49 protein-coding genes (2 of these 49 cut by a window edge) are annotated in these 57,671 nt (G+C 53.6%); 20 read left to right on the top strand and 29 right to left on the bottom strand.

Annotation, left to right across the window (positions count from 1 at the left end):
- On the top strand, nt 1-265 hold the 3' portion of the coding sequence (gene mutT, locus LZ634_RS12045) for an 8-oxo-dGTP diphosphatase MutT (protein ID WP_234505290.1). 125 nt of this gene lie to the left of the window's left edge; the window shows 265 of its 390 coding nt (coding positions 126-390); its start codon lies off the left edge, out of view; the stop codon is at nt 263-265.
- A 73-nt stretch (nt 266-338) separates the two neighbouring features.
- Here mutT and yacG read toward each other — a convergent pair whose 3' ends face one another.
- The 3 genes from yacG to coaE are packed head-to-tail and all read right to left on the bottom strand — an operon-like array spanning nt 339 to nt 1,906.
- The gene (gene yacG, locus LZ634_RS12040) at nt 339-533 is read right to left on the bottom strand and encodes a DNA gyrase inhibitor YacG (protein ID WP_234505289.1); all 195 of its coding nucleotides are present in this window, start codon (nt 531-533) and stop codon (nt 339-341) included.
- 9 nt (nt 534-542) lie between these two features.
- On the bottom strand, nt 543-1,286 hold the full coding sequence (gene zapD / locus LZ634_RS12035; protein ID WP_234505288.1) for a cell division protein ZapD: 744 nt from the start codon (nt 1,284-1,286) through the stop codon (nt 543-545).
- Nucleotides 1,286-1,906 carry a dephospho-CoA kinase gene (gene coaE / locus LZ634_RS12030; RefSeq protein WP_234505287.1) on the bottom strand — a complete coding sequence of 207 codons (621 nt, stop codon included), beginning with the start codon at nt 1,904-1,906 and terminating at the stop codon, nt 1,286-1,288. The genes zapD and coaE overlap by 1 nt, the downstream gene beginning before the upstream one ends.
- 225 nt (nt 1,907-2,131) lie before the next feature.
- On the opposite strand from coaE, the gene LZ634_RS12025 reads away from it, so the two are divergent.
- Nucleotides 2,132-3,175: a GMP reductase gene (locus LZ634_RS12025; RefSeq protein WP_234505278.1), complete on the top strand. Its 1,044-nt coding sequence runs from the start codon at nt 2,132-2,134 to the stop codon at nt 3,173-3,175.
- Nucleotides 3,176-3,210: 35 nt separating this feature from the next.
- Here the strand turns inward: LZ634_RS12025 and hofC are convergent, their stop codons facing one another.
- The 4 genes from hofC to nadC all read right to left on the bottom strand — a co-directional run bounded on the left by hofC (nt 3,211) and on the right by nadC (nt 7,318).
- Nucleotides 3,211-4,410: a protein transport protein HofC gene (gene hofC / locus LZ634_RS12020; protein ID WP_234505275.1), complete on the bottom strand. Its 1,200-nt coding sequence runs from the start codon at nt 4,408-4,410 to the stop codon at nt 3,211-3,213.
- A complete protein-coding gene (gene gspE / locus LZ634_RS12015; protein WP_234505271.1) occupies nt 4,403-5,788 on the bottom strand; it encodes a type II secretion system protein GspE in 1,386 nt (461 codons plus the stop codon). Before gspE ends, hofC begins: the two co-directional genes overlap by 8 nt.
- A 15-nt stretch (nt 5,789-5,803) precedes the next feature.
- Complete coding sequence (ppdD, locus tag LZ634_RS12010) at nt 5,804-6,241, bottom strand: prepilin peptidase-dependent pilin (protein WP_234505268.1); 438 nt, start codon at nt 6,239-6,241, stop codon at nt 5,804-5,806.
- Between the two features lie 183 nt (nt 6,242-6,424).
- Nucleotides 6,425-7,318 carry a carboxylating nicotinate-nucleotide diphosphorylase gene (gene nadC, locus LZ634_RS12005; protein WP_234505264.1) on the bottom strand — a complete coding sequence of 298 codons (894 nt, stop codon included), beginning with the start codon at nt 7,316-7,318 and terminating at the stop codon, nt 6,425-6,427.
- 206 nt (nt 7,319-7,524) lie between these two features.
- On the opposite strand from nadC, the gene ampD reads away from it, so the two are divergent.
- Nucleotides 7,525-8,094: a 1,6-anhydro-N-acetylmuramyl-L-alanine amidase AmpD gene (gene ampD, locus LZ634_RS12000; protein ID WP_414467737.1), complete on the top strand. Its 570-nt coding sequence runs from the start codon at nt 7,525-7,527 to the stop codon at nt 8,092-8,094.
- Entirely contained in the window at nt 8,091-8,945 is an 855-nt protein-coding gene (ampE, locus tag LZ634_RS11995; RefSeq protein WP_234505262.1) for a beta-lactamase regulator AmpE, read from the top strand. Before ampD ends, ampE begins: the two co-directional genes overlap by 4 nt.
- Nucleotides 8,946-8,983: 38 nt before the next feature.
- Here the strand turns inward: ampE and LZ634_RS11990 are convergent, their stop codons facing one another.
- From LZ634_RS11990 to aroP, 6 genes are all read right to left on the bottom strand, one after another.
- Entirely contained in the window at nt 8,984-9,934 is a 951-nt protein-coding gene (locus tag LZ634_RS11990) for a family 43 glycosylhydrolase (protein WP_234505260.1), read from the bottom strand.
- Nucleotides 9,934-11,343, bottom strand: a complete 1,410-nt coding sequence (locus LZ634_RS11985) for a glycoside-pentoside-hexuronide (GPH):cation symporter (RefSeq protein ID WP_234505258.1) — start codon at nt 11,341-11,343, stop codon at nt 9,934-9,936. Before LZ634_RS11985 ends, LZ634_RS11990 begins: the two co-directional genes overlap by 1 nt.
- Before the next feature lie 166 nt (nt 11,344-11,509).
- Complete coding sequence (locus tag LZ634_RS11980) at nt 11,510-12,877, bottom strand: PTS transporter subunit EIIC (RefSeq protein ID WP_234505256.1); 1,368 nt, start codon at nt 12,875-12,877, stop codon at nt 11,510-11,512.
- Between the two features lie 41 nt (nt 12,878-12,918).
- Complete coding sequence (locus LZ634_RS11975) at nt 12,919-13,989, bottom strand: SIS domain-containing protein (protein ID WP_234505254.1); 1,071 nt, start codon at nt 13,987-13,989, stop codon at nt 12,919-12,921.
- A 142-nt stretch (nt 13,990-14,131) separates the two neighbouring features.
- Nucleotides 14,132-15,172, bottom strand: coding sequence for a LacI family DNA-binding transcriptional regulator (locus LZ634_RS11970; protein WP_234505252.1), 1,041 nt, complete (start codon nt 15,170-15,172; stop codon nt 14,132-14,134).
- Nucleotides 15,173-15,277: 105 nt separating this feature from the next.
- Nucleotides 15,278-16,648 carry an aromatic amino acid transporter AroP gene (gene aroP, locus LZ634_RS11965; protein ID WP_234505248.1) on the bottom strand — a complete coding sequence of 457 codons (1,371 nt, stop codon included), beginning with the start codon at nt 16,646-16,648 and terminating at the stop codon, nt 15,278-15,280.
- 538 nt (nt 16,649-17,186) lie between these two features.
- On the opposite strand from aroP, the gene pdhR reads away from it, so the two are divergent.
- From pdhR to LZ634_RS11940, 5 genes are all read left to right on the top strand, one after another.
- Nucleotides 17,187-17,951: a pyruvate dehydrogenase complex transcriptional repressor PdhR gene (pdhR, locus tag LZ634_RS11960; protein ID WP_234505246.1), complete on the top strand. Its 765-nt coding sequence runs from the start codon at nt 17,187-17,189 to the stop codon at nt 17,949-17,951.
- 161 nt (nt 17,952-18,112) lie between these two features.
- Entirely contained in the window at nt 18,113-20,776 is a 2,664-nt protein-coding gene (gene aceE / locus LZ634_RS11955) for a pyruvate dehydrogenase (acetyl-transferring), homodimeric type (RefSeq protein ID WP_234505244.1), read from the top strand.
- Between the two features lie 14 nt (nt 20,777-20,790).
- Nucleotides 20,791-22,695, top strand: a complete 1,905-nt coding sequence (gene aceF / locus LZ634_RS11950; protein ID WP_234505242.1) for a pyruvate dehydrogenase complex dihydrolipoyllysine-residue acetyltransferase — start codon at nt 20,791-20,793, stop codon at nt 22,693-22,695.
- A 207-nt stretch (nt 22,696-22,902) separates the two neighbouring features.
- Nucleotides 22,903-24,327: a dihydrolipoyl dehydrogenase gene (gene lpdA / locus LZ634_RS11945; protein ID WP_234505333.1), complete on the top strand. Its 1,425-nt coding sequence runs from the start codon at nt 22,903-22,905 to the stop codon at nt 24,325-24,327.
- A gap of 184 nt (nt 24,328-24,511) precedes the next feature.
- Nucleotides 24,512-24,769: a hypothetical protein gene (locus tag LZ634_RS11940; RefSeq protein ID WP_234505240.1), complete on the top strand. Its 258-nt coding sequence runs from the start codon at nt 24,512-24,514 to the stop codon at nt 24,767-24,769.
- A 45-nt stretch (nt 24,770-24,814) separates the two neighbouring features.
- Here the strand turns inward: LZ634_RS11940 and LZ634_RS11935 are convergent, their stop codons facing one another.
- Nucleotides 24,815-25,609 carry a DUF2950 family protein gene (locus LZ634_RS11935; protein ID WP_234505238.1) on the bottom strand — a complete coding sequence of 265 codons (795 nt, stop codon included), beginning with the start codon at nt 25,607-25,609 and terminating at the stop codon, nt 24,815-24,817.
- Nucleotides 25,610-25,618: 9 nt separating this feature from the next.
- On the bottom strand, nt 25,619-27,250 hold the full coding sequence (locus LZ634_RS11930) for a DUF3300 domain-containing protein (protein WP_234505236.1): 1,632 nt from the start codon (nt 27,248-27,250) through the stop codon (nt 25,619-25,621).
- 359 nt (nt 27,251-27,609) lie between these two features.
- Between LZ634_RS11930 and acnB the strand changes: the two genes are divergently transcribed.
- Nucleotides 27,610-30,207, top strand: coding sequence for a bifunctional aconitate hydratase 2/2-methylisocitrate dehydratase (acnB, locus tag LZ634_RS11925; protein ID WP_234505234.1), 2,598 nt, complete (start codon nt 27,610-27,612; stop codon nt 30,205-30,207).
- Between the two features lie 376 nt (nt 30,208-30,583).
- Nucleotides 30,584-30,946 carry a protein YacL gene (gene yacL / locus LZ634_RS11920; protein WP_052283005.1) on the top strand — a complete coding sequence of 121 codons (363 nt, stop codon included), beginning with the start codon at nt 30,584-30,586 and terminating at the stop codon, nt 30,944-30,946.
- 56 nt (nt 30,947-31,002) lie between these two features.
- Here the strand turns inward: yacL and LZ634_RS11915 are convergent, their stop codons facing one another.
- The 3 genes from LZ634_RS11915 to LZ634_RS11905 all read right to left on the bottom strand — a co-directional run bounded on the left by LZ634_RS11915 (nt 31,003) and on the right by LZ634_RS11905 (nt 33,740).
- Nucleotides 31,003-32,679, bottom strand: a complete 1,677-nt coding sequence (locus tag LZ634_RS11915) for an FKBP-type peptidyl-prolyl cis-trans isomerase (protein WP_234505233.1) — start codon at nt 32,677-32,679, stop codon at nt 31,003-31,005.
- Between the two features lie 41 nt (nt 32,680-32,720).
- The gene (locus tag LZ634_RS11910) at nt 32,721-33,140 is read right to left on the bottom strand and encodes a hypothetical protein (RefSeq protein WP_234505229.1); all 420 of its coding nucleotides are present in this window, start codon (nt 33,138-33,140) and stop codon (nt 32,721-32,723) included.
- 252 nt (nt 33,141-33,392) lie between these two features.
- Nucleotides 33,393-33,740, bottom strand: coding sequence for a YacC family pilotin-like protein (locus LZ634_RS11905; protein WP_052283002.1), 348 nt, complete (start codon nt 33,738-33,740; stop codon nt 33,393-33,395).
- Between the two features lie 144 nt (nt 33,741-33,884).
- Here LZ634_RS11905 and cueO point away from each other — a divergent pair, with 144 nt between their 5' ends.
- Nucleotides 33,885-35,450: a multicopper oxidase CueO gene (cueO, locus tag LZ634_RS11900; RefSeq protein ID WP_234505227.1), complete on the top strand. Its 1,566-nt coding sequence runs from the start codon at nt 33,885-33,887 to the stop codon at nt 35,448-35,450.
- 82 nt (nt 35,451-35,532) lie between these two features.
- On the opposite strand, the gene LZ634_RS11895 is transcribed toward cueO, so the two are convergent.
- Nucleotides 35,533-37,923 carry a glucose/quinate/shikimate family membrane-bound PQQ-dependent dehydrogenase gene (locus LZ634_RS11895; protein WP_234505225.1) on the bottom strand — a complete coding sequence of 797 codons (2,391 nt, stop codon included), beginning with the start codon at nt 37,921-37,923 and terminating at the stop codon, nt 35,533-35,535.
- Nucleotides 37,924-38,127: 204 nt separating this feature from the next.
- Here LZ634_RS11895 and hpt point away from each other — a divergent pair, with 204 nt between their 5' ends.
- Nucleotides 38,128-38,664, top strand: coding sequence for a hypoxanthine phosphoribosyltransferase (gene hpt, locus LZ634_RS11890; RefSeq protein WP_234505223.1), 537 nt, complete (start codon nt 38,128-38,130; stop codon nt 38,662-38,664).
- Nucleotides 38,665-38,763: 99 nt separating this feature from the next.
- On the opposite strand, the gene can is transcribed toward hpt, so the two are convergent.
- Entirely contained in the window at nt 38,764-39,426 is a 663-nt protein-coding gene (can, locus tag LZ634_RS11885) for a carbonate dehydratase (protein WP_234505221.1), read from the bottom strand.
- A 101-nt stretch (nt 39,427-39,527) separates the two neighbouring features.
- On the opposite strand from can, the gene LZ634_RS11880 reads away from it, so the two are divergent.
- The 4 genes from LZ634_RS11880 (at nt 39,528) to LZ634_RS11865 (ending at nt 43,066) form a co-directional block, all read left to right on the top strand.
- Nucleotides 39,528-40,454 (top strand): ABC transporter ATP-binding protein, encoded by a 927-nt coding sequence (locus tag LZ634_RS11880; protein ID WP_234505219.1) that lies wholly within the window; start codon nt 39,528-39,530, stop codon nt 40,452-40,454.
- Nucleotides 40,451-41,221, top strand: coding sequence for an ABC transporter permease (locus LZ634_RS11875; protein ID WP_052282997.1), 771 nt, complete (start codon nt 40,451-40,453; stop codon nt 41,219-41,221). The genes LZ634_RS11880 and LZ634_RS11875 overlap by 4 nt, the downstream gene beginning before the upstream one ends.
- A gap of 111 nt (nt 41,222-41,332) precedes the next feature.
- Nucleotides 41,333-41,773: a PTS sugar transporter subunit IIA gene (locus LZ634_RS11870; RefSeq protein WP_234505217.1), complete on the top strand. Its 441-nt coding sequence runs from the start codon at nt 41,333-41,335 to the stop codon at nt 41,771-41,773.
- A gap of 63 nt (nt 41,774-41,836) precedes the next feature.
- A complete protein-coding gene (locus LZ634_RS11865) occupies nt 41,837-43,066 on the top strand; it encodes a polysaccharide deacetylase family protein (RefSeq protein ID WP_234505215.1) in 1,230 nt (409 codons plus the stop codon).
- 35 nt (nt 43,067-43,101) lie between these two features.
- On the opposite strand, the gene panD is transcribed toward LZ634_RS11865, so the two are convergent.
- From panD to thpR, 9 genes are all read right to left on the bottom strand, one after another.
- The gene (panD, locus tag LZ634_RS11860; RefSeq protein ID WP_052282994.1) at nt 43,102-43,482 is read right to left on the bottom strand and encodes an aspartate 1-decarboxylase; all 381 of its coding nucleotides are present in this window, start codon (nt 43,480-43,482) and stop codon (nt 43,102-43,104) included.
- A gap of 254 nt (nt 43,483-43,736) precedes the next feature.
- Nucleotides 43,737-44,585, bottom strand: a complete 849-nt coding sequence (gene panC, locus LZ634_RS11855; protein WP_234505212.1) for a pantoate--beta-alanine ligase — start codon at nt 44,583-44,585, stop codon at nt 43,737-43,739.
- 11 nt (nt 44,586-44,596) lie between these two features.
- Nucleotides 44,597-45,388, bottom strand: coding sequence for a 3-methyl-2-oxobutanoate hydroxymethyltransferase (gene panB, locus LZ634_RS11850; protein ID WP_234505209.1), 792 nt, complete (start codon nt 45,386-45,388; stop codon nt 44,597-44,599).
- Between the two features lie 120 nt (nt 45,389-45,508).
- Nucleotides 45,509-45,988, bottom strand: a complete 480-nt coding sequence (folK, locus tag LZ634_RS11845; protein WP_234505207.1) for a 2-amino-4-hydroxy-6-hydroxymethyldihydropteridine diphosphokinase — start codon at nt 45,986-45,988, stop codon at nt 45,509-45,511.
- Nucleotides 45,985-47,382 carry a polynucleotide adenylyltransferase PcnB gene (gene pcnB / locus LZ634_RS11840; protein WP_234505330.1) on the bottom strand — a complete coding sequence of 466 codons (1,398 nt, stop codon included), beginning with the start codon at nt 47,380-47,382 and terminating at the stop codon, nt 45,985-45,987. The genes folK and pcnB overlap by 4 nt, the downstream gene beginning before the upstream one ends.
- A gap of 55 nt (nt 47,383-47,437) precedes the next feature.
- A complete protein-coding gene (gene gluQRS, locus LZ634_RS11835) occupies nt 47,438-48,334 on the bottom strand; it encodes a tRNA glutamyl-Q(34) synthetase GluQRS (RefSeq protein ID WP_234505204.1) in 897 nt (298 codons plus the stop codon).
- 69 nt (nt 48,335-48,403) lie between these two features.
- A complete protein-coding gene (gene dksA, locus LZ634_RS11830; RefSeq protein WP_035891939.1) occupies nt 48,404-48,859 on the bottom strand; it encodes an RNA polymerase-binding protein DksA in 456 nt (151 codons plus the stop codon).
- Between the two features lie 165 nt (nt 48,860-49,024).
- Nucleotides 49,025-49,738, bottom strand: a complete 714-nt coding sequence (sfsA, locus tag LZ634_RS11825; protein ID WP_234505201.1) for a DNA/RNA nuclease SfsA — start codon at nt 49,736-49,738, stop codon at nt 49,025-49,027.
- 13 nt (nt 49,739-49,751) lie between these two features.
- Entirely contained in the window at nt 49,752-50,282 is a 531-nt protein-coding gene (gene thpR / locus LZ634_RS11820) for an RNA 2',3'-cyclic phosphodiesterase (RefSeq protein ID WP_234505198.1), read from the bottom strand.
- A 72-nt stretch (nt 50,283-50,354) separates the two neighbouring features.
- On the opposite strand from thpR, the gene hrpB reads away from it, so the two are divergent.
- The 3 genes from hrpB to fhuA form a co-directional block, all read left to right on the top strand.
- The gene (gene hrpB, locus LZ634_RS11815; protein ID WP_234505196.1) at nt 50,355-52,784 is read left to right on the top strand and encodes an ATP-dependent helicase HrpB; all 2,430 of its coding nucleotides are present in this window, start codon (nt 50,355-50,357) and stop codon (nt 52,782-52,784) included.
- A gap of 120 nt (nt 52,785-52,904) precedes the next feature.
- Nucleotides 52,905-55,448, top strand: coding sequence for a bifunctional glycosyl transferase/transpeptidase (mrcB, locus tag LZ634_RS11810; RefSeq protein WP_234505192.1), 2,544 nt, complete (start codon nt 52,905-52,907; stop codon nt 55,446-55,448).
- 225 nt (nt 55,449-55,673) lie between these two features.
- Nucleotides 55,674-57,671: the 5' portion of a ferrichrome porin FhuA gene (fhuA, locus tag LZ634_RS11805; RefSeq protein ID WP_234505188.1), read on the top strand. The gene runs 189 nt beyond the window's last position; only the first 1,998 of its 2,187 coding nucleotides appear in the window; its start codon is at nt 55,674-55,676; the stop codon falls past the right edge of the window.

Here is a 57,671-nt window from a genome sequence, read left to right as displayed (position 1 = left end):
GGATGAATCGGCTGAACAAGCGGTGATTCGTGAACTGCAGGAAGAGGTGGGGATTGCCGTTAGGTCATTGCAGCAGTTTGATAAGCTGGAGTATCAATTCCCCGATCGCCATATCACTCTGTGGTTCTGGCTGGTTGACGGTTGGGATGGTGAACCGTGGGGTAAAGAAGGGCAGCCTGGCCGTTGGGTTGCGCAACAGAATTTAGTCGTCGATGAGTTTCCACCGGCCAATGCGCCGATCATCGAAAAGCTAATTGCCGGTTAATGTCACACCGATAAAAGCATAAAGCCGACGCCGGGAAGATCCCCGCGTCGGCTTTATTCAAACAAGCGACCGACTATTGTTGTTCTTCGCTCCAGCCATCGCTGTCGGAGAGATCGCCGCTGCTTGGGATCCGTTTCTCTTCAGCCGCCCATTCGCCGAGGTCAATCAGCTGGCAGCGTTTGGAGCAAAATGGGCGATATGGGCTTTGCTCGTTCCAGATAACCGGTTTGTTGCAGGTTGGACAATTTACCGTCATTACGTCAGACATCATCGCTCCTTAGCAGCATGCCAGTTCAAAATCGAGGCGCTCAGGTACGCTACCGTGCTCGCTATCCAGCGGCATAAAGCGGATGGCAAAGCGGCTCTTGTGACCAGAGATTTGCGGATACAGCTGCGATACCAGTTCCAGCTTCAAACGTAACAGATCGGCATCATCGCCGTTGTCCTGATAGAAACCGTTCAGGCTGGTTTGTTTACGGAACTGCGCGGAATTACGCACCAGATCGAGAATGAGTGCCAGCGCCTGATTGAGTGGCTCGAGGCTTGCCAGCCAGGATTCCACCAGCGTATCGCGCTGGCTCTGCTTGGCGTGCAGCCACATATGCAGAGTCGGTAAATCGAAGCTGCAGCAGCCGCCTGGAATGCTCAGACGCTGGCGCACCAGCGCAATCAGGCGGTCTTCACGTAAGAATTGCCCGATACGTGGCGCAGCCATCAGGATACTGCTGCTGTTTTTTAACTGTTGGCGCAATGCGTCAATGCGGCTCAGATCGACGCCAGGAACTTCGCTCCATGCGTTGAGTTTTCGCTGCTGGCGTTCCAGCTCTTTGAGGAGTTCAGTGCGGATATCCCCGCGCTCGAACACATCCAGTAACTCCCCAACGTTACGAAAAAAATGCAGTGCGCTGGCGTGATCCCTGATAGGTAAATTGGCATTCATTTGCTCTGTCAGAAATTCAATACGCAGCCAGGTACGCATTTTTTCATTCAAGGGATGTTCAAAAAGGATGTGGGTGTGCATTACGATTTTTCCTGTGATACAGCCTGCGCAGCGAGCTGAAGATAGCGCGCGTGCAGGCGAGCGACATCCGATGCAATTGCATCTGGTGTGCCGTTGTTATTAATAATGTCATCAGCTACTGCCAGACGCTCTTCACGCGTGGCCTGGGCTGCAAGAATATTTTCCGCATGCTCTCGCGACACCTGGTCGCGTTGCATGGTTCGATGAAGCTGGGTCTCGCGCGTGACATCGACAACCAGTACGCGATCGGCCCGGTGATAGAGCTTATTTTCTACCAGCAATGGTACAACCCAGAGCACATAGGGCGAGGTGGCCTGCTGGAACTGGCGCTGTGTTTCTTGCTGAATAAGGGGATGCAGGAGGGCGTTTAACCAGGTTTTGTCATCAGGGTGAGCAAAAATATGTTCACGTAAAACCCGGCGATTAAGAGCGCCTTCTGGAGTCAGCATGTGGGAGCCAAAATATTCTGCTATCGCGGCAAGCGCTGGCGTACCTGGTTCGACGACCTGGCGGGCGAGAATATCGGCATCAATAACGTTAATTCCCAGGCGAAAAAATGCATCTGCGACCGTGCTCTTACCGCTGCCGATGCCGCCCGTTAACGCTACTGTGTAAGTCATACCGCTTTGCCCTGAGTTTTTAGTATGAAAATCATTTGGTTAAGAATCTATCAACCTGCAACGAGGGTGTTGATGTTGCACGGCACTATTCGCCAGGTAAATTTATGGGATTGTAGCTTAAAAAAAGTGAAATTCGCAGTCTTGCGAAGCCCTGATTAGTGCGTATGATTGCATTACTGGAGTTGTGCTCTCAATTTAATTGCCATTAACCCCAGGAATCCGCACATGCGTATCGAAGAAGATCTGAAGTTAGGTTTCAAAGACGTTCTTATCCGCCCTAAACGCTCTACTCTTAAAAGCCGTTCCGACGTTGAACTGGAACGCGACTTCACCTTTAAACATTCTGGACAACGTTGGTCAGGCGTACCGATTATCGCTGCGAACATGGATTCCGTGGGCACCTTCCAGATGGCAAAAGTACTTTCCTCTTTTGGTATTCTGACCGCTGTTCACAAACACTACACCGTTGAAGAGTGGAAAACCTTCGTGCAGACCGAGTCTGCGGATGTGCTAAAGCATGTCATGGTTTCTACCGGTACCTCCGATGCTGATTTTGAAAAAACGCAGCAGATCCTCAAACTGAACCCGGCGCTGACTTTTATCTGTATCGATGTGGCGAATGGCTACTCCGAGCATTTCGTCCAGTTCGTGGCTAAAGCGCGCGAAGCCTGGCCAACTAAAACCATCTGTGCGGGTAACGTTGTGACCGGCGAGATGTGTGAAGAACTGATTCTCTCCGGTGCCGATATCGTTAAAGTCGGTATTGGTCCTGGTTCTGTTTGTACTACCCGTGTGAAAACCGGGGTCGGCTATCCTCAGCTTTCTGCCGTTATCGAGTGTGCTGATGCCGCGCACGGCCTGGGCGGTCAGATTGTCAGCGATGGCGGCTGCACCATGCCAGGCGACGTGGCAAAAGCGTTCGGCGGCGGTGCAGATTTCGTCATGCTGGGCGGTATGCTGGCAGGCCACGATGAGAGCGGCGGTAAGCTGGTTGAAGAGAACGGTGAGAAATTTATGCTGTTCTACGGTATGAGCTCCGAATCAGCGATGAACCGTCATGTTGGCGGCGTTGCACAGTATCGTGCTGCGGAAGGTAAAACCGTTAAGTTGCCACTGCGTGGACCGGTGGAATACACTGCACGCGATATCCTTGGCGGCCTGCGTTCAGCGTGTACCTATGTTGGGGCATCGCGTCTGAAAGAGTTGACCAAGCGCACGACCTTTATCCGGGTACAGGAACAAGAGAACCGCGTGTTCAACAGCCTGTAATCTTTAGAATTTACGCTGGCGTAAACGCGCCAGCGTTATCCCATCCCGCTGATGGCATCTCCCAGATGAAAAATGGGCAGGTACATCGCCACGACTAACGTACCAATAATTAATCCCGTCACAATCAGCAATGCGGGCTCCAGCAGCGACGTCATGTTCTCCGCCAGGTTTTGTGCGTTTTCATCATGGTGGCGCGCTAGATTCTCCAGCATTTCATCCAGTGCCCCTGATGCCTCCCCGGTTCTCACTAACTGTAAACAGAGCGGCGTAAACACCTGACTTTTCTCCATGGCTTGCCATATAGCATTGCCCTGAGCGATATCCTGGTGAAGCTGACTGATAATCTCGCGCCACCACGGGCAGGTGAGCGTCTCTTCAACCGTTTCCAGCCCCTGTAAAAAAGCGATGCCTGCTCGCTGGGTCAGTGCCAGCACGGTAAAAATTTGGGTAAGTTTTTGCCCGCGAGCCAGTTTCCCCATTATGGGTAGCGCCAGCAGTATTCGCTGGCGGACGCGCTGCCAGGGAGGATGGTTTTTCAATACCGCACTTAAGATAACGGGAAGCAGCGGCAGCGTGAGCAGCACTATGAACCACTGTTCGACGAAGGCTGCCATTGCCATCACGGCGAGAGTCAGCGCGGGTAGTGGAGTGTTAAAGGTTCGATATATCGCAGTGAACTCCGGCAGGACAAATCCTGTCATGGCCATCACCACCAGCATGGCGAGAGACAGAATAATGATCGGATAGCGCAGCGCTTTCTTAACCTTTGCGGCCAGCAGTAGCTGTGCTTTTTGCTGGCGGACGAGCTCAAGGCAACACTGCTCAAGCTTACCGGTAATTTCGCCAGTGCGAATCATTGCAAGATACAGCGGTGGAAAGGCCTGTGGCCATTGTTGTAACCCTTCCGACAGTGATACTCCCTGCGCCAGCCGATTGGCTAGCACCATCAGTAAGGCCCGCCACTGGGCAATCGGATGCTGCTGAGCCAGAAGCGTCAGGCTGTCTGACAGCGTAAGACCGGCCTGTAGCAACGTTGCTAGCTGGCTGATGACCATACAGCTATGCTGCGTTTGCCATAGTGAGCTATTGACGCTACGACGCTTTAGCGCTACCACGGTAATTCGCTGTTGTTGCAGTTCTGTCAGCACTGCTGGGCGATGGCTGGCCCAGATTGCGCCGTTTAGCTTCTCTCCGTTGGCATTCAGCCCTTGCCAGTGCCAGAGATGTTCACGCATCCTGGGGTATCCCGAGGACGCGGAGTAGTTCTTCCTGGGTCGTAAGCCCTTGCTCGACAGCAAGGCAACCACTTTCAAATAAAGTGCTCATTCCTTCTTGTCTGGCGTGGAGCATCATTTCGCTCGGGTTGGCGCCGTGAGCAATTGATTGGCGCAGCGCTGGCGTCAGCGGAAGAACCTCAAACAGGGCGAGTCGCCCCTGGTAGCCATGGTAACAGTGTTGGCATCCCGCTGCCGTCCAGTGCGGAAGCGGGCGTGGCCACAGCGAAAGCGGTAACGGATGGCTGCCATGAGCCTCGGTACGGCAGTGGGGGCAGAGTTTTCGCACCAGCCGCTGAGCCACCACCATCAGCAGCGCTGAGGAGACCATCCAGCGGGCAACGCCCATTTGCTCAAGTCTCACCAGCGTTTCGACCGTGGAGTTGGTGTGCAGGGTCGAGAGCACCAGATGCCCCGTTTGCGCTGCTTTAATCGCAATCTCGGCAGTTTCGCTATCGCGGATTTCGCCCACCATCACAATGTCCGGGTCTTGTCGTAATAAAGAACGCAATACGCTCTGAAAGGTCAGCCCTGCTCTGAGGCTCACCTGGGTTTGATTAAGACCATCAAGCGGGATCTCGACGGGGTCTTCAACGCTGCAAATATTCACATCGTTGCTATTGCGGCTTTGTAGTGCGCTGTAAAGCGTGACCGTTTTGCCACTGCCCGTTGGTCCCGTGACCAGTATCAGTCCCTGCGGGTGATTGAGCGCCGACTGGAACTGCGTGAGTGCTTCCGGAGACATCCCCAGGCGCTGGAGATCCAGCGCCTGCTCGACTTTATGTAGCAGACGCAGGACCACTTTCTCACCATAGCGGCAGGGGAGTGTGGCGATTCGAAAGGAGAGGGGCGTATCGTTCACTTCCACCGTAAATTGCCCGTCCTGTGGCAGGCGGCGTTCGGCAATATCCAGACTCCCCAGCACCTTTAATCTGGCAATCAGCGGATTCATCAGCAGTAGTGAAACGGTAGACAGCGTGTGTAATACGCCGTCTACCCGCAGCCGGATGCGCAGGTTGTGTTCCGTGGGCTCAAAGTGGATGTCGGATGCACGTTGTAACAGAGCTTGCTTAAATAGCTGGTTTAGCAAGCCCACCGGATTATGGCTGTCTTCATGGATGATAGGCTGGCTAGCGCTGGTGATGGTTTGCAGATATTTATCCATTCTATTTTGATCCCAGCACTCGATATCCACCCGTTTTTGTGTGGTAAAGCGCAGTGAGTTCATGAGCTCACCCGGTGGTGAGCCGACCACGGCGATGCTCAGTTCATCCGCACCGTTAGACAACAGTACCGCATGGTGTCGCTGGCAAAGCGTGAGCAATTGTTCGTTCTTCATTGGCGGCTCCTTGTTCTATTCAGCGTCAAAACGGAAAACATCTTCACAGGCCTGCTGTAACGCACTGTCGTTTTGAATACCGCAGGTACGCTGCCAGCCGGTTATACCGTTCGCGTTATCCCAGCCGGGTACCAGAGTGACGGTTAACCCATTCAGACTCTCCTGGCCGGTGAGTACGACGGTGCCCTTTGCAATGCTCATGCCTGAGACGTAGCGGGTGGTGGTGGGTGATGGAATGCCGTTGCTGCTGGCGTTGCAGTTATCAATACCACCGCGATCGAGTGCGCATAGTTCAATGGCGGTGCGGTAGGGGACGAAGGTTTGCAGCATATCGGTCAACGCCGCTTTGCGCAGGTAGTTATGATAAGCCGGAATGCCGATGGCGCTGAGAATAGCGATAATGCCGATGACAACCATTAATTCGATGAGGGTAAAGCCTTTTTGTTTATCCATGATCTGCTCCTTGCTGAGTCTGACGCCACTGTGTCAGAGGTCAGAAAGAACGGCGAGGGGCAAAAAGGGATTCAGGAATCGGTATTCCGGAATGAGTCATCCCGTTGCAGCGGTACATAAAAAACGGGAAGCAGACGCGAAAAAAATGCCCTCCAGAGGGAGGGCATGAGACGAGATTCAGATTTAGCGGAAACGCATCGAGAGGTCGAGCGCGCGAACATGTTTGGTGAGCGCCCCGACGGAGATAAAGTCGACGCCGGTTTCGGCGAATTCGCGCAGGGTGTCGATGGTGACGTTACCGGAGACTTCCAGCTGCGCCTGGCCGCGGGTGATTTTCACCGCTTCACGCATCTGCTCGGTGTCGAAGTTGTCGAGCATGATGATATCCGCGCCAGCTTTCAGTGCTTCTTCTAGCTCTTTCAGGCTCTCGACTTCCACCTCCACCGGCACATCAGGATGCAGCCAGAAGGCTTTTTCCACCGCCTGACGCACGGAACCAGAGGCAATAATGTGGTTTTCTTTAATCAGGAAAGCGTCAGAAAGCCCCAGACGGTGGTTTGCGCCACCGCCGCACAGCACGGCATATTTCAGCGCGGTGCGTAGGCCTGGTAGCGTTTTACGGGTGTCCAGCAACTGGGTATGCGTGCCTTCCAGTAGATTGACATATTTGCGCACTTCGCTGGCCACGCCGGAGAGGGTTTGCACAAAATTCAATGCGGTACGTTCACCGGTTAACAGCACGCGGGATGGACCGAGAATTTCAAATAGCGGCTGATTAGCGGTAACAGCATCACCGTCAGCGACGTGCCAGGTGAGGGCCACATCATCACCGGCCAGTTGAATAAAGACTTCTTCAACCCAACGTTTACCGCAAAACACGCCATCTTCGCGAGTGATCACCACCGCATGCGAGTGGCTGTTTTCCGGCAAGAGTTGTGCGGTAATATCGTTATGCGCATCAACTTCGCCTCCCAGATCTTCACGCAGCGCTTGGGCTACGGCATTGGGGATATCGAGGTTGATACGTTCTAGCAGCGCGTCACGTCGATGGTCTGGGTTATAGCGGCGAGGCGGCATGATTAAGCTCCAAAATGGTAACGATGCGAAAGATTGAAACATGCTACTCTGAACCGACTAGCATAACCACTCATAAGGAGATCCCTAATGCCGTTTGACCGGCGATCTTTTAGGTGGTCTCAGCCGTGGTTATGTTCGTTTACCTCAGCCGCGTATCTATGTATGTGCCTGAGGATCATCTCCTTTTCTGACGTGATGAAACTGAAATGACTTTGAGTATAGATAAGGGCTGGCTGGTGGGCGTTCGGCAGGTGCCGTCACCTCATTACGATTGCCGCCCGGAGAATGAAACCCCTTCACTGCTGGTTGTGCATAATATTAGTCTGCCGCCGGGCCAGTTTGGCGGTCCGTGGATAGACGCGCTGTTTACCGGTACGCTTGATCCTGATGCCGACCCTTTCTTTGCTGAGATTGCCCATCTGCGCGTTTCCGCCCACTGCTTGATTCGCCGCGACGGTGAGATAGTCCAGTACGTACCTTTTGATAAACGCGCCTGGCATGCGGGTGTGTCGAGCTATCAAGGGCGTGAGCGCTGCAATGATTTCTCCATCGGTATTGAGCTGGAAGGCACCGATACGCTGGCCTATACCGATGCGCAGTATCAGCAGTTGGCGGCATTAAGCCAGCTGTTAATGAGCGAATATCCGGCGATTGCCGACAACATGACCGGTCACTGTGATATCGCGCCCGTGCGCAAAACCGATCCCGGCCCGGCTTTTGACTGGGCTCGTTTTCGTGCGCTGGTCACCCCCTCGTCAAATAAGGAGATGACATGACGTTGTTTACCACGCTTCTGGTGCTGTTTGCTGAACGCCTGTTTAAACTCGGCGAGCACTGGCAGCTTGACCATCGGCTGGAGACGCTGTTTCGGCGCGTGAAGCACTACTCGCTTGCCGGTACCCTGGTGATGACCATTGTCGCGATGGCGATAGTGGGCATTATTCAGCGGGCGTTGAGCGGCGTGTTATTTAACGTGCCGTCGCTGATTTTCTGGATTCTACTGGGGCTGTTGTGCATCGGTGCGGGCCGCGTTCGTCTGCATTATCACGCCTATCTGAAAGCGGCCTCACGTAACGATGTCCATGCGCGCGAAGCCATGGCAGGTGAGCTGACGATGATCCACGGCGTACCCGCAGGCTGCGACGAGCGTGAGTTTTTGCGTGAACTGCAAAATGCGCTGCTGTGGATAAACTACCGCTTTTACCTCGCGCCGCTGTTCTGGTTTGTGGTCGGCGGTTCTTGGGGGCCGGTGGCGCTGATGGGGTATGCTTTCCTGCGCGCCTGGCAGTCGTGGCTTGCGCGCTATCAGACGCCGCATCACCGTTTACAGTCGGGTATCGATGCCATTTTACATATTGTGGACTGGGTGCCGGTACGTCTGGTAGGCGTGGTGTATGCGCTGATTGGTCACGGTGAGAAGGCGCTTCCGGCGTGGTTTGCTTCGCTGGGCGACCGCCATACTTCACAGTATCAGGTGCTGACGACGCTGGCGCAGTATTCGCTGGTCCGTGAACCGCACGTAGATAAAGTCGAGACGCCAAAAGCCGCAGTTTCGATGGCGAAGAAGACGTCCTATGCGGTGGTGGTCGTCATGGCTCTGCTGACCATTTACGGGACGCTGGTGTAGTTTTTCGGCCCGGTGTGCAGTGCCACCGGGCCAGTTATTTACAGCGTATCCGCCGGTGGTATGCCGAAGTCCGGCATGCCATCTTCCTGCCAGCGCACTGTTTTCAAACGTGTATGACGATTCGGGTCGTACAACGGGTCGCCCTCAATTTCCGTATAGTTTCTTGCGTGATACACCAGCACGTCATCGCCGTCCGGCGTTTGCGTAAAGCTGTTGTGCCCCGGCCCATACTGGCGGTTTTCATAGCTGGTGGTGAATACCGGCGTCGGGGATTTATGCCAGTTTGCGGAGTCGGTCATATCGGCGTCTTGGTCTATCCATAGCAGCCCCATACAGTAGTTTTCATCGGTCGCGCTGGCGGAATAGCTGATGAATAAGCGGTTGCCGTGTGTGACGACGGCGGGCCCTTCATTCACCAGGAAACCCCGGCATTCCCAATCAAACTCCGGTTTACTCAGCATCACCGGCTTGCCTTTAATCGTCCACGGATTCTCAAGCTCGGCCAGATAGATGTTGGAGTTACCGGCAATATCAGGGGACTTCTGCGCCCACAGATACCACTGTTTTCCCTGATGATGGAAGGTAGTGGCATCAAGACAGAAGGTATCAAACGGCGTCTTTATCTGGCCTTTTTCGACCCACGTCCCGGTTAACGGATCGGCATCGCGGCACTCTAGCGCAAACATACGGTGCTGGAACATACCCAGCGCATCCAGCGTCTGGGTATGGGCGGCGGCAAAGTAGATATACCATTTGCCGTCGATATGGTGCAGTTCCGGTGCCCAGATAAGATTCCCCATCGGGCCGCCATCCGGTTTACGCCAGACGACAACGGGCTCTGCGCTACGCAGACCGTCGATATCGGCGGCGCGGCGAATCTCCAGCCGGTCGTATTCCGGTACGGAGGCGATAAAGTAGTACTCTCCCTGGTGGCGCAGAATAAACGGGTCGGCGCGCTGTTCAATAAAGGGGTTGGGCCAATTCTTCATCAGGCTTTCCTTACGTGTTCAGTCGATTGCAGTTCTTGCTGGTATTCATTCAGCTCGCGATAGTTGGCGCGGCGTTTTTCGAGGTCTTCCTGAATTTGTTTCATCAATGTACGGTCAACTTTCAGTAGACGCACCACCCCTGCGGTGATCAGATAGCCTACGCCAGGGATGATAGTGAACAGCAGCACGATACCGTTGATGGTGGTTTCGCTTTGCGCTTTGGCACCCGCATCGTAGCCGTACCAGGAGAGCAGGAAGCCGACCATCGCCCCGGCGACAGCGAGGCCCACTTTCAGGAAGAACAGGTTACCGGAGAAGCTGATCCCGGTGATGCGTTTGCCGGTTTTCCATTCGCCGTAGTCGTCGACGTCGGCCATCAAAGACCAGTGCAGTGGCGATGGGATCTGATGCAGTACGTTCAGCAGGAAGTAGAGCACCACAATCAGCGTCGTTGCGTGTGGGTCGAAGAAGTAGAATGCCACCGAGAAAATGGCCAGCGCGATGTTGGTCCAGAAGAAGACCTGCAGCTTACACCAGCGGTCGGTCAGAACTTTCGCCAGCATACTGCCAATCATCATGCCGATAACACCAAGGCTGATAAAGAGGGTCGCGAAGTGGGTGCTTTCGCCCATCACCCAGGTTACGTAGTACATGGTTGCGGCCATACGGATAAAGCCCGGGCAGACGTTGCATAAGGTGAGCAGCAGGATGCGCACCCACTGGTCGTTTTTCCAGACGTCTTTTAAATCCTGTTTGAGTTCATCGTTGGTTTGCACCGCCGGGCGTACGCGTTCACGCACGGTGGCAAAGCAGAACAGGAACATACACATGCCAATAAACGCCAGCACGGTCATCGCCATCTGATAGCCTTTGGCTTTATCTTCCCCGCCGAACCAGTCGGCCATCGGCAGCAGCGTCAGTGACAGCAACAGAGTGGCAATACCCACCAGTACGAAGCGGTAGGACTGGCAGGCTACGCGCTCTTTCGGGTCGTTAGTGATAACGCTACCGAGAGAGCAGTAGGGAATGTTGATCGCGGTATAGGTAATGGATAGCAAGAAATAGGTCACGAAAGCATAGATAACTTTGCTGCTATAGCTCCAATCAGGCGTGGTGAACATCAGCACGCTGAACAGGGCATAGGGGAAGGCTATCCACAATAACCATGGACGAAAACGACCATACTTACTGCGGGTACGGTCCGCCATGGCCCCCATAATTGGATCGGTAACGGCATCAATAACGCGAATAGATAACAACAGCACGCCAACCAGTGCTGGCGCTAAACCAAAAATATCGGTGTAAAAATAGTTAACGAACAGCATGATAGCGCCGAAGATGATGTTGCATCCTGCATCACCCATGCCATAGCCAATCTTCTCTTTTACTGACAGTTTGCTTGCGTTCATCGCCAGATCTCTCTTGGGGTATATGGAGAGGATTATTGGCTGTGAAATGGAAAAATGCGTAGCAGGATAACGTTGTTGATATGGATAAAATTGCTGCTATAGGGAAAGTGTGAAGCAGGTAACAGGCATGGTAGCGGTTTAAATCCGCTACCATTTGTGGGCGGGATTAACGCAGATCGGCGGCGGGCACCAGCACGCGCGTTTTACCGTAGATAATCGTGAGGATCATTGGCACGCTAAAGGCGACGATAATCGCGAACACCTCATAGATAGCTTTTGATTCCGGGCCGCTGAACAGCCCCAGCTCGAAGACGTTGAGTACCGGCAGGAAGCTGTAGGTTTTGACCTCCAGCAGCCCGGTAATCGCGCCGCCCAGTGCGGCACCAATACAGCCGAAGATAAACAGCATCCGGTATTTAAGGTTAACGCCGTACAGCGCGGGCTCGGTGATACCAAAGAAAGCGGAGATCGATGCCGAAATTGCCAGCTGTTTATCCTTGAGATTACGGGCGATAAAGATGGCGCCAAAGGCGGCACCAAACTGCCCCATGACAGCGGACATAAGCATCGCCATCACCGTGTCGTAGCCGTTTACCTGCATATTAATTAAGGCAATTGGGATTATGCCCCAATGAACGCCAAAGACGACGAACAGCTGGCCAATCCCCGCCAGTAATGCACCGGAGAGCATTGGGCTCAGGTTATACAGCCAGGTGTAGCCGTTAGCTATGCCGATACCTACGTAGTCGGCAATAGGGCCTATCACGGTGAACACCACAAACCCGCTGATAATCAGCGACAGGCATGGCACGAAGACCAGTGCGGCAATCTCCGGCACCCACTTCTTACACCAGCGTTCGACGTAGCTCAGGAACCACACCGCAAAGATAGCTGGGATCACCGCGCCGCCATAAATTTTCAGCGGGAAAGCAAGATTGAAGATCTCAACGTGGTCTGGAGTGGCTGCATCGGTCAGCGGGAAGATCATCGCGGCGGTCAGCGCCAGCGCTGTGAAGCGACTGGTTTTAAAGCGGTCGGCGGCGGTGACGGCGATAAACAGCGGCAGCATGACAAACACGCCGCTGGAAAGGGCGTTAAACACCACAAACAGCCAGGATTTGGTTGAGATAAGTTCCAGTGTTTGCAGCAGGACGACAAGCCCTTTGACCACCCCGACACCGGCCAGCACGCCAATATATGGGGTGAAAATGGCGGACAGCGTTGCCAGCAGACGGTTAAAGAGGGATGCATCCTGCACCTGAATTTCGGCGCTCTCCTGCGCTGCGGGCAGCAGCTCGCTTAATGCGGCAAAGATTTTTTCGACCTTTGGGCCGATTACTATCTGAAACTGGCTGCCGTTGTTGACCAGTTTTACCACCTCAGAAATCTCGTACAGCCCCTTTTCATCAATCCGCGTATCGTCTTTTAAATTCAGGCGTAATCGCGTCGCGCAGTGATTTGCGTGGTCGATATTTTCCTTGCCACCCACGGCGGCGAGGATTTTTTGTGCAACGGCTAAGTATTGAGTCGCCATAACGAGGCACCTTTATTTGTAGGTAGGGTACAGGCAGTGGATCAGGCGTAATCGCCGGGTTTTGTTTTACTTTTTACTGCGACGCCAAAGTCGGTGAAAATCCTCTGTGGCAGGTTGTTTCCCTTCGCTTCGGCGATATGGTGCGCGAGGATCTGGAAGGGAATCACCATCAGTAGCGGCAGTACGGTTTCTGGTGTTTTCACGTTCAGCGCCAGGGTGTGCGGGTCGTTACTGGCTTCCGGCGTGACGGTATAGACGTATTGGGTGTGGCGCTGTTCATACTGGCGCAACAGCGTCAGTCGTTCGCGAGCCACGCTTGGCACGTCGAGGAAGAACAGGCGATGCTGCGGGTTAATTTCAAAGTACGGCCCGTGCATAAAGACTTCCATCTCAATGCCCTGCGAAGGCACGCGCACCGTCTCGGTAAATTTGGTTGCCATCTCCATGCATACGCCGATAGCCGGGCCGTAGCCGATGCTGGTGAAGCGCGGGGAGGCAGTCAGTTCGGCCTGCCAACGGCTGAAGAAGGTTTCAGTGCTGTCGATGATTGAGCTAATGGCGTTAACGGCTTCACGAAGAACAGTGAGTTCCTGCTGCTCACGCGCGTCGTCAATGGCGTTCACCGCGCGGGCGTGGCGCAAACCCATCAGCATCAAGGTCAGAATGGTCGCCACGTAGCCTTTGGTCACGTAGCCCACTCGTTCCTCGCCGATATCCAGCAAAACGAAGTGGTCAGCGGTTTTGGCCAGCTCGCTCTGCGGCTTGCTGGTTAGGCCCACGGTTTGCAGCGGGAAGCGCTTTTTCAGTGTCTCCAGCGCGTGCAGCGTAGAGGTACTCTCTCCGCTCTGGGAGACCGCAATCACCGTTTTGATCTCCGGATTATGTTTTTCAAAATGCTGATAGTGGAAAGGCTCGGCAAGCGTCAGGCGCACCGCGGAAAGGCTCTCGATATAGTATTTCGCGCTGACGGCGGCGTTAGCACTGGAGCCTGTCGCCAGGACCAGCCATTCGCTGTCGTCGTCGATAGCCGGCACATTTTGCGGGTAGTTATCCAGAATCCGGGCAAGGGTCGCCTGCTCTTCGTGGATATAGGTCATCATAGTGGGTTTCATTGCGGCCTCTCGTGGCTGAAAAACTGAAAACGTTTTCAGTAAAATATTATGAGAGAAAATGGATCGTCAATTTTACGATTTATGATCTGTGATTAAGATCTGAATATTTAGTGTGCAGCTGGCCGCTCGGCCAGCCGGGAGGTTATGCCGATTCGCCAGCGATCAGCAGCGGTGTGATAGGGGTGCTGTCAGGCAGCATGTCCTGCAGAATGGTCATCATCTGTCGGATAACATGTTGACCAATCTCGTTATTTTTATGGTCAATGGTGGTTATCCGTGGAATGAAATACTCGCTGCCGGGGAAGTACTCGCAGCTGGCGACAGCGATATCATCCGGGACCGACAGACCGTTATCTTTCAGCGCGCGGATAGCCCCCATGGCGACGCGGTCGTTAATCGCAAGGATTGCCTGGGGCAGGGCTCGCCCGGATTTCAGCAGTTTTAGCGCCGCTTCATAGCCGTGTTCTGGATAGAAATTAGTCTCGAAGATGGCGGCTGTTTGCTCATCAATTCCGGCATCTTTTAGCGTTTGCAGAAACGTATTAACGCGCTGGCCGGTCATGTAGACGTGCGATGAGCCACCGACAAACGCAATGTCGCGATAGCCTTTTTCCAGCAGATGGCGGGTGATCATCGCCACGCAGTTGACCTGGTCACGTTCAAGACAGGCGTAGTCGTAACGCGCGAGCTTGCGGCCGACCACGATAACCGGCAGCGAGGCGATAAGCTTTTTCAGGCCCTGTAGGTAGCTCTCGGGGACTTTCAGATAGTCGATATTACCGCCGAGAATGATGACGCCATCGAGCTGGCTGTCGATGATGGTATTGAAGATCTGATCTTCGGCAATCACCTGCGTAGAGTGAGCGCGTTTGTTCGCCGATTGGGTATCGAAGAGAATAATTTTGTACCCGGCCTGCAGACAAGCTTTCTCAATTTGTTCAACCAGCGTAGCGAAGTAGGGGTTAGTAATATCGGAGACCACCACGGCAAGCGTCATGCTCTTACGCGAAATCATGCTGCGCGCCATCAGGTTGGGGCTGAAGTGATTTTCGTCGATGACCTTTTGCACTTTGGCCCGGGTTTTATCCGAGACCCAACTGTTGTTGTTGAGTACCCGTGAAACGGTGGCGATAGAGACGTTTGCCAGTTCAGCAATGTCTTTGATAGTGAGGTTTTTTTTCATCAGCCACCCAGGTCCTTTTGTCGACGGTAACGCTGGAATGGTACATCACTTTGGCGGGAGGGTGAACGCTCTGTACCCAGGGCGGGTACAGAGCAGAGATAGAAATTAGTGCGCCTTCACGGTTTTCACATTTTTCTGTTTAAACATGTAACCGATGCCGAGGATAACGATCCAGACCGGAATCAGCCATACGGAGATGGCCATGCCCGGGGTCATCACCATGATGACCAGCACTGCGGCCATAAACACCAGGCAAATCCAGTTACCCAGCGGATAGAACAGCGCTGGGAAGCGGGTGGTGACTCCCTGTTGCTGTTTCGCTTTGCGGAACTTCATATGTGCCAGGCTAATCATTGCCCAGTTAATCACCAGCGCAGAAACCACCAGCGCCATCAGCAGGCCAAACGCGGATTCCGGCGCCAGGTAGTTGATCAATACGCACAGTGCGGTAACAAAAGCTGAGACCAGAATCGTGTTCACCGGCACGCCGCGTTTATCGACGTTCAGTAACGCTTTCGGGGCATTGCCCTGCTGTGCCAGGCCAAACAGCATACGGCTGTTGCAGTATACACAGCTGTTGTAAACGGACAGCGCGGCGGTCAACACCACGATATTCAGCGCGTTAGCCACAAAAGAGTCGCCCAGCTCGTGGAAGATCAATACGAATGGACTGACATCAGCGGTCACACGGGTCCACGGCATCAGAGAGAGCAGTACGGCCAGTGAGCCCACATAGAAAATCAGGATACGGTAGATAACCTGGTTGGTCGCTTTCGGAATACTCTGCTCTGGATTATCCGCTTCTGCCGCAGTGATCCCGACCAGTTCAAGGCCGCCGAAGGAGAACATGATGATAGCCATCATCATGACCAGTCCGGTCCAGCCGTGCGGCAGGAATCCGCCCTGTTCCCACAGGTTACGCACGGTAGCCTGCGGGCCAGCGGTATCGCTGAACAGCAGCCATGCGCCAAACAGAATCATCGCGATAACGGCGATAACTTTGATAATGGCAAACCAGAATTCCATCTCGCCGAACACTTTCACGTTGGTCAGGTTGATGGCGTTAATGGCGATAAAGAAGACGGCTGCCGATGCCCAGGTTGGGATCTCAGGCCACCAGAACTGGATGTATTTACCGACCGCAGTAAGCTCAGCCATGGCAACCAGAACGTACAGTACCCAGTAGTTCCAGCCGGAAGCGAAGCCGGCGAAGTTGCCCCAGTATTTATAAGCGAAGTGGCTAAAGGAGCCTGCTACAGGCTCTTCAACTACCATTTCGCCCAATTGGCGCATAATCATAAAGGCAATAAAACCGGCGATAGCGTAGCCGAGAATAATCCCCGGACCTGCCGACTGAATAACGGAAGCGCTGCCGAGAAACAGGCCCGTGCCGATAGCGCCGCCCAGAGCGATCAGCTGTATATGGCGGTTCTTAAGGCCGCGCTTAAGCTGGGAGCCTTGCTGTTGACCTTCCATTGTGAAACCTCGTGTGTGGTTATTATTGTGACGCTGTTTGCGTATGTACTTAAGAAATTCCGTTTTCTGTATTGTTTTGTTTACGAAAGGCGTTTCTTAAAAAGAGGTAAGAGCTCTTTCGTCATCAGCAGAATAGTGGTAAGCGCGAAGGAATGCACCTGCTTTATGAAGGGATGAAGAGTGGTTGGATAAAAAGACAACAGCTGTCACGCAGGCATGCAAATATTGGATTGAATTAACATTGCATAATAAGTCTAATTAGTGAATTTAAATTCACTTTTGGCGATATTGAAACGCTTCAGTTTGCTTATTTTTGTTTTTATTTGGTTAATTGTACTTCTTTATAGGTAAAGCTGTTTTTTGTGCAAGGTTACAATTCTGAAACATCATTTCTGTAATATTGTTAAAAAGTGCCGGGTTTACTGATTTCAATCAAAACCTGTATGGACAGAAGGTGAATACTTTGTTACTTTAGCGTCAAGAACATGAAATTGGTAAGACCAATTGACTTCGGGCAAATGGCTTAAGACAGGAAATCATGGCCTACAGCAAAATTCGCCAACCAAAACTCTCCGATGTGATTGAGCAGCAGTTGGAGTTTTTAATTCTTGAGGGGACTTTACGCCCCGGGGAAAAACTCCCACCGGAACGCGAGCTGGCAAAACAGTTCGACGTCTCCCGTCCCTCCTTACGCGAGGCGATTCAACGTCTCGAAGCGAAGGGGTTACTGCTGCGTCGTCAGGGTGGTGGCACTTTTGTTCAGAGCAGCCTGTGGCAGAGTTTTAGCGACCCACTGGTAGAACTGCTCTCCGACCATCCTGAATCCCAGTTTGACCTGCTTGAGACGCGCCATGCGCTGGAAGGTATTGCGGCCTATTACGCTGCATTACGTAGCACGGATGAAGACAAAACGCGTATCCGTGAACTCCACCATGCCATCGAGCTTGCTCAACAGTCCGGCGACCTTGACGGTGAATCTGATGCGGTACTTCAGTATCAAGTTGCTGTCACTGAAGCGGCACATAATGTCGTGCTGCTCCATTTGCTCAGATGTATGGAGCCGATGCTGGCGCAAAATGTTCGGCAAAACTTTGAATTGTTGTACGCGCGTCGCGAGATGCTGCCGCTAGTTAGCGGTCATCGTACCCGTATTTTTGAAGCGATTATCGCCGGAAAACCGGAAGAGGCACGCGAAGCGTCCCACCGTCACCTGGCGTTTATCGAAGATATTCTCCTGGACCGTAGCCGTGAGGAAAGCCGTCGTGAACGCTCCTTACGCCGCCTGGAGCAACGAAAGAATTAGTGATTTTTCTGGTAGAAATTTAACCAGAAGATGTTGTAAATCAAGCGCTATTTAACGCGCGGCAACTAAACGCAGAACCTGTCTTATTGTGCTCTTGAGTAAGAACACAATGGGACAGGTTCCAGATAACTCAACGTATTAGATAGATAAGGAATACCCCCATGTCAGAACGTTTACAAAATGACGTGGATCCGATCGAAACTCGCGACTGGCTACAGGCGATCGAATCGGTCATCCGTGAAGAAGGTGTTGAGCGTGCTCAGTATCTGGTCGACCAACTGCTTTCTGAAGCCCGCAAAGGCGGCGTTCAGGTAGCTGCTGGTGCAGGGGCGAGCGGTTACGTCAACACTATTGCCGTTGAAGATGAACCGGAATACCCGGGCAATCTGGAGCTGGAACGTCGTATTCGTTCTGCTATCCGCTGGAATGCCATCATGACCGTGCTGCGTGCGTCTAAAAAAGACCTCGAGCTGGGCGGCCACATGGCTTCCTTCCAGTCTTCCGCTACTTTCTATGAAGTGTGCTTTAACCACTTCTTCCGCGCCCGCAACGAGCAGGATGGCGGCGACCTGGTGTATTTCCAGGGCCACATCTCCCCGGGCGTGTACGCACGTGCGTTCCTCGAAGGCCGCCTGACCGAAGATCAGATGAACAACTTCCGTCAGGAAGTTCACGGTAAAGGTCTGTCTTCTTACCCGCACCCGAAACTGATGCCAACCTTCTGGCAGTTCCCGACCGTATCTATGGGTCTGGGTCCAATCGGTGCGATTTATCAGGCTAAATTCCTGAAATATCTGGAACACCGTGGTCTGAAAGACACCTCTAAGCAAACCGTTTATGCCTTCCTGGGCGACGGCGAGATGGATGAGCCAGAATCTAAAGGTGCGATCACCATCGCGACCCGTGAAAAACTGGACAACCTGGTCTTCGTTATCAACTGTAACCTGCAGCGTCTGGATGGCCCAGTCACCGGTAACGGCAAGATCATTAACGAACTGGAAGGCATCTTCGCAGGCGCTGGCTGGAACGTTATCAAGGTTATCTGGGGCGGTCGTTGGGATGAGCTGCTGCGTAAAGACACCAGCGGTAAACTGATCCAGCTGATGAACGAAACCGTTGACGGCGACTACCAGACCTTCAAATCCAAAGATGGCGCTTACGTTCGTGAGCACTTCTTCGGTAAATATCCAGAAACCGCAGCGCTGGTTGCTGACTGGAGCGACGAGCAGATCTGGGCACTGAACCGTGGTGGTCACGATCCTAAGAAAGTCTTCGCTGCACTGAAAAAAGCGCAGGAAACTACCGGTAAAGCGACCGTAATCCTTGCTCATACCATCAAAGGTTATGGCATGGGTGATACCGCTGAAGGTAAAAACATCGCTCACCAGGTTAAGAAAATGAACATGGACGGCGTACGCTACGTCCGCGATCGTTTCAACGTGCCTGTTGCCGATGCAGATATCGAAAAACTGCCATACGTGACCTTCCCGGAAGGTTCCGAAGAGCACACCTATCTGCACGCCCAGCGTCAGAAACTGCACGGTTATCTGCCAAGCCGTCAGCCTAACTTCGATGAGAAGCTGGAGCTGCCAACGCTGGAAGATTTCGGCCCGCTGCTGGAAGAGCAGAACAAAGAAATTTCTACCACCATCGCGTTTGTTCGTGCCCTGAACGTGATGCTGAAGAACAAGTCCATCAAAGACCGTCTGGTGCCAATCATCGCCGATGAAGCGCGTACCTTTGGTATGGAAGGCCTGTTCCGTCAGATCGGTATTTACAGCCCGAACGGCCAGCAGTACACCCCGCAGGACCGTGAGCAGGTTGCTTACTACAAAGAAGACGAAAAAGGTCAGATCCTGCAGGAAGGTATCAACGAACTGGGTGCCGGCGCATCCTGGCTGGCTGCTGCGACTTCTTACAGCACCAACAACCTGCCGATGATCCCGTTCTACATCTACTACTCCATGTTCGGGTTCCAGCGTATCGGCGACCTGTGCTGGCAGGCTGGCGACCAACAGGCTCGCGGCTTCCTGGTAGGTGGTACTTCCGGTCGTACGACGCTGAACGGTGAAGGTCTGCAGCACGAAGATGGTCACAGCCACATTCAGTCTCTGACTATCCCGAACTGTATCTCTTACGATCCGTCTTACGCGTACGAAGTTGCGGTCATCATGCATGACGGTCTGGAGCGTATGTACGGTGAAGCGCAAGAGAACGTTTACTACTACATCACTACGCTGAACGAAAACTACCACATGCCGGCTATGCCAGCAGGTGCCGAGGAAGGTATCCGTAAAGGTATCTACAAACTCGAAACCGTTGCAGGTAGCAAAGGTAAAGTTCAGCTGCTGGGCTCCGGTTCTATCCTGCGTCACGTTCGTGAAGCAGCACAGATCCTGGCGAACGATTACGGCGTAGGTTCTGACGTTTACTCCGTCACCTCCTTCACCGAACTGGCACGTGATGGCCAGGACTGTGAGCGCTGGAACATGCTGCACCCAATGGAAACTCCACGCGTTCCGTACATCGCTCAGGTGATGAACGATGCGCCGGCAGTCGCTTCCACTGACTATATGAAACTGTTTGCTGAGCAGGTTCGTACTTATGTACCGGCAGATGACTACCGCGTACTGGGTACCGACGGCTTTGGCCGCTCTGACAGCCGTGAAAACCTGCGTCACCACTTCGAAGTTGATGCTTCCTACGTGGTTGTAGCGGCACTGGGCGAACTGGCTAAACGTGGCGAAATCGATAAGAAAGTGGTTGCGGAAGCCATCACTAAATTCAATATCGATGCAGAAAAAGTTAACCCGCGTCTGGCGTAAGAGGTAAAGAAACAATGGCTATCGAAATCAATGTACCGGACATCGGGGCTGATGAAGTTGAAATCACCGAGATCCTGGTCAAAGTAGGCGACAAAGTTGAAGCTGAACAGTCGCTGATCACCGTAGAAGGCGACAAAGCCTCTATGGAAGTTCCGTCTCCTCAGGCTGGCGTTGTTAAAGAGATCAAAGTCTCTGTCGGCGACAAAACTGAGACCGGCAAACTGATCATGATTTTCGATTCCGCCGACGGTGCAGCAGCTGCTGCACCTGCCAAGGCAGAAGAGAAGAAAGAAGCGGCTCCGGCTGCAGCACCTGCTGCGGCAGCGGCAAAAGACGTACACGTACCTGACATCGGCGGCGACGAAGTTGAAGTTACCGAAATCATGGTCAAAGTGGGCAACACCGTTGCAGCAGAACAGTCTTTGATCACCGTTGAAGGCGACAAGGCTTCAATGGAAGTTCCTGCGCCATTCGCGGGTACCGTTAAAGAGATCAAAATCAACACCGGTGACAAAGTGTCGACGGGTTCCTTGATTATGGTCTTCGAAGTGGCAGGCGCAGCGCCTGCTGCGGCACCGGCTCAGGCTGCGGCTCCAGCTGCGGCGGCACCAGCAGCTTCCGGTTCTAAAGAAGTGAACGTACCGGACATCGGCGGTGACGAAGTTGAAGTGACCGAAGTGATGGTGAAAGTGGGCGATAAAATTGCCGCTGAACAGTCACTGATCACCGTTGAAGGCGACAAAGCCTCCATGGAAGTTCCGGCGCCGTTCGCGGGTACCGTGAAAGAGATCAAAATCAGCACCGGCGACAAAGTGTCTACCGGCTCCCTGATTATGGTCTTCGAAGTGGAAGGTGCTGCACCTGCAGCTGCTCCGGCACAAGCAGCAGCACCGGCTCCGGCCGCAGCACCTGCACCAGCCGCGGCACCTGCACCAGCCGCGGCACCTGCTCCAGCAGCCGCAGCAGCCGGTAAATCCGACTTTGCTGAAAACGACGCTTACGTCCACGCGACTCCGCTGATTCGTCGCCTGGCGCGCGAATTCGGTGTTAACCTGGCGAAAGTGAAGGGCACTGGCCGTAAAGGTCGTATCCTGCGTGAAGACGTGCAGTCTTACGTGAAAGACGCTATCAAGCGTGCTGAATCTGCTCCGGCAGCAGCCGCTGGCGGCGGTATCCCGGGCATGCTGCCTTGGCCGAAAGTTGACTTCAGCAAGTTTGGTGAAATCGAAGAAGTGGAACTGGGTCGTATCCAGAAAATCTCTGGTGCTAACCTGAGCCGTAACTGGATGATGATCCCGCACGTTACTCACTTCGACAAAACCGATATCACCGATCTGGAAGCGTTCCGTAAACAGCAGAACGCCGAAGCTGAGAAACGTAAACTGGACGTGAAATTCACCCCAGTGGTCTTCATCATGAAAGCGGTTGCCGCTGCTCTCGAGCAGATGCCACGCTTCAACAGCTCCCTGTCCGAAGATGGTCAGAAGCTGACGCTGAAGAAATACATCAACATCGGTGTTGCGGTTGATACGCCAAATGGTCTGGTTGTTCCAGTCTTCAAAGACGTGAACAAGAAGAGCATTACCGAGCTGTCCCGTGAACTGACTGTGATCTCTAAGAAAGCGCGTGACGGTAAGCTGACCGCTGGCGAAATGCAGGGCGGTTGCTTCACCATCTCCAGCATCGGCGGCCTGGGTACAACCCACTTCGCGCCGATTGTCAACGCGCCGGAAGTGGCGATCCTCGGTGTCTCCAAGTCTGCTATGGAGCCAGTGTGGAACGGTAAAGAGTTTATGCCGCGTCTGATGATGCCAATTTCTCTTTCCTTCGACCACCGTGTGATTGACGGTGCGGATGGTGCACGCTTTATCACCATCATTAACAACACGCTGTCCGACATTCGCCGCCTGGTGATGTAATGAAAAAGCCGGCCTGACGGCCGGCTTTTTTCTGATAACCTTGGACCTGTTTTGGGGTTATCAGCAACAAAGGACAAAATCGTTTGCCGTTTGTTGTTTAAAAATTGTTAACAATTTTGTAAAATACACGCGGATAGAACGTCCCGGTGGACATGGGCGTAAAAACATAAGCGTCAGACCCGCCGGATATAAATGATAGAGGTCATGATGAGCACTGAAATTAAAACTCAGGTCGTGGTACTTGGGGCGGGCCCGGCAGGTTACTCTGCTGCCTTCCGTTGCGCGGATTTAGGTCTGGAGACCGTAATCGTAGAACGTTACAGCACCCTGGGCGGTGTTTGTCTGAACGTTGGCTGTATCCCTTCTAAAGCGCTGCTGCACGTAGCAAAAGTTATCGAAGAAGCCAAAGCGCTGGCTGAGCACGGTATCGTCTTCGGCGAGCCGAAAACCGATATCGACAAAATTCGTACCTGGAAAGAGAAAGTTATCACTCAACTGACCGGCGGTCTGGCTGGTATGGCGAAAGGCCGTAAAGTGAAAGTGGTTAACGGTCTGGGTAAATTCACCGGAGCTAACACTCTGGAAGTGGAAGGCGAAAACGGCAAAACCGTGATCAACTTCGACAATGCCATCATCGCGGCGGGCTCCCGTCCGATTGAACTGCCATTTATTCCACACGAAGATCCACGCGTATGGGACTCCACAGACGCCCTGGAACTGAAAGAAGTGCCTAAGCGTCTGCTGGTTATGGGCGGTGGTATCATCGGTCTGGAAATGGGTACCGTATACCATGCTCTGGGTTCACAGATTGACGTGGTTGAAATGTTCGACCAGGTTATCCCGGCTGCCGATAAAGACATCGTTAAAGTCTTCACCAAGCGCATCAGCAAGAAGTTCAACCTGATGCTGGAAACCAAAGTGACCGCCGTTGAAGCAAAAGAAGACGGTATCTACGTTTCCATGGAAGGCAAAAAAGCCCCTGCTGAAGCACAGCGTTACGACGCAGTTCTGGTAGCAATCGGTCGTGTACCGAACGGTAAAAACCTCGACGCAGGCAAAGCAGGCGTGGAAGTTGACGACCGTGGCTTCATCCACGTCGACAAACAGCTGCGTACCAACGTACCGCACATCTTTGCTATCGGCGATATCGTCGGTCAGCCAATGCTGGCGCACAAAGGTGTTCACGAAGGTCACGTTGCCGCTGAAGTTATCGCCGGTAAGAAACACTACTTCGATCCGAAAGTGATCCCATCGATTGCTTACACTGAGCCAGAAGTTGCCTGGGTTGGTCTGACCGAGAAAGAAGCGAAAGAGAAAGGCATCAGCTACGAAACCGCCACCTTCCCGTGGGCTGCTTCTGGCCGTGCTATCGCTTCCGACTGCGCAGACGGTGTGACCAAACTGATCTTCGACAAAGAATCTCACCGTGTTATCGGTGGTGCGATTGTCGGCACCAACGGCGGCGAGCTGCTGGGTGAAATCGGTCTGGCTATCGAGATGGGCTGTGATGCAGAAGACATCGCGCTGACCATCCACGCTCACCCGACTCTGCACGAGTCTGTGGGCCTGGCAGCAGAAATCTTTGAAGGTAGCATTACCGACCTGCCGAACGCCAAGGCGAAGAAGAAGTAATTCTTCTGATGTAAAAAAGCGGCCTAACGGCCGCTTTTTTTATGCCTGTAAAACGTCAGAGGCAGTGGAGCGGTGAGCCATTGACTTAAAATATTTCACCCAAAATATTCGTAAACAACTGGTCATTATCTCGACAATGGTTTCGCTGTAAACTAATAGTGTGATAACTATATTGAGGTGAGATATGAAAACTTTTCTGACTACGACCCTACTCGCTACCGCTCTTATTTCAGGTTTCGCTGCGGCCAGCGATCCGCTTATTCCATGGGCCGATAATAGCGGCGGCACGGAATCCACGCACATTGCGCCGATGGGGCAGAACCTTAATGGGCACCACCAGGCCGTCACCAAAACGCAGGAAGGGGTGTGGGCGGCAAACTCTGGCAGTATTAAAGCCGATGAGCAAGCGCTGACCAGCGCTCAGCCTGCCGCCGCGCAGTAGGGTTGAGAGCCCGATAGTAAGACCTGGCTTACGCCAGGTCTTTTTTTACTGCGTCATTGCGTCCCAGGGTTTATCCCGGGTAAAGGCCTTCACCTCTGCGGCTTTTAATGCGGACTGCTTGCCCAGATTGGCCTGATATACCGTATCGTTCTGATCGACGATAAAACTCATGATGCCAGTTTCAGCAAACTTGACCGGCCAGGCGATCAGGGCAAAACCCTGCCGATCCTGATCGGCGATAATGCGGAAACGGTAACCGTGATAGCCTGCGTCAGGCAGGGTTGGGCTATAGGCCGGCCCTAATGGGCTGGGTTCCTCCCCGGGGTCCGTTGGCCAGTAAAGACCGTCTTTTTGTCCCTTGCTGCTCAGCAGTTTGGCTGCGTAATGCTGGAAGCGCTGATAGTAATCGTTCTGAGCATCCACATAAGCGTGCATGGCCTGAATTGCCGATAGCTCATTACGGCCTATTTCTCGGGTCTGAATCTCATCCTGACCCTCGGCCATATCGAAACGCCAGCCTTTGGCCGTTTTCACTATCGGGATTGGCAGCTGCCAGCCGTCGCTACCGACATTGAGATGGGCGGTGTCACCTTGTTCATCGATCTGATGACCTACTTCCCAGTCGCGCAGGAAGCGGGCAACGGCTTCGGGCTCATCTTCGCGCTGTGGGAGATACTGGCGCCAGTTATCGCCCAGCACCTGATTTAGCGCGTTATCGTCCTGAGTGGTTAGCGCCTCGGCAAAGGCGCTGGCGGCTTTTTCCGGCGTAGCATAATTTTGCTGGGCGAAAGCTGGCAGGGCGAACAGCGTTAGCAGACCGGTAATGATGAGTTTTTTCATTGCTTCTCCTTAGCGATGGCGCAGTTCGCGATGTTGAGAAAGATGTTCGCGTGCAGCCGATTTTTGCGCATCACTGATGCCCGATGCACTGCGGCTTTGCTGCCCCCGCTGATTCTGCGACTGCCAGGATGGCGAACGGCTATCGTTGCCGCTTAGCGCATTGGCTCGGAGGTTTTGCACCTGCTGCTGGCGATGCTGATACTGCTCCTCTGTGAGAGAGGAGTGCTGCTGGACCTGTTCGCGTCGCTGCTGCTGTGTCGTTGGATTTTGCAGATGGGACTTTGCATTCTCGCGGCGCTGCTGTTGTTGCGCCGTCGGATTTTGCATTTTTTGTTTCGCCGTCTGAGTCCCATCGTAGCCGCGATAGTTACTACGCTGGGTGATTTGGTGCAGCTGGTTAGATGCTGCCTGACGTTGAGCATCACGCGTTCCTGCCGCTGCGCCACTTCCTGGGGTTAGATTTTTGGCCGCACCGTCGTGGGTGCTGCGCTGGAATTGATTGAGTGCCGCCTGACGCTGGTTGTCCAGAGCCGCAGGTGCTTTTTGCGTAGTACTTAAGCCGCCCGGCACGTTGGTCTGGTGGAAGCGCTGCGCCACATTGTCATTGGGATACGGCAAGTTGTTGCGATACGCCGGGTTATGCTGCCAGTGAGTGTTATTACCGTTGAGGTGCTGCCCGGTGATGTGGTTGTAGTTATTGACGTCAATATTGATGTTGTTATTGCCGCCGCCGTGCCAGCCCCCATCGTGGTAATCATCATCGTGATGGTGATGATCGTCATCGTCATCCCAATCTATGCTGCTGAACAGCGCATAGGTGGTGGCTATACCAAGGCTGAAGCCCAGGCCGTTAACAAAGCTGTTGGTGAACTGCTGGCCCGGAGTCGGCGGCAAATAAACCGGAGGGTAGGCGGTGGAAGGCCAGGCGCCATATGCCGTATTTGGATTGTAAGTCGGTACATACACGACATTCGGGTCGGTGGACTCAATCTTAATCACCTGCGGCGGCGGTGCAGAAGCCGTTGGGGCTGTCGTGCCCGAGGATGTCGGGGCGGCAGCTTTCGCGGCGGTGGTAACCTTCTGCTGCGGCGTGGATTTCAACGTCCCCGTCTGTTGGGCCACCGCACGAAGTTTTTGTACCGAATTCATCACATCCTGCGACTGTGCCAGGAAGGCATTACCGAGATCCTGGACCCACTGTGGATTTTCGCCCATCAGTGACAGTAGCGCCGGAAACGCAACCAGCGATTTTACGCTCGGATCCCAAGGTTGATTGGCGACGGCCTGTACCGCAGCATCGCCTTTTTGAGTGGGATTGTCCTGCGACCACTGTACGGCCTGTAGCACATTGCTCGGGTAGGTGGAGGCCATCAGCACCTGCGACAGTAAGTTGTCGGGATACAGGGCAATGGGAGCCGTTAGCTGATCAATTTGCGCAGACGTGTAAGTTGACGCTGCGGGTTGGGCGCTGGCTGCGGACTCAACCGCTGGAGCAGTAGCGGGAGCCGGGGCGACGGGTTGAACCGCTGCCGCCGGTGGCGTATCGGCAGCACGGCTTTTGACATAGAGAGTACCGGAGGCCGCGAGCAATCCTGCACTGCAGATCAGCGCAAGGATATGGGGCTTAAATGGTAACGTCATTTGTTTCTCCTGGCGCAAATAGTTTGGCCTGTTGCAGAGAGTATTGTCGAAAATGTCAGCACTGGCGGAAGTATAGGGAGGCTTATTTTTCGTTTTTGACTTAAGTTGGGATCGCGGGCCGAAGTGTGTAACCGGATAAGATTATTGTGTCTAAAAAAACAGTTAAGAATGGGTTTATTTTGGCCTTAACGATTCAGCAAGTATTTAATGTTGCTTTTTTGTAAACGGATTAACACCCTCTGGAAATCCTGCTATGCTGGCCCACGCGGTACCGGGCTTTTACCCTACAAACTGCTGTCTCACAGGAGCGTGAAGAGATCGCCGACCGCATATGACAATGAGAGCGAGGAGATACCGTCGTGCTAAAAGAATACCGTGAGCACGTAGCTGAGCGTGCCGCCGAAGGGATTGTTGCCAAACCCTTAGATGCAACCCAAATGGCCGGCTTGGTTGAGCTGCTAAAGAATCCGCCTGTTGGCGAAGAAGAATTCCTGTTAGACCTGTTAATTAATCGTGTACCGCCAGGCGTTGATGAAGCCGCCTATGTTAAAGCGGGCTTCCTCGCAGCCGTTGCGAAAGGCGAAGCGACCTCTCCGCTGGTTACTCCTGAAAAAGCCGTTGAACTGTTAGGCACCATGCAGGGTGGCTACAACATCCATCCGCTGATCGACGCTCTGGACGATGCCAAACTGGCTCCTATCGCGGCGACCGCGCTGTCCCAGACTCTGCTGATGTTTGATAACTTCTACGATGTAGAAGAGAAAGCCAAAGCGGGCAATGCCTACGCGAAACAGGTTATCCAGTCCTGGGCTGACGCCGAATGGTTCCTGAACCGTCCTCAGCTGGCTGACAAAATCACCGTTACCGTCTTTAAAGTCACCGGCGAAACGAACACCGATGACCTGTCTCCGGCGCCGGATGCGTGGTCTCGTCCAGATATTCCACTGCACGCGCTGGCGATGCTGAAAAACGCCCGCGAAGGTATTGATCCGGATCAGCCGGGTGCCGTTGGCCCGATCAAACAGATCGAAGCGCTGCAGCAAAAAGGTTTCCCGCTGGCCTACGTTGGTGATGTTGTGGGTACCGGTTCTTCGCGTAAATCTGCAACCAACTCCGTGCTGTGGTTTATGGGCGACGACATTCCGCACGTGCCTAACAAGCGCGGCGGTGGTCTGTGCCTCGGCGGTAAAATTGCGCCAATCTTCTTCAACACCATGGAAGATGCGGGCGCGCTGCCAATCGAAGTTGATGTGAACAAGCTGAACATGGGCGACGTGATTGACGTTTACCCATTCAAAGGTGAAGTGCGTAATCACGAAACCAATGAACTGCTGGCAAACTTCGAACTGAAAACCGACGTACTGATCGACGAAGTTCGCGCCGGTGGCCGTATTCCGCTGATCATCGGTCGCGGCCTGACCACCAAGGCGCGCGAATCGCTGGGTCTGCCGCACAGCGACGTATTCCGTCAGGCGAAAGACGTGGCGGAAAGCAACCGCGGCTTCTCTCTGGCGCAGAAAATGGTTGGCCGTGCCTGCGGCGTTACCGGTATTCGCCCTGGCGCATACTGTGAGCCGAAAATGACCTCCGTGGGTTCTCAGGACACCACCGGCCCAATGACCCGTGATGAATTGAAAGACCTGGCGTGTCTGGGCTTCTCTGCGGATCTGGTGATGCAGTCCTTCTGTCATACCGCGGCGTATCCGAAGCCGGTTGACGTGACCACCCACCACACGCTGCCTGACTTCATTATGAACCGTGGCGGCGTGTCGCTGCGTCCGGGCGATGGCGTTATCCACTCCTGGCTGAACCGCATGCTGTTGCCAGATACCGTAGGCACCGGCGGTGATTCCCACACCCGTTTCCCAATCGGTATCTCCTTCCCGGCGGGCTCGGGTCTGGTAGCGTTTGCTGCTGCGACCGGCGTGATGCCATTGGATATGCCGGAATCTGTTCTGGTGCGCTTCAAAGGTAAAATGCAGCCGGGTATCACCCTGCGCGATCTGGTTCACGCCATTCCGCTGTACGCGATTCGTCAGGGCCTGTTGACCGTTGAGAAGAAAGGTAAGAAAAACATCTTCTCTGGCCGCATCCTGGAGATCGAAGGTCTGCCAGATCTGAAAGTGGAGCAGGCGTTCGAACTGACCGATGCTTCCGCTGAGCGTTCTGCTGCGGGCTGTACCATCAAGCTGAACCAGGCACCGATTATTGAGTACCTGACTTCCAACATCGTGCTGCTGAAGTGGATGATTGCAGAAGGCTACGGCGACCGTCGTACTCTGGAACGTCGTGTACAGGGCATGGAAAAATGGCTGGCGGATCCGCAGCTGCTGGAAGCCGATGCTGACGCAGAGTATGCGGCGGTGATCGACATCGATCTGGCAGATATCAAAGAGCCAATCCTGTGTGCACCGAACGATCCTGACGATGCCCGTCTGCTGTCTGACGTGCAGGGTGAGAAGATCGACGAAGTGTTCATCGGTTCCTGCATGACCAACATCGGCCACTTCCGCGCGGCGGGTAAACTGCTGGATGCGCATAAAGGCCAACTGCCAACACGTCTGTGGGTGGCTCCGCCAACCCGTATGGATGCAGCGCAGCTGACTGAAGAAGGCTACTACAGCGTGTTTGGTAAGAGCGGTGCGCGTATTGAAATCCCTGGCTGTTCCCTGTGTATGGGTAACCAGGCGCGCGTAGCTGACGGTGCAACGGTGGTTTCGACCTCTACCCGTAACTTCCCTAACCGCTTAGGTACCGGCGCTAATGTCTTCCTGGCTTCGGCTGAGCTGGCGGCAGTGGCGGCACTTATCGGTAAACTGCCGACGCCGGATGAGTATCAGACCTACGTGGCGCAGGTTGATAAGACGGCGGTCGATACCTACCGTTATCTGAACTTCGACCAGCTGGCTCAGTACACTGAGAAAGCCGATGGTGTGATTTTCCAGACCGCGGTTTAAGGTGATTTTTCGGGGAAAGCGTGTAAACGTCGCCCCCGTAAATGACGAAGGGGAAAGCATTGGCTTTCCCCTTTTTACTTCTGCGATACCCAGTAAAGGCCTATGACGGCTTTTACTCTTTTCCTGTTCACTTTTAACCGCACGGCAATCCATACTCTCACTCACCGCTGTTAAATTACGGCAAAGCGGGCCAGCATGTTGGCGTAGATGGCGGAATAATGCCCGGAAGTTGATGATAATACCGTCATACCGGTGGCTAACGTGCTTTTATTTGCATGAGCTCTACCTGGCGCGCTTTTTTTATTGCCCGCTGCTGCGATAATTACCTATAGGTACAATGCAGCGGTGACGCATTGCCTTTGTAGAGGAACAGATCATGGAATACGAATTTCTGCGCGACGTTACCGGAGGGGTAAGAGTACGTATGTCGATGGGCCACGAAGTGGTCGGTCACTGGTTTAATGAAGAGGTTAAAGACAACCTCTCGCTACTGGATGAAGTAGAGCAGGCCGCACGTACTGTAAAAGGCAGCGAACGTTCATGGCAGCGCGCCGGGCATGAGTACACCCTGTGGTTGGATGGTGAAGAAGTGATGATTCGCGCCAATCAACTGGAGTTCTCTGGCGATGAAATGGAAGAAGGGATGAACTACTACGACGAAGAGAGCCTGTCGCTCTGCGGTGTCGAAGACTTTTTGCAGGTTGTTGCCGCATATCGGCAATTTTTACAGCAGAAATAAGGTAGTGTGTGATTCGCCCGAAAAGCTAACGCCTCCTTTGCCGGGAGGCGTTTGCGTTATGGTTGTTTAGCCAGAGGATTAGCGGCTACGGCATTGACGATGCTGACCGAATAGACCATGGTTGCCCCTGGTGGGATTTTCGGGGGGCGGCCTTCAGCACCGTAGGCGCGCTCGGCAGGGATCACAATGGTCACCGTCCCGTGATTTTCCAGACGTTTGATTGCCGCAAGGAATATAGGGGGATAGGTTTTTAGCTTTTGCGACAGGACTTTATCCTCTGCGGCCATATCATTGATGACGGTTCCATCGGTAAGCATTTCCTTGATGGTGACGGTAACAATATCATCGTCATGAATCTTGCCTTCTCCCAGAGCATCAACGCGGCTATAGGCCCCTTGACTCAGCACGACACCTTTTTGTTTCGCGAATTCTTCCTGATAGTGCTTACCGTCATTTGCAGCCTGTTGCTCAATTTTCTGCAAACTTTTGGCTACCTTTTCAGAGGCGGTAAACAGGGCTTTATCCCGCGTTTTTTCATCTAAAGCGATCGTTCCTGAGAAGGCATCATCGATCCCCTGTAGAGCGGTGTTAAGATCGATTTTAACGCCCTGAGCATCTCGGGTTGACAGCATTTTCAATGCTTTATCTCCCATAGACACGCCAATGGCATACGCTTGTTGCTGAGATTCGCTGGACAGATCGACCGCCGATGCCTTTCTCTCAGTAGGAGGGCCGCTGAGTTGCTCATTGAGTTCCTGGATGCGAGCTGTTTGCGCCAGCAGGCGTTGTTTATCTTTCTCAGCTTGCTGGGTCAGCGCTTTGTTTTCCTCAGATGCCTGTTTCTGCTTGATGGTCAGTACATCAAGTTTTGTTGTCAACGTCAGCAGCTCGACCTTGGTATCGGTTAGTTTTGCCGTGACCATCTGTGTATCGGCAGCTGCAATACCGAGCTTTTCCGTTAACGCCTCTTTTTCCGCCGTGCTGGCGTTAAGCTCTACGAGAAGGTTTTCTTTCTCACTTTCAGCATCACTGACTTTTTTGCTGAAAGCCTGCTGCTCTGCCTCGGCTGTCGTCAGCTTTTCGCTGAGAATACGCTTATCCGATACAGCTAGAGCCAGCTTGTTTGCCATTTCCTTATTTTTATTTTCAGTGTTTGCCAACTGTATTTTTAGCTCTTGCTCCTGTGCGGCGACCGTAGACAGGAATGTTTCGAGCTTATGCTTCTCTGATTCAACAAGGGAAAGCTTTGCCGCCTGCTGTACAACCGTTTTATCTGTTTCTGCAGACTTGGCGGTGTTCTGCGTTTTTGTTTTATCTGCGTTGAGCGCTTGTTGGATTAACTGCTGTTTTTCCGCAGTGGTCGCGTCGAGTTTTTCCTGCAACTGTTTCAGTTTCGCGAGCAGCGCCAGCTGCCGATCGGGTGTCGGTGATACTGCGGCGGATTTCTCCGCCAGCAGCTTTTGCAACTGGTGAATTGTTTTATCTTTTTGCGCAATAATTGAAGATTGATCTGTGATTTTTTTGTTGTGTTGAGATTTTGAACGATTAACGGTTTCAGTATTTATTGATTTGCTCTCAGTAATTTTTTCTGGAACTTTATTTTCCTGTGTTTGCTGTTGTGCATAATTCAGAAATGCCGGGGCTGAACCGTTGCTGTTTGAATTCGCCGTTATGTTCGCTAACGTCTCTTTTTCGGCATAAGCATTATGCGATAACGATAGCGCTAACATCATTATTAGCGCCAGAGTATTAACATAATGCGTAATCAATCTTTTCATGATTTAATATTGTCGCCACGCTTAACCAGGCTGTCTATCAACTCCTTTTCGATATCAGCGCACAGCTTGATTGACTTAAACTGATACATTGAGTCAATCCCTTGTTTGGTCGGTTCGGCCACCTTATTTCGCACGGCATTGTACTGTGATGCTGCATTGATTAATGCCGTAAAGTCACTACCCAGTTTTGTGGCCTGTTGAGGGTTCACTTCTTTTAGCGACTCTAAAGCCTGACGACAGGTATTAATACGTTCTTGCTCACTGGCGACTCGACGTTGCTCAGTTTGTTGTTGAGTTAACTCACTCTCTGATGACGGCTTTGTCAGCCCAGAGGATTGTTGGGATTGAGTCGAATGACAGCCGGATAAAAAAATAATAGCCAGCGGTACGATGCGGATAATAGCTGATATATTCAAGGTCTCATTCCATTGATGGTCGGTTTTGATATTGAGCGATGGTAGTGATGGGATGTTAATAATGCAACGCGTGGTGGCGTGTTTTTTAATATATGAATTGTGATTTTTTTATTTATTAGTTAACGAAACGCTTAATGAATTGTTGAATTGATATGTGAATTAAATATAAGAGTTTATGAAGCTTCTGCGGCAGTATTTCACAATGTAGCCGCTTGATACGGCTACCTGTTTATCTCACTCGAAAGTCTCTTTTTATTTTACGTATGCGAGTAGGCTCAGTGAGTCCCGGGCCAGCGCTTTGCATTTTTTCGCAGTTGGGATACCGATACCGCTCAGATCGCGATAGCTATCTTCACCCAGCGCTTTCATGTTGAAGGTATCGTAGTTGCTCAGATCCCACTGGTTTTGCTGGGCAAAAAAGACCAGCGCGCGACGAATTTGCGTATTAGGGAGGTTCTGGTAGCCACAGTCATTTTTCAGGAACACAAATACCGCCGTCAAATCGGCCATATCTTCCGCTTCAGACTCGCTTAATGCATAGCTCGAGCTGGATATCGCCAGTAGCGATCCAAGCAGCACAGTTCGGAAAAACATCGTCATTTCTTATACCTTACATCGTCGATATTCAACGTTAACATACTTCCCAACGGGACGGGGAGCATTATTCGCCGCTTTATGCTTGACCTTCCTGCAGGGGTAGGGTTTAAGCTCAATTAATCACCAGAAGCCGAAAAGGATGTAACGATGCATCGTCGTGATTTTATCAAACTGGGTGCCGCTATCGGCGCCGTTAGCGCCTTGCCTCTGTGGAGCCGAGCGGTATTCGCTGCCGAACGCACCACGCTTCCCATTCCACCTTTACTGACCGCTGATGCGAACAACCAGATACTCATTAACGTGCAGGCCGGAAAGACGACGTTTGGCGGGAAAACGGCAACCACCTGGGGATATAACGGAAACCTTCTAGGCCCGGCTATACAGCTGGAGCAATGGAAGCCGGCGACGGTAAAAATTAGCAACAGCCTGGCCGAAGAAACCACCGTGCACTGGCATGGGCTGGAAGTCTCTGGCGATGTTGACGGTGGGCCGCAGGGCGTCATTCAGCCCGGAGCCAGTCGTACGGTCAGCTTCACGCCAACGCAGCGCGCGGCAACCTGTTGGTTCCACCCGCATCAGCACGGAAAAACCGGGCATCAGGTCGCGATGGGACTGGCAGGGCTGGTATTGATTGACGATGAAGACACCCGCAAGCTGATGCTGCCAAAACAGTGGGGTATCGATGATATTCCGGTGATTATGCAGGATAAGAAATTCACCGCAGCGGGCGAAATTGACTACCAGCTCGATATCATGAGCGCAGCGGTCGGCTGGTTTGGCGATACCCTGCTGGCTAACGGCGTCCAGTATCCGCAGCACGCGCCACCGCGCGGTTGGGTGCGATTGCGTCTGTTGAACGGTTGCAACGCCCGCTCGCTGACGATTGCCGCCAGCGATAAGCGCGCGCTGTACGTGATTGCCAGCGACGGTGGTCTACTGGCCGAGCCGGTGCAGGTCAGTGAACTGTCGATGCTGATGGGCGAGCGTTTTGAAGTGCTGGTGGATGTCCGTGATGGCAAACCGTTTGATCTGGTTACGCTGCCGGTGACGCAGATGGGGATGGCCGTTGCGCCATTTGACAAGGCGGTACCGATCCTGCGCGTGCAGCCGGTGGGGATTCCCGGTTCGGGTACGCTGCCGGATTCGCTGGCCTCTATGCCCGCGCTTCCTTCGCTGGACGGACTGATTCAGCGTAAGCTTCAGCTGTCGATGGACCCGATGCTCGACATGATGGGGATGCAGGCGCTGATGAAGAAGTACGGCAATCAGGCGATGGGCGGCATGGACCACGGCAATATGATGGGACATGGCAGCATGAAAATGGATCATGGTGGAATGGGCAATATGCACCATGGCGACGGCGGCTTTGATTTCCATAATGCTAACCGTATTAACGGAAAAGCATTTGATATGAATGAGCCGATGTTTGCCGCGACGAAAGGGCAGTACGAGCGCTGGGTGATTTCCGGTGAAGGCGACATGATGCTGCATCCATTCCATATCCATGGCACCCAGTTCCGTATTTTACGTGAAAACGGCCAGTCCCCGGCGGCACATCGTACGGGCTGGAAAGATACGGTACGCGTGGAAGACGGGGTGAGCGAAGTGCTGGTGAAATTCGACCACGAGGCGTCGAAAGAGAACATGTATATGGCGCACTGTCATCTGCTGGAACATGAAGATACCGGCATGATGCTCGGATTTACCGTATAAAAAAGCCGGATGCGCGTGAACGTCATCCGGCCTGTCGTCAAACCCCGAGTGTGTTTATATCGCCTCGGGGTTTTTCTTGCGCTTACTTCGCATCATCCGGGAGGGCGTAGGCAACGATGTAGTCGCCCATTTTGGTGCCAAACGAACCGTGGCCACCGGCGGAGATGACAACATACTGCTTGCCATTCACTTCATAGGTCATTGGTGTTGCCTGGCCGCCTGCTGGCAGACGTCCTTGCCACAGTTTCTCACCGTTGCTCATGTTATAAGCGCGCAGATAGTTATCCGCGGTAGCGGCGATAAACAGCACGTTACCGGCCGTCGAAATTGGGCCTCCCAGCATCGGCATCCCCATATTGAACGGCAGCGGAATTGGCATTGGGAACGGCAGGCTATCCTGCGGTGTACCCAGACGTTTTTTCCATACCACTTCGTTGGTTTTCAGATCCAGCGCCGAAATGTAACCCCAGGCCGGCTGTTTGCACGGCAGACCAAACGGTGACAGGAAGGCGTTCAGCGTCACGCCAAACGGTACGCCATACTGCGGCTGAATACCGGACTCGGTGCCGCTGGATTTCGCATCTTTCGGCGGCTCCATTGGGTTGCCCGGGCCACGAGGGATCAGCTTCGATACGAACGGCAGCGCCATCGGGTTGGCAATAGCCACCTGACGGTTTGGATCGACGGAGATACCGCCCCATTCAAACATCCCCAGGTTACCCGGGAATACCAGCGTGCCTTGCTCAGACGGTGGGGTGAAGATGCCTTCATAGCGCATCTGGTGGAACATCACGCGGCACACCAACTGGTCAAACATGGTGGCGCCCCACATATCTGCGCCGGTCAGATCTTTCTTCGGACGGAAGCTCAGGTCAGAGAATGGCTGTGTTTTGGTAACGTAGTCGCCTTTAGCAGCACCCTGTGGAACCGGTTTTTCCGGCGCCGGGACAACCAGCTCGCCGTTACGACGGTCCAGCACGAAGATGTTGCCGGTTTTTGCTGGGGCATAGACAACCGGGACTTTTTTGCCGTTAACCGTAATATCCGCAAGCGTTGGCTGAGACGGCATATCCATATCCCACAGGTCGTGGTGTACGGTTTGATAGCTCCAGGCCAGCTTACCGGTGGTCGCATTCAGCGCCACAATTGAGCTCGCATAGCGCTCCTGCTCAGGTGTGCGATTACCGCCCCAGATATCCGGCGTGGTCACGCCCATCGGCAGGTAAACCAGGTCCAGCTTCGCATCATAGGCGGCTGGCGCCCACGAATTTGGCGAGTTGAGCGTGTAATGGTGTTCGTCATCCGGGATGGCGTTCGGGTCTTTGGCACCTGGATCGAAGGCCCACAGCAGCTTGCCGCTGTTGATGTCAAAACCACGAATCACGCCTGAAGGCTCGCGGGTTGAGAAGTTATCGGTGACAGCACCGGCAATCACAATCACTTTATCGGTGACGATAGGCGGTGAAGTCGGTTCGTACATTCCCGGCGTTGTGACCGGCATATTGGTTTGCAGATTGAGGATGCCTTTGTTAGCAAAGGACTCGCACAGCTTACCGGTATCGGCGTTGAGCGCAAAGATACGACCGTCGTTCACCGGCAGGATGATGCGACGCGGACAGTCGGCCACCACATCCGGTGAAGCGTTATCGGCAGTGGCTTCATGGTATGAAACGCCGCGACAGGTCACGTGCTGGAAGCTTGGGTCGGTGCCCAGCTGTGGGTCGAAGTGCCATTTTTCTTTACCTGTTGCTGCGTCCAGTGCGAATACGCGCTGGTGAGCGGTACACAGATACAGCATATTGCCGATTTTAATCGGCGTCACTTCGTTGGTGATTTCACCCGGATCGTTAGGCTGCTTCAGGTCGCCGGTGTGGAACACCCACGCTTCCTTCAGGTTGTGTACGTTATCCGCGTTGATTTGCTTAAGCGGGGAGAAACGCTGGCCTTCCTGATTACGTCCGTAAGCCGGCCAATCCTGATCGGCAACCTGCGAGATAGGCTCGGCAGGTGTGGCATCAGCGCTCAGCGTACCATTCACCTCCTGTGGGTCGTTGAAACCGGCCCAGGTGAGGATCCCGGCGCTAATCAGCAGAGCAACCAGCAGGGCGGCTACCGCACCGCTGGAAGGCACCACCAGACGATGCCAGACGAACGGCAAAATTAGCCACACGCCGAAGATAACCAGCACATCGCTGCGCGGCGTCAGCGCCCAGAAGTCAAAGCCGACTTCCCAGACGCCCCAGACCATGGTGGCGACCAGCAGTACCGCGTAAAGCCACAGCGCTGAACGCTTCGCGCGCCACAGCATTACGGTAATACCCAGCATTACCAGACCGGCAATCGGGTAGTACCAGGAGCCGCCGATGGCGACCAGCCAGATGCCGCCGATTAACAGATACAGCCCGCAGAATGCGGCAAAGAGGGCCGTTAGCCTCACGAGTAACCGTGATTGTTGAGATTTTGTTTCTGCCATAGAAAGGTGTCCATTCGTTTGTTAATTATTGCTTTCATTTCATTATAGGATTTAACAAGTGTGATCGAAATCACAAAATGAGCTTTATTATCCAATTAGCCGCCCGATCCGTTTTGCTGGTATACTTTCCCGCTTGCTGATCAATCTGCTGGCTCTGGGTTAACGGGTTGAGTGATTTACATTTAAAATCATGTGGTTAGTTAAATGAAACATACTGTTGAAGTGATGATCCCGGAAGCGGAGATCAAAGCGCGTATCGCCGAATTGGGTCGTCTGATTAACGAGCGCTATCAGGATAGCGGCAGCGAAATGGTGTTAGTGGGTTTGCTGCGCGGCTCGTTCATGTTCATGGCTGATCTGTGCCGCGAAGTACAGGTTCCGCACGAAGTCGATTTTATGACGGCATCCAGCTATGGCAGCGGTATGTCCACTACCCGCGACGTGAAAATCCTCAAAGATCTCGACGAAGATATTCGTGGCAAAGACGTGCTGATCGTGGAAGACATTATCGACTCAGGTAATACCCTGTCGAAAGTGCGTGAAATTCTGGGGCTGCGTGAACCGAAGTCTCTGGCTATCTGTACGTTGCTGGATAAACCGTCCCGCCGTGAAGTAGAAGTGCCGGTTGAGTTTATCGGCTTCTCCATCCCTGACGAGTTTGTGGTCGGTTACGGTATCGACTACGCGCAGCGTTATCGCCATCTGCCTTACGTGGGCAAAGTAGTGATGCTGGACGAGTAATTTTGCATGAAGCGCCTGAGGGCGCTTCGCTTATCGGGCCTAGGGATGCAGATTCGTAGGCCGGGTAAGGCGTTATCGCCACCACCCGGCATAAGCGGTCTATTTGTGATTGATGTGCTTTAACTTGAGGTTGGAAATCCCATGGCGGTAACGCTGTTCCAGGGTTTCGCGGCTAGTGGCGGTAACATCAAGATCGCGCAGCAGGCCATCGTGAATGCCGTAAGCCCAACCGTGAATCATCACCTTCTGACCACGCTTCCATGCTGATTGCATAATCGTGGAATGGCCGAGGTTATACACCTGTTCCATCACGTTCAGTTCGCACAGCGTATCGAGGCGACGTTCCGGCGGCATCTCGCCAAGCAATGAGCTATGTTTGAACCAGATATCGCGGATGTGCAGCAGCCAGTTGTCGATAAGCCCTAATTCTGGATTTTCTATCGCCGCCTGAACGCCGCCGCAGCCGTAGTGACCACAGATAATAATGTGTTCAACTTCCAGCACATCAACGGCATACTGCACCACGGAAAGGCAGTTGAGATCGGTATGAATCACCAGGTTGGCCACATTACGGTGAACAAACAGTTCGCCAGGTTCGAGTCCGGTCAAACGTTCGGCAGGAACGCGGCTGTCAGAACACCCAATCCATAAAAAGCGCGGTTTTTGCGCTTGCGACAGTTTCTCAAAAAAACCGGGATCCTCTTCTACCAGCATTTTTGACCATAGTGCGTTATTGCTGATGAGTGTATCTATGTCGTTCATGGAGGCTGTAACCAAGTAAATTGCGTTGGGCTAATATAGGGCAACTCCTGATTTATTAAAACCAAATATCAAGTATCAGAATGTAAGGTAAGCGAAAATCTATGACCATTGCACTGGAATTAGAGCAACTGACAAAGACCTATCCCGGCGGCGTTCAGGCGTTGCGTGGGATAGATTTAAAAGTTGAAGCCGGCGATTTTTACGCGCTTCTGGGGCCGAATGGCGCGGGGAAATCGACCACCATCGGCATTATCAGTTCGCTGGTGAATAAGACGTCCGGGCGCGTTAGCGTCTTTGGCTACGACCTGCAAAAGGACGTGGTCAATGCGAAACGCCAACTGGGGCTGGTGCCGCAAGAATTTAACTTCAACCCATTTGAAACCGTGCAGCAAATCGTGGTGAACCAGGCGGGCTACTACGGCGTAGAATATAAAGAAGCGATGATTCGCAGCGAAAAATACCTCAAGCAGCTCGATTTGTGGGAAAAACGCAACGAACGTGCACGGATGCTTTCCGGTGGGATGAAGCGCCGTCTGATGATTGCCCGTGCGCTGATGCACGAGCCAAAACTGCTGATTCTTGATGAACCCACGGCGGGCGTAGATATCGAACTGCGTCGCTCAATGTGGGGGTTCCTCAAGGATCTCAACGATAAAGGCACCACCATTATTCTCACCACGCACTATCTGGAAGAGGCAGAAATGCTGTGCCGCAATATCGGCATTATCCAGCGCGGTGAGTTGGTGGAAAACACCTCGATGAAAAATCTGCTTTCCAAACTGAAGTCAGAGACCTTTATCCTCGACCTGGCGCCAAAAAGCCCGCTGCCGAAGCTGGAAGGCTACCAGTACAGTCTGGTCGATACCTCGACGCTGGAAGTTGAAGTGCTGCGCGAGCAGGGAATTAACAGCGTCTTCGCCCAGCTCAGTGCGCAGGGCGTTCAGGTGCTGAGTATGCGTAACAAAGCGAACCGTCTGGAAGAGCTGTTTGTTTCGTTGGTTCATGAAAAACAAGGAGATGACGCATGATGCAGCTTTATTGGGTCGCGCTGAAAAGCATCTGGGCGAAAGAGATCCACCGCTTTATGCGTATCTGGGTACAGACGCTGGTGCCACCCGTCATCACCATGACGCTGTACTTTATTATCTTCGGTAACCTGATTGGCTCGCGGATTGGTGAAATGCATGGTTTTAGCTACATGCAGTTTATCGTGCCGGGCTTAATCATGATGGCGGTTATCACCAACGCCTATGCTAACGTCGCCTCGTCGTTCTTCAGCGCCAAGTTCCAGCGCAACATCGAAGAACTGCTGGTTGCGCCGGTGCCGACGCACGTCATCATCGCTGGCTTTGTTGGCGGCGGTGTGGCGCGCGGTCTGTGCGTGGGCGTTCTGGTAACGGCGATTTCGCTGTTCTTCGTCCCATTCCAGGTGCACTCATGGGTGTTTGTAGCGCTCACGCTGGTGCTGACCGCAGTGCTGTTCTCGCTGGCTGGGTTGTTGAACGCGGTATTTGCCAAAACCTTTGACGACATTAGCCTGATCCCGACCTTCGTGCTGACGCCGCTGACTTACCTTGGCGGGGTGTTCTATTCGCTGACGCTGCTGCCACCGTTCTGGCAGGCGCTGTCGCACCTGAACCCGATTGTCTACATGATTAGCGGTTTCCGCTACGGTTTCCTCGGTATTAACGATGTGCCGCTGGTAACGACCTTTGGCGTGCTGGTGGTGTTTATTGCTGCCTTCTACCTGCTTTGCTGGTATCTCATCCAGCGCGGACGTGGTCTGCGTAGCTAATTACGCTGTTATTCCCGGCAGTTAACTCCTGCCGGGATGCGTTTTTTGACAGTCATCACCCCAATTTATTGATTGCTCCGCTAAACTGCTTGCCTGCTAAGGAGGCAAGCTATGTTGGGTTGGGTAATTTCCTGCCATGACGATCGCGCACAGGAACTGCTGGATCGTCTGGAAAAAAAATATGGTCCGCTACCGCAATGTCGGGCGGTAAATTATTGGCGTGGGCTGAGTGCCAATATGCTCAGTCGCATGATGTGTGAAGCGCTACACCAGACCGATTCTGGCGATGGCGTTATCTTTCTTACCGACAGCGCAGGCGCCGCGCCGTATCGTGTGGCATCGCTGATGAGCCATAAACACAGCGGCTGTGAAGTGATCGCCGGTATCCATTATTCATTGCTTGAGCAAATGGTTCCTGTGCGCGAGTCAATGAGCAGTAGCGATTTTCGTCAGCGTATCGTTGAGCTGGGAACGCCCGGGGTGACTAGCCTGTGGCACCAGCAGCAGAAAAATCCTCCATTCGTTCTACTCCATGATTTGTATGAGAATTAAACGTTGGTATTGATGCGGCTTTTGTTACAATAGCCAGGTCGGTTCCCGCTTTGGTTATTGTTGATGGCTATACGCGCTGTTGTATTACTGCTTGTGTTTCTCTCCGGTGGCGCTGCTGCTGCTTTACCTATGCGTTATATGCAAACCACCGAAGATGCGACGGTCTGGGCGCGCATTGGTAATAAAACGATGACGGTCGGTAATCTACGGGCCGGGCAAATCATCGCCATTGAGCCGGATGTTGAGGATTACTACACCTTCAATTTTGGCTTTGGCAAAGGCTTCATCGACAAAGGCCATCTTGAGCCGGTGCAGGGGCGTCAGCGGGTTGAGGATGGGCTTGGCGATTTAAATAAGCCGCTCAGCAACCAGAACCTGATGACGTGGAAAGATACCCCGGTCTATAGCGCTCCGGACATTAGCAGTGCACCGTTCGGTACGTTGGCCGAGAACCTGCGCTATCCGGTTATCAACCGGCTTAAAGATCACCTTAACCAGACCTGGTATCAAATTCGTATTGGCGATCGCCTGGCCTATATCAGCGCGCTGGATGCGCAGCCTGATAACGGTATTCCGGTGCTGACCTATCACCATATTCTGCGAGATGAAGAAAACACCCGTTTTCGCCACACCTCAACCACCACCTCCGTACGTGCCTTCAGCAACCAAATGACCTGGCTGCGTGATATGGGCTACACCACGCTGACGATGTATCAGCTCGAAGACTACATACATAATCGCGCTAATTTACCTGCGCGAGCGGTGGTTATTACCTTCGATGATGGTCTGAAATCAGTCAGTCGCTACGCCTGGCCGGTGCTGCATCAGTACGGCATGAAAGCGACCGCGTTTATTATTTCGTCGCGCATCAAGCGCCACCCGCAAAAGTGGGCACCGAAATCGCTGCAGTTTATGAGTGTATCTGAACTGGAAGAGATTAAAGATGTATTCGATTTCCAGTCGCATACCCATTTCTTGCATCGGGTGGATGGCTATCGCCGGCCGATTTTGCTTAGCCGCAGCTACCACAACATTCTGTTTGATTTTGAGCACTCGCGGCGGGCCCTGGCGCAGTTCAATCCGCACGTGCTGTACCTTTCCTACCCGTTTGGCGGTTATAACGCTACGGCGGTGAAGGCGGCGGGTGATGCTGGTTTTCATCTGGCGGTGACGACGGTGAAAGGGAAAGTGAAGCCGGGGGATAATCCGATGCTGCTCAAACGACTGTATATTCTGCGGACGGATTCGCTGGAGACGATGGCGCGGTTAGTCAGTAACCAGCCGCAGGGATAAGCTGGCGCTCAGCGCATGCCGGGCGCCAGTGAATATCAGGCAACCTGTACCGGAATAGCTTTCGCCGTTCGTTTCATTTCATTGTCGCCTTCAAAATAGGCCACGTTCGGGCGCCAGGTGCGGGCTTCTTCGTCAGACATAGTGACGAAGCTGGCGATGATGACGATATCGCCAACATCGGCGTTATGCGCAGCCGCACCGTTAACGGAGATGATTTTAGAACCCCGTTCGGCGGCAATGGCGTAGGTTGAGAAACGCTTGCCGTTGTTCACATTCCAGATATCAATGGCTTCGTTTTCCAGGATCCCTGCAGCGTCAAGGAAGTCCTGATCAATCGCGCAGGAACCTTCATAGTGCAGGTCGGACTGCGTGACCTTAACGCGGTGGAGTTTGCCCTGCAGCATAGTGCGAATCATAGCGTCTACCTTTAATTCTTAACGGAAACAAAGCAGCCAGCGGCTACCTTGAGAAATTTGGCAGGCAGTATTGCCCGATTTAAACCAGGTGTCTATATGCTATTCACCGGGCTTTCGATTAATTGCGAATCATCACTCACAATGCTCTGCAACCGTTGTCGTGTAGCCAAAGCACGGCTTAGGCGCGGTGAGTCGAGTCGCTATTCACCGGGAGCCCGGACCGGCTAAACGCCGCCGGGCTCTGGGGACTGGTGTTAGAGCTCTACGCTTTGATTATCAATCAAACGCGCTTTACCAAGCCAGGCGGCCATCAGGATCACCGCACGTTTGCTGTTTTCAGTCAGGTCCAGCAGGGTATCGGCGTCGCGGATCTGAATATCGTCCGCACGGAAGCCTTTTTCATTCAACGCCTGCTCTGCAAGGGTGATTATCTCATCCCGATCGCGCTCGCCGGCCTTCAACTTCTCCGCCACGCTGCTGAGCACTTTATACAGCCCAGGGGCAATTTTACGCTGCTCAGCCGTCAGATAACCGTTGCGCGAACTCAGCGCCAGGCCGTCTTTGGCACGGATAATCGGTACGCCGACAATCTCGATGTCATAGCCCATATCAGCGACCATCTTGCGCAGCAGCGCCAACTGCTGGAAGTCTTTCTCACCAAAGCAGGCAATATCAGGTTGAATCAGGTTGAACAGTTTGCTGACGATGGTGGAGACGCCGCGGAAGTGACCCGGACGGCTGGCACCTTCGAGCATGGTCGAAAGACCGGGAACGTCAACGAAGGTGTGGCTTTCAGTGCCCTGCGGATAGATTTCGGCAACGGCTGGCGCGAAGACGTAATCCACCTTGCGCTTATTCAGCTTCTCACAGTCTTCCTGTAGCGTGCGTGGATAGTTTGCCAGATCCTCGGCGCGGTCGAACTGCATCGGGTTGACGAAGATGCTGACGATGACCACATCGGCCCGCGTTTTGGCCTCTTCAACCAGCGTCATATGGCCGTCGTGCAGGTTGCCCATTGTCGGGACCAAGGCGACACGTTTGCCTTCCTGACGCAGGCGACGGATATGCTGACGCAGCAGCGGCAGGGTTTCGATAATTAGCACAACAAGACTCCTTAATGGAAACTGTGTTCTTCGCCCGGATAGACCCCGGACTCCACTTCAGCCATATACTGCCGCACCGCGGCGCGCATGTCGCCCGCTTCGGCGAGGAAATTTTTTGCGAATTTAGGAATATGGCCGCCGGTGATGCCGAAAGCGTCGTGCATCACCAGGATCTGCCCGTCGGTAACATTGCCTGCACCGATGCCGATAACCGGAATCGACAGAGCTTCTGTGACGCGTTTTGCCAGCGCAACCGGTACGCACTCCAGTACCAGCAGCTGCGCGCCCGCCGCTTCCAGAGCCAGCGCATCGTCAAGCAGTACCTGGCCGGCATCGCCGTGTCCCTGAACTTTGTAGCCACCAAAGATGTTGACCGACTGCGGCGTTAATCCCAGGTGTCCGCATACCGGTACGGCGCGGTCGGTGAGCATTTTCACCGTATCGACCAGCCAGGCACCGCCTTCGATTTTGACCATATTGGCGCCCGCGCGCATAACGGTGGCGGCATTTTCAAACGCTTGCTCAGGGGTGGCATAAGCCATAAACGGCAGATCGGACAGCAGCAGGCAGTTTGGCGCACCGCGACGAACGGCGCGGGTATGATAAGCAATATCTTCAACGGTCACCGGCAGGGTGGAGTCGTGCCCCTGCACCGTCATCCCCAGGGAATCGCCAACCAGCATCACGTTAATACCCGCGTCAGCGAATAGTTTGGCAAAGCTATAATCGTAAGCCGTAATGGTGGCGAAGCGTTTTTTCTCTTGCTTGCATTTCTGCAATAAAGCGATGGTGGTCGGTTTCATAATAATCCCTGATGATAAGGTCGAATTACCCGGCATTTTAACAGCCGAATTCAGGGGGGCAATTATTTTAGGCAACCGGTTCCCCGTAAAGCAGGGAACGTTAAAAATGAGAGCTGTACGCTACCAGAGTGCGGGTTTTTCAGCGCCCAGGGTATCAAGGCGTTGCTGCAGGCTGATGCCGTCAGGGAAGGTCAGAGAAGGGGCAATTTCGTACAGTGGCCACAGCATAAAGCCGCGATTGTACATATCGTAGTGAGGCACGGTCAGATTATCGGTATGAATAATCGCCTGACCAAACAGCATGATGTCTAAATCGAGGGTACGTGGCCCCCAGCGCTCGGCTTTACGTACGCGGCCCTGCTGCAGTTCGATGCGCTGGGTATGACTCAGCAGAACTTCGGGAGCCAGCGTGGTCTCCAGCGCTACGGCAGCGTTCAGATAGTCTGGCTGATCCTGCGGGCCGAGCGGCGGCGTACGGTAAAACGAGGAGACCGTGACAAGACGAGTCTCCGGGATTTCTCCCAGCGCCTTCACGGCAGCATTCACCTGCTCAAGCGGCGAGGCTAGGTTGCTGCCGAGTGCGATATAAACCAGCGTCACGCGCTGCCCTCGCGACGCGGGGCACGTTTGCGCGGGCGGCGATGGCGACGACGGTTGTCCGGCTCGTCATCCAGTTCATTAAGCATGTCTTTTTGTGCCGGTGGCGCAACAACCTGGAACTCGCTCCACCACTGGGTGAGGCGCTGCAGTTCATGGTTATTTTCGGCTTCAGCACGTAGCGCCAGCAGATCGTAGGCCGCGCGGAATTTTGGATGCTCCATCAGCTTCCAGGCGCGTTTACCCTGACGACGGGACATGCGTAGCTGCAGCTGCCAGATATCACGTACCAGCGAGGTAATACGTTTTGGAATCGCCAGCGAACGGCAGGCTTCATCCAGCACTTCGTTCATCGCCAGCGCGAAAGCGTCGTGATAGGCCAAACCGCTTTCCTGGGCAATTTTCTGCGCCATTTCCAGCAGCGGATACCAGAACATGGCGGCGAACAAGAACGCCGGATTGACGCGCATATCGTTGTGAATGCGGTTATCGGTGTTCTTCAGCACCTGCGCAATGATGCGCTCCATCGGGCTATCGCCGTCTTCGGTGAAGTAGCGGGTGATGGTTGGGAACAGCGGCTGGAACAGGTTGTATTCACGCAGCAGCTTGTAGGTTTCATAGCCGTAGCCTGCTTGCAGCAGTTTGAGCGCTTCTTCAAACAGACGCGCCGGCGGTACATCGTTCATCAGCGTCGCCAGACGCGGAATCGGCTCGGCGGTTTCCGGGCTGATACGCATACTCAGCTTGGCGGCAAAGCGCACGGCGCGCAGCATACGCACCGGATCTTCACGGTAGCGGGTTTCCGGGACACCAATCAGGCGAATCACGCCGTCAGACAGGTCCTGCATACCGCCAACGTAGTCGCGGACGGTAAAGTCGGCCACGCTGTAGTAAAGGCTGTTGATGGTAAAGTCGCGGCGCTGGGCGTCGTCTTCAATGGAGCCGAAGATATTATCGCGCAGCAGCATGCCGTTTTGCCCACGCTGGGAGGTGGTACGGTCAGACTGGCCATCTTCGTGATGACCACGGAAGGTGGCGACCTCGATAATTTCCGGGCCAAACATGACGTGAGCCAGGCGGAAGCGGCGACCAACCAGGCGACAGTTACGGAACAGCTTACGCACCTGATCGGGCGTGGCGCTGGTGGTCACATCGAAATCTTTCGGTTTTTTGCCTAAAAGCAGGTCGCGGACACCTCCGCCGACGAGGTATGCCTCGTAGCCTGCTTTGTTCAGACGATAAAGAACCTTGAGGGCGTTCTCGCTAATATCTTTGCGGGAAATAGCGTGCTGCTCGCGCGGAATGACAGTCATAACAGGCTCAGCAATGGCGTTTTCAGCCTCGCTCTCCTCACGGCTTAGCACCTTGCGGCAGAAATTAGCGACTCGGGTAAAAATGGTGCACCTCGGTAATATCAGTATCCAGGACAAAAAAATAGCGGCTAATCATAGCTCAGCATAACGCGTTTGAGAATGGCGGATTGATCTTCGCCGTCTCGGGTACGGTAGAAAGCGACCATTTAGCGACCGCATTTTGCAATAAATCCGCCGTACTGAAATCCTGCCATTGCGCCGGGATATCCTGTCCCAAAAAGCGTAGCGCCTGGATGAGTACCGGACGTGGATCGCCGTGAGGCAAAGCAGGTGCATGATTTTGCTTGGAAAGTTTAGCACCTTCTGCAGTCAATGCCAGCGGCAGATGAATATAGTCAGGAGCTTGCCAACCAAACTGCTGGTAGAGCGAAATCTGCCGTACGGTCGGCTCAATTAAATCAGCGCCGCGAACAATTTCGCTTACCCCTTGAAAATGGTCGTCGACAACGACCGCCAGGTTATAGGCAAAAAGACCATCACGACGATGAATAATGAAGTCTTCGCGTGCCAGCCGTTCATCGGCCTGAAGCGTGCCGCGCAGAAGATCGTTAAATTCCAGCACCGGATGCAGTTGGCGCAGCCGTAAAGCGGCGTTCTCTGGACCATTTCTCAGAGCCTGACAGTGGCCGTCATAGGTACCACCGATACTCTGAATGCGCGCGCGCGTACAGGTACAGAAATAGCACAAATCCTGATTTTTCAACCAGGCCAGCGCTTCACGGTAGGCGTCATGACGCTGAGACTGCCACAGAACGTCACCGTCCCAGAGCAGGCCGTAATGTTCCAGCTGATGCAAAATGGTGGTTGCAGCACCGGGAACTTCACGAGGGGGATCGATATCTTCGATGCGAACTCGCCAGATACCCTGTTGGGCGCGAGCCTGTAGATAGCTGCCAAGGGCCGCAATCAGCGAACCGAAATGGAGTTCACCGGAAGGTGAAGGGGCGAAACGCCCTATATAAGGTTGTAATGACATGTTTATAAAAATAAAAAACAACAAGGCGGGAAGTGACTCCCGCCTTGAAGATAGAGTGTTAGCGTTCTATCAACCTGCCATCTGCTTTTCGCGGATTTCTGCCAGCGTTTTGCAGTCAATACACAGGTCGGCCGTTGGGCGCGCTTCCAGACGACGAATACCAATTTCAACACCACAGGATTCGCAGTAGCCGAAATCTTCATCTTCGACTTTCTTCAACGTCTTCTCGATCTTTTTGATCAGCTTACGTTCACGATCGCGGTTACGCAGTTCGAGGCTGAACTCTTCTTCCTGTGCGGCACGGTCAACCGGGTCCGGGAAGTTTGCAGCTTCGTCCTGCATGTGAGTAACGGTGCGATCGACTTCATCCCTAAGTTGATTACGCCATGCTTCAAGAATACGTCGGAAGTGCGCTAGCTGGGCTTCGTTCATATACTCTTCGCCCGGTTTCACCTGGTACGGCTCCACCCCTGCGATGGACAGAATACTCAGGGACGATGTTTTACGGTTTTGCCCTTCTTGCATGTTGTTTCTCCTTAACACGCACTATCGATCCCCGTGTTCGGGGGAAAAATCAGGCCGCTATAAATAACAGATGCTTTTCCGGTTGGCAATTATCTAAACGTAACACTTGACAATGCTGTGAGGAAAAGCGTATTTGCGCCGCAGCCCGAACACTTTCTATGCAAATTAACCCGAAACTAACGTCACGGGTAACGGCGATATCAGAGTCATATTATCGGCAGAAAGTTCCGCTTTATAAGCCAAAATCTCCACCCCCTTGTTGTGCGCCTCGTTCAATAGCTTTGCGTATTTGGCATCAATATGGTGTGCAGGAGAGAAATATTCAATGGCTGAGTGCAAGATTGCAAACAGTAAAACGGCGCGCTCTCCGTTCGCCACAACGCCCATAAGCTCGCGTAAATGCTTCTGACCCCGCGCCGTTACTGCATCGGGGAAATAACCAAACTCATTTTCCGCAAGCGTTACCGACTTTACTTCAATATAGCATCTGGGGCGATCATCTGCCTGTAACAGAATATCTATCCGGCTTCCTTCCTCGCCATATTTCACTTCGCTTTTCAGCGTGTTGTAACCGGTAAGTTCAGGAATACTCTCTGCGTTTATTGCCTCTTTTGCTAAGGTATTTGCTCGTAACGTATTTACACAGATAAATGCACCGTTTTGCGTCTGAGTGAGTTCCCATGTGAGCGGATACTTACGTTTGGTATTTTCGGAGGTTGAATACCACACGGTATCGCCCGGCGTTGCGCAACCTGTCATCGCACCGGTGTTTGGGCAGTGAAGGGTAAAAACTTCGCCCGAAGGCGTGACCACGTCGGCCAGAAAGCGTTTATAGCGTTTAATGAGCGTGGCGGACTGGAGCGGCGGCGTGAACTGCATCAGATTTCCTTAATTATTCGCTGAGCGTCCAGCGCTGTAATGGCGTATACCGCGTGCGCCCTCCGGCATAGCGCGATTCGTACAGAACAAACTCCGTCACCGGAAAGTCCCAATGAAAGCCAGGTGCGGGAATGGACACCGCCTGTCCGGCGTTACGCCATAGCGTCAGGTGCGGGTGGAACGGCTGCGGGCTTTGATAACAGCCGCTACGGGCGGCCTGCGCACGCAGCATATTGGCTAACTGTAACAGCCCGCGCGGCGGCTGGCGCGTACCAAGCCAGACCACGCGAGAGCGCAGCCACTGTCCGGCATCGTCGAGGTGCAGCGTAAAACCCGGCTGACGAATGCGTCCGGCCATTGCCGCCAGCGCGCGCTGTTTTTCTGCGCTCACCTCGCCGAGAAACGCCAGCGTGATGTGCATATTGGTGGCGGCTACGGGCACACCGGCATCGGCGGGAAAATTATCCGCTCGCCACTGCACCAGTTGCTTCTGAATTTTCGCCGGGATCTCAATGGCGAAAAACAGTCTTTTTGACTCAGACATCGTGGGTACTCGGTTATGAATTGACGCGATGCTACAATGTACGCCGTTTAATGTTAACCCCTGGAGCCATTCGTGTCCCTGTTGCCGGTCGCAAGCATCCTTCCTGAACTTCTTCTCGCCTTACGGCAATCCCCGCAGGTGCTGCTGAATGCGCCGACGGGGGCGGGTAAATCGACCTGGTTGCCGTTGCAAATTTTACGCGATGGCGCGATTGAAGGACGCATCCTGCTGCTGGAGCCGCGTCGGCTGGCGGCGCGTAACGTTGCGCAACGTCTGGCTGAACTGCTGGGCGAAAAACCGGGCGAGACGGTGGGCTACCGAATGCGCGCCGAAACCTGCGTGGGCGCGAATACCCGGCTGGAGGTGGTGACGGAAGGGATCCTGACCCGCATGATCCAACACGATCCGGAACTCTCCGGCGTGGGGCTGGTGATCCTTGATGAATTTCATGAACGTAGCCTGCAGGCGGATCTGGCGCTGGCGCTGTTGCTGGATGTGCAGCAAGGGCTTCGCGATGATCTCAAGCTGCTTATCATGTCGGCGACGCTGGATAACGACAAACTCCAGCGTCTCCTGCCGCAGGCGCCGACCATTGTTTCTGAAGGCCGGGCCTTCCCGGTGGAACGCCGCTACCAGTCGTTGCCGTCGCATCAACGCTTTGATGAAGCGGTGGCGATTGCCACGGCTGAGTTGTTGCGCAATGAGCCCGGTTCACTGCTACTGTTTTTACCCGGCGTCGGTGAGATCCAGCGGGTGCAGAATTTTCTTGCCGAACGGGTGGCAGGTGATGTGCTGCTCTGTCCTTTATATGGTGCATTGCCGCTTAACGAACAGCGGCAGGCGATTCTTCCCGCGCCGCCGGGGAAACGCAAGGTGGTGCTGGCGACCAATATCGCTGAAACCAGCCTGACTATTGAAGGCATTCGGCTGGTGGTGGATAGCGCTCAGGAACGCGTGGCGCGTTTTGATGTGCGCACCGGGCTGACGCGGTTGTTAACCCAGCGCGTCAGCCAGGCGTCGATGACTCAGCGCGCCGGGCGTGCCGGACGACTGGAGCCGGGCGTCTGCGTGCATCTGCTGGCAAAAGAGCAGGCCGAACGCGCGGCGGCGCAAAGTGAGGCGGAGATCTTACAAAGCGATCTGTCGTCACTGCTGCTGGAACTCTTGCAGTGGGGCTGTACCGATCCGACGCAGCTCAATTGGTTGGATCAACCGCCAGCCGTTAACCTGGCGGCGGCTCGTCGGCTGTTGACGCAGCTTGCGGCGCTGGCTGATGACCGTTTGACGGCGAAAGGGCAAAAAATGGCAACGCTGGGCAACGATCCGCGTCTGGCGGCAATGTTGGTGGCAGCGCAAACCGATGATGAAGTGGCGACGGCCGCACGCCTGGCGGCGATTCTCGAAGAGCCGCCGCGCGGAACAAATCATGACCTGTTACAGGCATTTTCCCGCCCGCAGGGTCAGTGGCAGCAGCGCAGCCAGCAGCTTTGCAAGCGCCTTAATTGCCGCGCTGGGCAGCCGGACAGCGATGCCATTCCTGCGCTGTTAGCGCAAGGGTTCCCTGACCGTATTGCCCGTCGACGCGGGCAGGAAGGGCGTTATCAACTGGCGAACGGAATGGGGGCGATGCTGGACGCGGACGATGCGTTAAATCGCTACGAATGGCTGATTGCCCCGCTGTTACTGCAGGGAAGTGCGTCGCCGGATGCGCGTATTTTGCAGGCCTGCGCGCTGGATATCGACGCGCTCACCGCCCGTTGTCCTTCACTGCTTCAACAATCTGACACCATTGAGTGGGATGATACTCAGGGGACACTTAAAGCGCTGCGGCGCAGCCAAATTGGCCAATTGACGCTTAGCGTGCGCCCGCTGGGCAAACTGTCCGAAACCGAACTGCATCAGGCGATGCTGACCGGGATTCGCGAGAAAGGGTTGAGCGTGCTTAACTGGACGAGTTCTGCACAGCAGCTACGCTTGCGGTTACAGTGCGCTGCACAGTGGCTGCCGGAAGAGGCATGGCCCGCTGTGGATGATGCAACGTTGCTCGATGAACTGGAAACCTGGTTGTTGCCGCATATGACCGGCGTCCATTCTCTGCGTGGGCTGAAATCTGTGGATATTTATCAGGCTCTGCGCGAGCGGTTGCCATGGTCATTACAACAACGTCTGGAGAGTTCCCTGCCAACTCATTACACTGTGCCGACGGGAAGCCAAATCGCTATTCGCTATGACGAAGATAATCCGCCGGCGCTTGCAGTGCGGATGCAGGAAATGTTTGGTGAAGCCAGCACGCCGACCATCGCCCAGGGGCGAGTGGCTTTGGTGCTGGAGCTGCTTTCACCCGCTCAGCGACCGCTACAGATAACCCGCGATTTAAGCGCGTTCTGGCAAGGGGCGTACCGCGAGGTGCAAAAAGAGATGAAAGGGCGCTATCCGAAACACGTCTGGCCGGACGATCCGGCGAATACCGCGCCCACGCGGCGGACGAAGAAATATTCATGATGGTACTAGCCCGGCTGAGACGTTGATGCTGGGGAGCAAAATTGAGAGATATCTTCTTCTGTCCTGTGACAGAAGAATTGAGAATCAGGCCTTTATGCCTGAATGTTGCGGAGAGAAAGCATGGCGGGGAATGACCGCGAGCCGATTGGACGGAAAGGGAAACCTGCACGTCCGGCAAAACAAAAGGTAAGCCGTCGACAGCTCAGAGACGATGAGTATGACGACGATTATGATGATGAATACGAAGATGAAAAACCGCGTTCGCGTAAAGGCGGCGGTAAAGGAGGCAAACCGCGCGGTAAACACCGCTGGTTCTGGTTCCTGGTCAAACTCGGCATCGTCTTTGCGGTATTGATGGCGATTTACGGCGTTTATCTGGATCAAAAAATCCGTAGCCGTATTGACGGTAAAGTCTGGCAGCTTCCGGCGGCGGTGTATGGCCGTATGGTCAACCTTGAGCCGGATATGACCATCAGTAAAAAAGAGATGGTGCAGCTGCTGACGGCAACCCAGTATCGCCAGGTGACGGCGATGACGCGGCCGGGCGAATTCACCGTGCAGGCTAACAGCATCGAGATGATTCGCCGCCCGTTCGATTTCCCGGACAGTAAAGAAGGGCAGGTGCGTGCGCGTCTGACTTTTGATGGCGATCATCTGGAAACCATCGAGAACATGGATAGCAACCGCCAGTTCGGTTTCTTCCGCCTCGACCCGCGCCTGATTACCATGATGTCCTCGCCAAACGGCGAGCAGCGTCTGTTTGTCCCGCGCAACGGTTTCCCGGATCTGCTGATTGATACCCTGATAGCGACCGAAGACCGCCATTTCTATGAGCATGATGGCATTAGCTTCTACTCGATGGGGCGTGCGGTGCTGGCGAACCTGACCGCCGGACGGACGGTGCAGGGGGCGAGTACGCTGACCCAGCAGCTGGTGAAAAACCTGTTCCTCTCCAGCGAACGTTCTTACTGGCGTAAGGCAAACGAAGCGTACATGGCGCTGATCATGGACGCCCGCTACAGCAAAGATCGCATTCTTGAGCTGTATATGAACGAGGTGTATCTCGGTCAGAGCGGTGACAATGAAATTCGCGGCTTCCCGCTGGCGAGCCTCTATTACTTTGGCCGTCCGGTTGAAGAGTTGAGTCTTGATCAGCAGGCGCTGCTGGTGGGCATGGTGAAAGGGGCCTCGGTCTACAACCCGTGGCGTAACCCGAAACTGGCGCTGGAACGTCGTAACCTGGTTCTGCGCCTGCTGCAACAGCAGAAGGTTATCGACCAGGAACTGTATGACATGCTGAGCGCCCGTCCACTGGGCGTACAGCCGCGTGGTGGGGTGATTTCACCGCAGCCAGCGTTTATGCAGATGGTGCGTCAGGAGCTGCAGGCGAAGCTGGGCGATAAGGTCAAAGACCTGTCCGGGGTGAAAATTTTCACCACCTTCGACTCCGTTGCTCAGGATGCGGCAGAGAAAGCGGCTACTGAAGGTATTCCGGTACTGAAGAAACAGCGCAAGCTGAGCGATCTTGAAACGGCGATGGTGGTGGTTGACCGCTTCAGCGGCGAAGTGCGCGCCATGGTTGGCGGGGCTGAACCGCAGTTTGCAGGCTACAACCGTGCGATGCAGGCACGTCGCTCGATTGGTTCTCTGGCAAAACCGGCGACCTATCTGACGGCGTTAAGCCAGCCGAATCAGTATCGCCTGAATACCTGGATTGCCGATGCACCGATTGCTCTGCGTCAGCCAAATGGCCAGGTATGGTCACCGCAGAACGACGATCGTCGCTACAGCGGCCAGGTGATGTTGGTGGATGCGCTGACGCGTTCGATGAACGTGCCGACCGTTAACCTCGGGATGGCGCTGGGTCTGCCAGCCGTGACCGACACCTGGCTGAAGCTGGGGGCGCCGAAAGATCAGCTCAACGCCGTTCCGGCAATGCTGCTGGGTGCGCTGAACCTGACGCCAATTGAAGTCGCGCAGGCGTTCCAGACTATCGCCAGCGGTGGGAATCGTGCACCGCTGTCGGCGCTGCGTTCGGTGATTGCTGAAGACGGAACCGTGCTGTACCAGAGCTTCCCGCAGGCTGAACGTGCCGTTCCGGCACAGGCGGCTTACATGACGCTGTGGACCATGCAGCAGGTTGTTCAACGCGGTACCGGCCGTCAGCTGGGTGCCAAATATCCGAACCTGCATCTGGCAGGGAAAACCGGTACCACCAACAACAACGTCGATACCTGGTTTGCCGGGATTGACGGGCGAGAAGTGGTGATTACCTGGGTCGGTCGCGATAACAACCAGCCGACCAAGCTGTACGGTGCTAGCGGTGCGATGTCTATCTATCAGCGCTACCTGGCGAGCGAATCGCCTATCGCGTTGGAGCTGACGCCGCCTGAAGATGTCGTCAACATGGGCGTTGATGATAACGGCAACTTTATCTGCGGCGGCGGTGGCTTACGTATGCTGCCGGTCTGGACGACAGACCCGGATGCGCTCTGCCAGCAGAGCCAGCAGCAGATAGAACAGCAGCAGTCGGCGAATCCGTTTGATAATTCGTCTCCTCAACCGCAGCAGCAACAACAACAACAGCAGCAGCAGCCGGCGCAGGAGAAAAAAGACGGTGACGGCGTAGCGGGCTGGATTAAGGATATGTTCGGCGGTAACTAATACTGTCTTGCGATATATAAAAGGCCTCTGTGTGATACAGGGGCTTTTTTTTCATCTCTTTTTTCTTTTTTTTAACGCCATTATTTCATCTGTTTATTTCTTAACCCCTTAATTATGGTAGGGGCTTATATCGCTTGCTATGCGTCCATCGGCTGTCCTATCATGCTTGCGGTTATAATAATAATTCTCGTTTACGTTATCATTCACTTCATTAGAGATATACCAATGGCGCGTCCTAAAACTGCTCAGCCAACCCACTCGCTGCGTAAACTCGCAGTCGTAGTCGCCACAGCGGTTAGCGGCATGTCTGTTTACGCACAGGCTGCAGATAAACCGAAAGAAGAAACCATCACCGTTACCGCAGCTCCAGCGGTCCAGGAAAGTGCCTGGGGCCCGGCAGCGACGATTGCTGCAAAGCACTCGGCAACGGCAACCAAAACGGATACCCCGATTGAAAAGACGCCGCAGTCTGTTTCAGTCGTGACCAACGAAGAGATGCAAATCCATCAGTCTCGTTCAGTTAAAGAGGCATTGGGCTACACACCAGGCGTTGTTGTGAGTAACCGTGGTGCATCAAATACCTATGACTTCGTTAGTATTCGTGGTTTTACCTCTGTTGGTCTCAGCCAGAATAACTATCTTGATGGTTTAAAGCTGCAGGGTAACTTCTACAACGATGCGGTTATCGATCCTTATATGCTGGAACGCGTAGAGTTGATGCGTGGGCCAACCTCCGTGTTGTATGGTAAGAGCAACCCGGGTGGGATTATCTCAATGGTGAGTAAACGCCCTACCACTGAACCGCTTAAAGAAATCCAGTTCAAAATGGGAACCAACAATCTGTTCCAGACTGGGTTCGATTTTAGTGATGCATTGGATGATAACGGTGAATTTTCATACCGCTTGACCGGGCTGGCGCGTTCAACCAACGAACAGCAGAAAAGCTCAGAGTCCCAACGTTATACAATCGCGCCATCTTTCTCCTGGCGCCCGGATGATAAAACCAACTTTACTTTCTTGTCCTACTTCCAGAATGAGCCGGAAACAGGTTATTACGGCTGGTTGCCGAAAGAAGGTACCGTTGAGCCGTTACCAAATGGCAAGCGCTTACCGACAGATTTCAACGAAGGCGCGTCGAACAACAGCTATAGTCGTAACCAGAAAATGGTTGGATACAGCTTCGAACACGGTTTCAATGACACCTTCACTGTACGTCAGAATCTACGTTTCTCAGAAATGAAAACAGCACAACAAAGCGTATATGGAACAGGTATCGCTGCGGATGGGCATACGCTTAATCGTGGTACCGTAGTTGATAACGAACGCCTGCAGAACTTTAGTGTTGATACACAACTGGAAAGCAAATTTGCGACCGGCATGGTTGATCACACCTTACTGACGGGTGTCGATTTCATGCGTATGCGCAACGATATGAACACTAAATTTGGTTCTGCGCCATCTATTGATCTTTATAGTGGCTATACCCCGGAATATTTTGCTTTTGGAAGTTCTGAGCCATATCAGATGAACGAAACCAAGCAAACGGGTATCTATGTTCAGGATCAGGCCGAGTGGGATAAGTGGGTCTTCACCCTTGGCGGTCGTTACGATTGGTCACAGCAAGCGACGACAATTCGCGAGAACTCAACCACCCAGAGGGGATATATTGAGCGTAATGATCACCAGTTCACCTGGCGTGGTGGCGTAAACTACCTGTTCGATAATGGTATTACGCCATATGTAAGCTACAGCCAATCGTTTGAACCAAACGCATTCGATCTCTATAGCAAACCACGTATGGCTTTTGCGCCATCCAAAGGTGAGCAGTATGAAGCGGGTGTGAAATATGTGCCGAAAGATATGCCGATTGTTATTACGGCAGCGGCATACCACCTGACCAAAACGAACACTCTGACAACCGATCCGAACAACCCTACCCTGCAAGTTCCATCGGGCGAAGTGCGTTCTCAAGGTTTCGAATTTGAAGCGAAAGCGGCGGTTAACGCCAATATCAACGTAACCGCTTCGTATACCTATACCGATGCTGAATACACCAAAGATACGAATCTGAAGGGTAATAACGTTGAGCAAGTTCCTCAGAATATGGCATCTCTGTGGGGGGATTACACCTTCCATGATGGAATTCTGTCTGGCCTGACTCTGGGTACCGGTGGTCGCTTTATTGGTTCAAGCTACGGCGACCCTGCGAATACCTTCAAAGTG

This window comes from Kluyvera intermedia (genome assembly GCF_021440345.1).
Lineage (GTDB): Bacteria > Pseudomonadota > Gammaproteobacteria > Enterobacterales > Enterobacteriaceae > Kluyvera > Kluyvera intermedia_A.
Note: the sequence above shows the minus strand (reverse complement) of the source record. Positions and strands in the feature narration are given on the sequence as shown.

Bases quoted from the DNA above. Each gene is read 5' to 3' on its own strand.
- yacG (WP_234505289.1), bottom strand. From the start codon at position 533: ATGTCTGACGTAATGACGGTAAATTGTCCAACCTGCAACAAACCGGTT.
- zapD (WP_234505288.1), bottom strand. From the start codon at position 1,286: ATGCACACCCACATCCTTTTTGAACATCCCTTGAATGAAAAAATGCGT.
- coaE (WP_234505287.1), bottom strand. From the start codon at position 1,906: ATGACTTACACAGTAGCGTTAACGGGCGGCATCGGCAGCGGTAAGAGC.
- LZ634_RS12025 (WP_234505278.1), top strand. From the start codon at position 2,132: ATGCGTATCGAAGAAGATCTGAAGTTAGGTTTCAAAGACGTTCTTATC.
- hofC (WP_234505275.1), bottom strand. From the start codon at position 4,410: ATGCGTGAACATCTCTGGCACTGGCAAGGGCTGAATGCCAACGGAGAG.
- gspE (WP_234505271.1), bottom strand. From the start codon at position 5,788: ATGAAGAACGAACAATTGCTCACGCTTTGCCAGCGACACCATGCGGTA.
- ppdD (WP_234505268.1), bottom strand. From the start codon at position 6,241: ATGGATAAACAAAAAGGCTTTACCCTCATCGAATTAATGGTTGTCATC.
- nadC (WP_234505264.1), bottom strand. From the start codon at position 7,318: ATGCCGCCTCGCCGCTATAACCCAGACCATCGACGTGACGCGCTGCTA.
- ampD (WP_414467737.1), top strand. From the start codon at position 7,525: ATGACTTTGAGTATAGATAAGGGCTGGCTGGTGGGCGTTCGGCAGGTG.
- ampE (WP_234505262.1), top strand. From the start codon at position 8,091: ATGACGTTGTTTACCACGCTTCTGGTGCTGTTTGCTGAACGCCTGTTT.
- LZ634_RS11990 (WP_234505260.1), bottom strand. From the start codon at position 9,934: ATGAAGAATTGGCCCAACCCCTTTATTGAACAGCGCGCCGACCCGTTT.
- LZ634_RS11985 (WP_234505258.1), bottom strand. From the start codon at position 11,343: ATGAACGCAAGCAAACTGTCAGTAAAAGAGAAGATTGGCTATGGCATG.
- LZ634_RS11980 (WP_234505256.1), bottom strand. From the start codon at position 12,877: ATGGCGACTCAATACTTAGCCGTTGCACAAAAAATCCTCGCCGCCGTG.
- LZ634_RS11975 (WP_234505254.1), bottom strand. From the start codon at position 13,989: ATGAAACCCACTATGATGACCTATATCCACGAAGAGCAGGCGACCCTT.
- LZ634_RS11970 (WP_234505252.1), bottom strand. From the start codon at position 15,172: ATGAAAAAAAACCTCACTATCAAAGACATTGCTGAACTGGCAAACGTC.
- aroP (WP_234505248.1), bottom strand. From the start codon at position 16,648: ATGGAAGGTCAACAGCAAGGCTCCCAGCTTAAGCGCGGCCTTAAGAAC.
- pdhR (WP_234505246.1), top strand. From the start codon at position 17,187: ATGGCCTACAGCAAAATTCGCCAACCAAAACTCTCCGATGTGATTGAG.
- aceE (WP_234505244.1), top strand. From the start codon at position 18,113: ATGTCAGAACGTTTACAAAATGACGTGGATCCGATCGAAACTCGCGAC.
- aceF (WP_234505242.1), top strand. From the start codon at position 20,791: ATGGCTATCGAAATCAATGTACCGGACATCGGGGCTGATGAAGTTGAA.
- lpdA (WP_234505333.1), top strand. From the start codon at position 22,903: ATGAGCACTGAAATTAAAACTCAGGTCGTGGTACTTGGGGCGGGCCCG.
- LZ634_RS11940 (WP_234505240.1), top strand. From the start codon at position 24,512: ATGAAAACTTTTCTGACTACGACCCTACTCGCTACCGCTCTTATTTCA.
- LZ634_RS11935 (WP_234505238.1), bottom strand. From the start codon at position 25,609: ATGAAAAAACTCATCATTACCGGTCTGCTAACGCTGTTCGCCCTGCCA.
- LZ634_RS11930 (WP_234505236.1), bottom strand. From the start codon at position 27,250: ATGACGTTACCATTTAAGCCCCATATCCTTGCGCTGATCTGCAGTGCA.
- yacL (WP_052283005.1), top strand. From the start codon at position 30,584: ATGGAATACGAATTTCTGCGCGACGTTACCGGAGGGGTAAGAGTACGT.
- LZ634_RS11915 (WP_234505233.1), bottom strand. From the start codon at position 32,679: ATGATGTTAGCGCTATCGTTATCGCATAATGCTTATGCCGAAAAAGAG.
- LZ634_RS11905 (WP_052283002.1), bottom strand. From the start codon at position 33,740: ATGACGATGTTTTTCCGAACTGTGCTGCTTGGATCGCTACTGGCGATA.
- cueO (WP_234505227.1), top strand. From the start codon at position 33,885: ATGCATCGTCGTGATTTTATCAAACTGGGTGCCGCTATCGGCGCCGTT.
- LZ634_RS11895 (WP_234505225.1), bottom strand. From the start codon at position 37,923: ATGGCAGAAACAAAATCTCAACAATCACGGTTACTCGTGAGGCTAACG.
- hpt (WP_234505223.1), top strand. From the start codon at position 38,128: ATGAAACATACTGTTGAAGTGATGATCCCGGAAGCGGAGATCAAAGCG.
- can (WP_234505221.1), bottom strand. From the start codon at position 39,426: ATGAACGACATAGATACACTCATCAGCAATAACGCACTATGGTCAAAA.
- LZ634_RS11880 (WP_234505219.1), top strand. From the start codon at position 39,528: ATGACCATTGCACTGGAATTAGAGCAACTGACAAAGACCTATCCCGGC.
- LZ634_RS11875 (WP_052282997.1), top strand. From the start codon at position 40,451: ATGATGCAGCTTTATTGGGTCGCGCTGAAAAGCATCTGGGCGAAAGAG.
- LZ634_RS11870 (WP_234505217.1), top strand. From the start codon at position 41,333: ATGTTGGGTTGGGTAATTTCCTGCCATGACGATCGCGCACAGGAACTG.
- LZ634_RS11865 (WP_234505215.1), top strand. From the start codon at position 41,837: ATGGCTATACGCGCTGTTGTATTACTGCTTGTGTTTCTCTCCGGTGGC.
- panD (WP_052282994.1), bottom strand. From the start codon at position 43,482: ATGATTCGCACTATGCTGCAGGGCAAACTCCACCGCGTTAAGGTCACG.
- panB (WP_234505209.1), bottom strand. From the start codon at position 45,388: ATGAAACCGACCACCATCGCTTTATTGCAGAAATGCAAGCAAGAGAAA.
- gluQRS (WP_234505204.1), bottom strand. From the start codon at position 48,334: ATGTCATTACAACCTTATATAGGGCGTTTCGCCCCTTCACCTTCCGGT.
- dksA (WP_035891939.1), bottom strand. From the start codon at position 48,859: ATGCAAGAAGGGCAAAACCGTAAAACATCGTCCCTGAGTATTCTGTCC.
- sfsA (WP_234505201.1), bottom strand. From the start codon at position 49,738: ATGCAGTTCACGCCGCCGCTCCAGTCCGCCACGCTCATTAAACGCTAT.
- thpR (WP_234505198.1), bottom strand. From the start codon at position 50,282: ATGTCTGAGTCAAAAAGACTGTTTTTCGCCATTGAGATCCCGGCGAAA.
- mrcB (WP_234505192.1), top strand. From the start codon at position 52,905: ATGGCGGGGAATGACCGCGAGCCGATTGGACGGAAAGGGAAACCTGCA.